General features: G+C 43.6%; 54 protein-coding genes (1 of these 54 cut by a window edge). 28 read left to right on the plus strand and 26 right to left on the minus strand.

The features are described from left to right. From IEX80_RS22120 to IEX80_RS22140, 5 genes are all read left to right on the plus strand, one after another. A protein-coding gene (locus IEX80_RS22120) for an N-acetylmuramoyl-L-alanine amidase (RefSeq protein ID WP_188834169.1) crosses the window boundary here: on the plus strand, positions 1 to 429 show its 3' portion. The gene continues 372 nt to the left of window position 1, outside the view; 429 of the gene's 801 nt are visible here — the last part of the coding sequence; the start codon falls outside the window, past its left edge; the stop codon is at positions 427 to 429. Positions 430 to 492: 63 nt separating this feature from the next. Next, positions 493 to 885 carry a hypothetical protein gene (locus IEX80_RS22125; RefSeq protein WP_090533501.1) on the plus strand — a complete coding sequence of 131 codons (393 nt, stop codon included), beginning with the start codon at positions 493 to 495 and terminating at the stop codon, positions 883 to 885. A 16-nt stretch (positions 886 to 901) separates the two neighbouring features. Further along, the gene (locus IEX80_RS22130; protein ID WP_090533499.1) at positions 902 to 1,375 is read left to right on the plus strand and encodes an HAD domain-containing protein; all 474 of its coding nucleotides are present in this window, start codon (positions 902 to 904) and stop codon (positions 1,373 to 1,375) included. 61 nt (positions 1,376 to 1,436) lie between these two features. Next, a complete protein-coding gene (locus IEX80_RS22135; RefSeq protein ID WP_188834170.1) occupies positions 1,437 to 2,318 on the plus strand; it encodes an AraC family transcriptional regulator in 882 nt (293 codons plus the stop codon). A gap of 71 nt (positions 2,319 to 2,389) precedes the next feature. Further along, positions 2,390 to 3,331 (plus strand): nitrilase family protein, encoded by a 942-nt coding sequence (locus IEX80_RS22140; RefSeq protein ID WP_090533821.1) that lies wholly within the window; start codon positions 2,390 to 2,392, stop codon positions 3,329 to 3,331. Between the two features lie 176 nt (positions 3,332 to 3,507). On the opposite strand, the gene serS is transcribed toward IEX80_RS22140, so the two are convergent. Next, a complete protein-coding gene (gene serS, locus IEX80_RS22145) occupies positions 3,508 to 4,779 on the minus strand; it encodes a serine--tRNA ligase (protein ID WP_188834171.1) in 1,272 nt (423 codons plus the stop codon). A gap of 137 nt (positions 4,780 to 4,916) precedes the next feature. On the opposite strand from serS, the gene rsmI reads away from it, so the two are divergent. Together rsmI and lnt are read left to right on the plus strand one after the other, a co-directional pair. Then, the gene (rsmI, locus tag IEX80_RS22150) at positions 4,917 to 5,645 is read left to right on the plus strand and encodes a 16S rRNA (cytidine(1402)-2'-O)-methyltransferase (protein WP_175490094.1); all 729 of its coding nucleotides are present in this window, start codon (positions 4,917 to 4,919) and stop codon (positions 5,643 to 5,645) included. 152 nt (positions 5,646 to 5,797) lie between these two features. Then, positions 5,798 to 7,432, plus strand: coding sequence for an apolipoprotein N-acyltransferase (gene lnt / locus IEX80_RS22155; RefSeq protein WP_188834172.1), 1,635 nt, complete (start codon positions 5,798 to 5,800; stop codon positions 7,430 to 7,432). A 19-nt stretch (positions 7,433 to 7,451) separates the two neighbouring features. Here the strand turns inward: lnt and IEX80_RS22160 are convergent, their stop codons facing one another. From IEX80_RS22160 to IEX80_RS22195, 8 genes are all read right to left on the minus strand, one after another. Further along, complete coding sequence (locus tag IEX80_RS22160; protein ID WP_090533491.1) at positions 7,452 to 8,033, minus strand: TetR/AcrR family transcriptional regulator; 582 nt, start codon at positions 8,031 to 8,033, stop codon at positions 7,452 to 7,454. Between the two features lie 101 nt (positions 8,034 to 8,134). Then, positions 8,135 to 8,884 carry an SDR family NAD(P)-dependent oxidoreductase gene (locus IEX80_RS22165; RefSeq protein WP_188834173.1) on the minus strand — a complete coding sequence of 250 codons (750 nt, stop codon included), beginning with the start codon at positions 8,882 to 8,884 and terminating at the stop codon, positions 8,135 to 8,137. 342 nt (positions 8,885 to 9,226) lie between these two features. Further along, the gene (locus IEX80_RS22170; protein WP_188834174.1) at positions 9,227 to 10,093 is read right to left on the minus strand and encodes an N-acetylglucosamine kinase; all 867 of its coding nucleotides are present in this window, start codon (positions 10,091 to 10,093) and stop codon (positions 9,227 to 9,229) included. Further along, entirely contained in the window at positions 10,090 to 10,470 is a 381-nt protein-coding gene (locus IEX80_RS22175) for a response regulator (protein WP_188834175.1), read from the minus strand. The genes IEX80_RS22170 and IEX80_RS22175 overlap by 4 nt, the downstream gene beginning before the upstream one ends. Positions 10,471 to 10,511: 41 nt before the next feature. Further along, on the minus strand, positions 10,512 to 11,834 hold the full coding sequence (locus IEX80_RS22180) for a TolC family protein (protein ID WP_229701719.1): 1,323 nt from the start codon (positions 11,832 to 11,834) through the stop codon (positions 10,512 to 10,514). Positions 11,835 to 11,840: 6 nt separating this feature from the next. Further along, positions 11,841 to 14,999 carry an efflux RND transporter permease subunit gene (locus IEX80_RS22185; protein WP_090533481.1) on the minus strand — a complete coding sequence of 1,053 codons (3,159 nt, stop codon included), beginning with the start codon at positions 14,997 to 14,999 and terminating at the stop codon, positions 11,841 to 11,843. Positions 15,000 to 15,005: 6 nt separating this feature from the next. Further along, a complete protein-coding gene (locus IEX80_RS22190) occupies positions 15,006 to 16,088 on the minus strand; it encodes an efflux RND transporter periplasmic adaptor subunit (RefSeq protein ID WP_129569507.1) in 1,083 nt (360 codons plus the stop codon). 7 nt (positions 16,089 to 16,095) lie between these two features. Next, a complete protein-coding gene (locus tag IEX80_RS22195) occupies positions 16,096 to 16,563 on the minus strand; it encodes a MarR family winged helix-turn-helix transcriptional regulator (protein ID WP_090533476.1) in 468 nt (155 codons plus the stop codon). Positions 16,564 to 16,746: 183 nt separating this feature from the next. On the opposite strand from IEX80_RS22195, the gene IEX80_RS22200 reads away from it, so the two are divergent. The 5 genes from IEX80_RS22200 to IEX80_RS22220 all read left to right on the plus strand — a co-directional run bounded on the left by IEX80_RS22200 (position 16,747) and on the right by IEX80_RS22220 (position 22,550). Further along, a complete protein-coding gene (locus IEX80_RS22200; protein WP_176626396.1) occupies positions 16,747 to 18,501 on the plus strand; it encodes a M61 family metallopeptidase in 1,755 nt (584 codons plus the stop codon). A 92-nt stretch (positions 18,502 to 18,593) separates the two neighbouring features. Then, on the plus strand, positions 18,594 to 18,797 hold the full coding sequence (locus IEX80_RS22205; RefSeq protein ID WP_188834176.1) for a DUF2683 family protein: 204 nt from the start codon (positions 18,594 to 18,596) through the stop codon (positions 18,795 to 18,797). Continuing rightward, positions 18,788 to 19,048, plus strand: a complete 261-nt coding sequence (locus IEX80_RS22210) for a Txe/YoeB family addiction module toxin (RefSeq protein WP_188834177.1) — start codon at positions 18,788 to 18,790, stop codon at positions 19,046 to 19,048. The genes IEX80_RS22205 and IEX80_RS22210 overlap by 10 nt, the downstream gene beginning before the upstream one ends. Positions 19,049 to 19,169: 121 nt before the next feature. Continuing rightward, positions 19,170 to 20,492 (plus strand): APC family permease, encoded by a 1,323-nt coding sequence (locus IEX80_RS22215; protein ID WP_188834178.1) that lies wholly within the window; start codon positions 19,170 to 19,172, stop codon positions 20,490 to 20,492. Positions 20,493 to 20,903: 411 nt separating this feature from the next. Further along, positions 20,904 to 22,550, plus strand: a complete 1,647-nt coding sequence (locus IEX80_RS22220; protein WP_188834179.1) for a M28 family metallopeptidase — start codon at positions 20,904 to 20,906, stop codon at positions 22,548 to 22,550. Between the two features lie 143 nt (positions 22,551 to 22,693). On the opposite strand, the gene IEX80_RS22225 is transcribed toward IEX80_RS22220, so the two are convergent. The 3 genes from IEX80_RS22225 to IEX80_RS22235 all read right to left on the minus strand — a co-directional run bounded on the left by IEX80_RS22225 (position 22,694) and on the right by IEX80_RS22235 (position 24,279). Beyond that, the gene (locus IEX80_RS22225) at positions 22,694 to 23,056 is read right to left on the minus strand and encodes a TM2 domain-containing protein (RefSeq protein ID WP_090533469.1); all 363 of its coding nucleotides are present in this window, start codon (positions 23,054 to 23,056) and stop codon (positions 22,694 to 22,696) included. 511 nt (positions 23,057 to 23,567) lie between these two features. Further along, the gene (locus tag IEX80_RS22230) at positions 23,568 to 23,876 is read right to left on the minus strand and encodes a DUF2752 domain-containing protein (protein ID WP_229701720.1); all 309 of its coding nucleotides are present in this window, start codon (positions 23,874 to 23,876) and stop codon (positions 23,568 to 23,570) included. Further along, a complete protein-coding gene (locus IEX80_RS22235) occupies positions 23,869 to 24,279 on the minus strand; it encodes a DUF4199 domain-containing protein (protein WP_090533467.1) in 411 nt (136 codons plus the stop codon). Before IEX80_RS22235 ends, IEX80_RS22230 begins: the two co-directional genes overlap by 8 nt. 156 nt (positions 24,280 to 24,435) lie before the next feature. On the opposite strand from IEX80_RS22235, the gene mfd reads away from it, so the two are divergent. Beyond that, positions 24,436 to 27,783, plus strand: a complete 3,348-nt coding sequence (mfd, locus tag IEX80_RS22240; protein WP_188834180.1) for a transcription-repair coupling factor — start codon at positions 24,436 to 24,438, stop codon at positions 27,781 to 27,783. A gap of 24 nt (positions 27,784 to 27,807) precedes the next feature. Here mfd and IEX80_RS22245 read toward each other — a convergent pair whose 3' ends face one another. From IEX80_RS22245 to hpt, 3 genes are all read right to left on the minus strand, one after another. After that, complete coding sequence (locus IEX80_RS22245; RefSeq protein ID WP_188834181.1) at positions 27,808 to 28,878, minus strand: toxin-antitoxin system YwqK family antitoxin; 1,071 nt, start codon at positions 28,876 to 28,878, stop codon at positions 27,808 to 27,810. A gap of 215 nt (positions 28,879 to 29,093) precedes the next feature. Continuing rightward, entirely contained in the window at positions 29,094 to 29,594 is a 501-nt protein-coding gene (locus IEX80_RS22250) for a hypothetical protein (protein WP_090533461.1), read from the minus strand. Positions 29,595 to 29,709: 115 nt separating this feature from the next. Then, positions 29,710 to 30,249, minus strand: a complete 540-nt coding sequence (gene hpt, locus IEX80_RS22255) for a hypoxanthine phosphoribosyltransferase (RefSeq protein ID WP_188834182.1) — start codon at positions 30,247 to 30,249, stop codon at positions 29,710 to 29,712. A gap of 152 nt (positions 30,250 to 30,401) precedes the next feature. Here hpt and IEX80_RS22260 point away from each other — a divergent pair, with 152 nt between their 5' ends. From IEX80_RS22260 to IEX80_RS27940, 4 genes are all read left to right on the plus strand, one after another. Further along, positions 30,402 to 31,631, plus strand: coding sequence for a M16 family metallopeptidase (locus IEX80_RS22260; RefSeq protein ID WP_188834204.1), 1,230 nt, complete (start codon positions 30,402 to 30,404; stop codon positions 31,629 to 31,631). Between the two features lie 17 nt (positions 31,632 to 31,648). Further along, complete coding sequence (def, locus tag IEX80_RS22265; RefSeq protein WP_176626382.1) at positions 31,649 to 32,221, plus strand: peptide deformylase; 573 nt, start codon at positions 31,649 to 31,651, stop codon at positions 32,219 to 32,221. Between the two features lie 195 nt (positions 32,222 to 32,416). Continuing rightward, positions 32,417 to 33,301, plus strand: a complete 885-nt coding sequence (locus tag IEX80_RS22270) for a sugar phosphate isomerase/epimerase family protein (RefSeq protein WP_090533817.1) — start codon at positions 32,417 to 32,419, stop codon at positions 33,299 to 33,301. 108 nt (positions 33,302 to 33,409) lie between these two features. After that, a complete protein-coding gene (locus IEX80_RS27940; protein ID WP_256382338.1) occupies positions 33,410 to 33,538 on the plus strand; it encodes a hypothetical protein in 129 nt (42 codons plus the stop codon). Between the two features lie 20 nt (positions 33,539 to 33,558). Here IEX80_RS27940 and IEX80_RS22275 read toward each other — a convergent pair whose 3' ends face one another. The 4 genes from IEX80_RS22275 to IEX80_RS22290 all read right to left on the minus strand — a co-directional run bounded on the left by IEX80_RS22275 (position 33,559) and on the right by IEX80_RS22290 (position 37,520). Beyond that, entirely contained in the window at positions 33,559 to 34,926 is a 1,368-nt protein-coding gene (locus IEX80_RS22275) for an MFS transporter (protein ID WP_188834183.1), read from the minus strand. 239 nt (positions 34,927 to 35,165) lie between these two features. Then, positions 35,166 to 35,975, minus strand: coding sequence for a molybdopterin-dependent oxidoreductase (locus tag IEX80_RS22280; protein WP_188834184.1), 810 nt, complete (start codon positions 35,973 to 35,975; stop codon positions 35,166 to 35,168). Further along, positions 35,950 to 36,657, minus strand: a complete 708-nt coding sequence (locus tag IEX80_RS22285; protein ID WP_188834185.1) for a cytochrome b/b6 domain-containing protein — start codon at positions 36,655 to 36,657, stop codon at positions 35,950 to 35,952. Before IEX80_RS22285 ends, IEX80_RS22280 begins: the two co-directional genes overlap by 26 nt. Positions 36,658 to 36,686: 29 nt before the next feature. Then, positions 36,687 to 37,520, minus strand: a complete 834-nt coding sequence (locus IEX80_RS22290) for a DUF1223 domain-containing protein (protein WP_176626380.1) — start codon at positions 37,518 to 37,520, stop codon at positions 36,687 to 36,689. A 249-nt stretch (positions 37,521 to 37,769) separates the two neighbouring features. Between IEX80_RS22290 and IEX80_RS22295 the strand changes: the two genes are divergently transcribed. Both IEX80_RS22295 and IEX80_RS22300 read left to right on the plus strand, forming a co-directional pair. Further along, entirely contained in the window at positions 37,770 to 38,345 is a 576-nt protein-coding gene (locus IEX80_RS22295; RefSeq protein WP_090533446.1) for a sigma-70 family RNA polymerase sigma factor, read from the plus strand. Between the two features lie 6 nt (positions 38,346 to 38,351). Beyond that, the gene (locus IEX80_RS22300; RefSeq protein ID WP_090533444.1) at positions 38,352 to 38,621 is read left to right on the plus strand and encodes a hypothetical protein; all 270 of its coding nucleotides are present in this window, start codon (positions 38,352 to 38,354) and stop codon (positions 38,619 to 38,621) included. A 147-nt stretch (positions 38,622 to 38,768) separates the two neighbouring features. Here the strand turns inward: IEX80_RS22300 and IEX80_RS22305 are convergent, their stop codons facing one another. Next, on the minus strand, positions 38,769 to 39,143 hold the full coding sequence (locus IEX80_RS22305; protein ID WP_091176114.1) for a GxxExxY protein: 375 nt from the start codon (positions 39,141 to 39,143) through the stop codon (positions 38,769 to 38,771). 190 nt (positions 39,144 to 39,333) lie between these two features. Then, positions 39,334 to 39,789: a D-aminoacyl-tRNA deacylase gene (gene dtd / locus IEX80_RS22310; RefSeq protein WP_188834186.1), complete on the minus strand. Its 456-nt coding sequence runs from the start codon at positions 39,787 to 39,789 to the stop codon at positions 39,334 to 39,336. 252 nt (positions 39,790 to 40,041) lie between these two features. On the opposite strand from dtd, the gene IEX80_RS22315 reads away from it, so the two are divergent. Together IEX80_RS22315 and IEX80_RS22320 are read left to right on the plus strand one after the other, a co-directional pair. Beyond that, positions 40,042 to 41,280, plus strand: coding sequence for a cystathionine gamma-synthase family protein (locus IEX80_RS22315; RefSeq protein ID WP_188834187.1), 1,239 nt, complete (start codon positions 40,042 to 40,044; stop codon positions 41,278 to 41,280). 133 nt (positions 41,281 to 41,413) lie between these two features. After that, positions 41,414 to 42,607: a serine hydrolase domain-containing protein gene (locus IEX80_RS22320; RefSeq protein WP_188834188.1), complete on the plus strand. Its 1,194-nt coding sequence runs from the start codon at positions 41,414 to 41,416 to the stop codon at positions 42,605 to 42,607. 228 nt (positions 42,608 to 42,835) lie between these two features. Here the strand turns inward: IEX80_RS22320 and rsgA are convergent, their stop codons facing one another. Continuing rightward, complete coding sequence (rsgA, locus tag IEX80_RS22325; protein WP_188834205.1) at positions 42,836 to 43,756, minus strand: ribosome small subunit-dependent GTPase A; 921 nt, start codon at positions 43,754 to 43,756, stop codon at positions 42,836 to 42,838. Between the two features lie 676 nt (positions 43,757 to 44,432). Between rsgA and thrA the strand changes: the two genes are divergently transcribed. The 5 genes from thrA to IEX80_RS22350 all read left to right on the plus strand — a co-directional run bounded on the left by thrA (position 44,433) and on the right by IEX80_RS22350 (position 50,685). Next, positions 44,433 to 46,883, plus strand: a complete 2,451-nt coding sequence (gene thrA / locus IEX80_RS22330) for a bifunctional aspartate kinase/homoserine dehydrogenase I (protein ID WP_188834189.1) — start codon at positions 44,433 to 44,435, stop codon at positions 46,881 to 46,883. A gap of 167 nt (positions 46,884 to 47,050) precedes the next feature. Further along, complete coding sequence (locus IEX80_RS22335) at positions 47,051 to 48,034, plus strand: homoserine kinase (RefSeq protein WP_373290418.1); 984 nt, start codon at positions 47,051 to 47,053, stop codon at positions 48,032 to 48,034. A gap of 170 nt (positions 48,035 to 48,204) precedes the next feature. Further along, on the plus strand, positions 48,205 to 49,515 hold the full coding sequence (gene thrC, locus IEX80_RS22340; RefSeq protein ID WP_188834190.1) for a threonine synthase: 1,311 nt from the start codon (positions 48,205 to 48,207) through the stop codon (positions 49,513 to 49,515). A gap of 211 nt (positions 49,516 to 49,726) precedes the next feature. Next, positions 49,727 to 50,083 carry a hypothetical protein gene (locus IEX80_RS22345; protein ID WP_091176136.1) on the plus strand — a complete coding sequence of 119 codons (357 nt, stop codon included), beginning with the start codon at positions 49,727 to 49,729 and terminating at the stop codon, positions 50,081 to 50,083. After that, positions 50,080 to 50,685, plus strand: coding sequence for an HAD family hydrolase (locus IEX80_RS22350; RefSeq protein ID WP_188834191.1), 606 nt, complete (start codon positions 50,080 to 50,082; stop codon positions 50,683 to 50,685). The genes IEX80_RS22345 and IEX80_RS22350 overlap by 4 nt, the downstream gene beginning before the upstream one ends. 198 nt (positions 50,686 to 50,883) lie before the next feature. On the opposite strand, the gene IEX80_RS22355 is transcribed toward IEX80_RS22350, so the two are convergent. The 3 genes from IEX80_RS22355 to epsC are packed head-to-tail and all read right to left on the minus strand — an operon-like array spanning position 50,884 to position 52,816. After that, positions 50,884 to 51,081 carry a DUF5808 domain-containing protein gene (locus IEX80_RS22355; protein ID WP_188834192.1) on the minus strand — a complete coding sequence of 66 codons (198 nt, stop codon included), beginning with the start codon at positions 51,079 to 51,081 and terminating at the stop codon, positions 50,884 to 50,886. 7 nt (positions 51,082 to 51,088) lie between these two features. Beyond that, the gene (cysM, locus tag IEX80_RS22360; protein ID WP_188834193.1) at positions 51,089 to 51,961 is read right to left on the minus strand and encodes a cysteine synthase CysM; all 873 of its coding nucleotides are present in this window, start codon (positions 51,959 to 51,961) and stop codon (positions 51,089 to 51,091) included. A 24-nt stretch (positions 51,962 to 51,985) separates the two neighbouring features. Then, positions 51,986 to 52,816, minus strand: a complete 831-nt coding sequence (gene epsC, locus IEX80_RS22365) for a serine O-acetyltransferase EpsC (RefSeq protein ID WP_090533421.1) — start codon at positions 52,814 to 52,816, stop codon at positions 51,986 to 51,988. Positions 52,817 to 52,941: 125 nt separating this feature from the next. On the opposite strand from epsC, the gene IEX80_RS22370 reads away from it, so the two are divergent. Beyond that, entirely contained in the window at positions 52,942 to 53,382 is a 441-nt protein-coding gene (locus tag IEX80_RS22370; RefSeq protein WP_188834194.1) for a nuclear transport factor 2 family protein, read from the plus strand. Positions 53,383 to 53,444: 62 nt separating this feature from the next. On the opposite strand, the gene IEX80_RS22375 is transcribed toward IEX80_RS22370, so the two are convergent. Then, positions 53,445 to 54,326 (minus strand): DMT family transporter, encoded by an 882-nt coding sequence (locus tag IEX80_RS22375; RefSeq protein WP_188834195.1) that lies wholly within the window; start codon positions 54,324 to 54,326, stop codon positions 53,445 to 53,447. A gap of 644 nt (positions 54,327 to 54,970) precedes the next feature. Between IEX80_RS22375 and IEX80_RS22380 the strand changes: the two genes are divergently transcribed. Next, positions 54,971 to 56,851 (plus strand): ligand-binding sensor domain-containing protein (locus IEX80_RS22380; protein WP_188834196.1); only part of this gene is annotated, 1,881 nt, incomplete at its 3' end.

Raw genomic sequence — 56,851 nt, forward strand, 5'->3', positions numbered from 1 at the left:
AGTATTACCGATATGAACAGCTGTTCCATCGGCATTGAGATTGACAATAATGGGCACGAGCCTTTTAATGATGTACAGGTAAAAAGCCTGCTTGCTTTATTGGCTCAGCTCAAAAAAGCCTACAACATTCCGCAGGCAAATTTTATAGGGCACCAGGATATAGCGCCATTGCGCAAACCCGATCCGGGGCCATTATTTCCCTGGAAACTATTAGCTCAAAAAGGTTTTGGGTTTTGGAGAGAAGAACTGCTTGAACTTCCGCCCGATAATTTTGATTATGCTACAGCACTTAAGGTGATTGGCTATGATATCAGCAATCTCCCGGTAGCCATTGTTGCCTTTAAGCGGCACTTTGTACAAACGGATGAAACACCGGTAATGACACAGCTGGATTTGAATATTCTTTATAACATTTATAGGAAATATTAGCCCGCAGGCTCTAAGGAGGAAGTGGAAATTGCTTTAGAAGCAACCTAACTTTTATCACATAAAATGAAAAAAATCACACCGCAGTTTATTGTGGAATTTATTGCAACTAATAATATTCCTTTTATTCCAACGCAATCCAGATTATCTATACCCATAATCTCAAGAATGTGTAGCAAGATGGAACATCATGTAAAATTTGGCGAGATAAAAATATGCGGCAAATTGATTATAGATGGGCATCACAGATACTTAAGTTCTTTGATCATGAATTTTGAGCTGGGACAAGTGGCGACTAACTTAACGTCGGCAACCAAAGAAACCCCATGGAACCAAATTGAGTTTGATGAAAATGATTGGGATTCTGCTGCAGGAATTGAACACCTAAATAGATTAGACGCGGAGTACAATAAATTAGAATTGGAATTTTTAAGACGAATAACATCTAATGACGAATAAGTAGTAATTTTGTATTATGTTGATTTTATTAGATATAGATGGAGTATTAGTCCCAGCAAACTCGTGGAAGAAACCTGAGTTTATGCCCGACGGCTTTCCCGTATTTAATTCAAGGGCGGTAAAGGCGCTTCAACATATTATAGCGGAAACTAATGCCTCTGTAATATTAACTACTTCACATAAATCGAAGTATAAAGTCGCCGAATGGAAAGATCTATTAAAGACGAGAGGGATTAGCCCTAAAAAGGTTCACCGACTGACGACAAATAGTTTAAAAAAGACACGTACTGAAGAAATATTGGAATGGTATAAAAAGAAACATCAACCGAGTCAAGAGTTTGTGATTATCGACGATGATAAAATGCTAAATGGATTACCTGAAAATATAAAACATAACCTTGTTTTAACCAGCCCATCGGTAGGGCTCACGGAAGATCTTGCAGAAGATGCCATTTCTATTTTAAGGAAAAAGAATTTTACTTTTTCTTAATTAAACAATAATATAAAGCCTCGGCGCAATGCACCAGGGCTTTATTATGATCTTTTTTAACATGTCATGGGTGAAAGCTATCGCCTACAGTTCCACATTTTTATTTATTTTTAGGATCTGGCTCAACATCACCATGCAAATAGCCCCACATCCCTTGCTTTCGGGTATTGTTAAGCACTATTTAATTATAGCGCATAATCAGCGGGTTGTCATGAATTACCGCCTGTTTTCGGACGGTAATCCGGGGATGGTGTTTCATTTGAAAGATCCTTTACTCCAATATAACCAACAACATACCCTTGCCAGCAAGCAACCGGGCAGTTTTGTTTACGGACAAATAACTCATTATAATGATATTACTTCGGTTGGCGAACTGGCTATGCTGATTGTGGTTTTACAACCTAATGCTTTACTATCTTTACTTGATGTGGCGACCTATGAGTTAACTAACAATACCGTACCGTTAAAAGACCTTTTCGGGCAGGAAGCCCTTGAACTTGAAGACCGGATCGCAAATACAGCTAACCTCCAGGCAGCTGCGGCAATTGCCGAACAGTTTTTATTGAACAAAACGGCTTCGAAAGGAAAACACGCCGGCATTACAGATCAGGCTATAAGCATCATTCATACAAGCAAGGGTATCATCAATGTTAAAAACTTACTGGACGTGATGCCCATAACCGAACGGCAGCTTGAGCGTAAGTTCGACGAAGAGGTAGGTATTTCGCCTAAAAAGTATATTGATGCCGTTAAGTTTCAAACCTATCTTAAACAACTTCAAAAACTATCTTCAATAAAAGAGCTAAGCTCATTGAGTTATGCCTGCGGATATTACGATCAGGCGCATCTTAATCACTTTTTCCGGAAACATACAGGCCTTACTCCCCTGCAATACAAAGCCAATCATCATCTGTTGGCTATAAACTTTATGCCGCTCGTTTAAATTGCGTTTGTCGGTTTTTTACAATGCTTTTCGGTATAGCTCTGGTAGTTTTGAAAAAAGATGATCAGCGTATGGAAAACCTAACAATCGCCACTGCTCAATTTGAAAACAGAAGCGGTGATAAAGCCTATAATTTATCAGTTATTGAAAAAATGACAGCGGATGCCGCGGCACAAGGTGCCCAAGCAATAGCTTTTCATGAATGCTCGATAACAGGCTATACCTTTGCCCGGAAACTTAATAAAGCACAAATGCTTGAGTTAGCCGAAGAAATCCCCGGCGGGCCAAGCATCGCCACATTAACCGAATACGCCCGGCGATACGACATTGCCATACTGGCCGGGTTGTTTGAAAAGGACAAAGATGACAACCTTTACAAGGCTTATATATGCGTTGATAAAACCGGGATCGTTGCCAAACATCGTAAGCTGCACCCTTTTATCAACCCGCATCTTTTACCCGGCACAGCATATACCGTATTTGATTTGTATGGATGGAAATGCGGCATATTGATTTGTTATGATAATAATATAATTGAAAATGTACGTGCAACTACCCTCCTCGGTGCACAGGTTATTTTTATGCCGCACGTCACCATGTGCACACCATCAACCCGACCGGGCGCCGGTTTTGTTGACCCAGAATTATGGAAAGACAAAGAAGCAAATACAGTGTTACTTCGCCAGGAGTTTGACGGCCTTAAAGGCAGGCAATGGTTAATGAAATGGTTACCTGCCCGGGCATATGATAACGCAATTTATGCAGTATTCGCCAATCCGATAGGCATGGATGATGACCAGCTGAAAAATGGCTGCTCCATGATCCTCGATCCTTACGGCGATATTATAGCCGAATGCCGATCATTAGACAATGAGCTTGTTTTGGCTGAGCTAACCGCCGATAAACTAACCAAAGCGGGAGGCTATCGTTACATCCAGGCCAGGAAGCCCGAACTATACCGGAATATTATCGGCCGTGAACATGAAAGCTTTCAAAAAGTGGTTTGGCTTTAGGCCTTAACAACTTGCGCTCATTTGTAATGAGCGGTTAATCTGGTTTGGCTATTGCATCGCCAGTCGCGTTATAAACGCTAACCCATGTTTAAACCATCGCAAGAAAAAAAATGCCCCGGCACAACAAATGTACCGGGGCGCTATGCTTTTGACCTCCCCCTTTAGGAGGCCGGGGGCTAATCAATCCACTCAAACTTAGTATAAGGCACAAGCACTTCAGGCACTTTAATACCTTTTTCAGTCTGGTTGTTCTCTAACAAAGTAGCAACAATCCGCGGCAGGGCCAGCGCGCTGCCGTTTAGCGTATGTGCTAACTGCGTTTTACCATCGGCATTCCGGAAACGCAGCTTAAGCCTGTTACTCTGGAAAGTTTCAAAGTTTGATACTGATGAAACTTCCAGCCAGCGTTGTTGTGCCGCGCTCCAGGTTTCCATATCGTAAGTTAAGGCAGAACCAAAACCCATATCGCCGCCACAAAGGCGTAATACACGGTATGGTAAGCCTAATTTTTGTAACAGGCCCTGTACATGGCTGCTCATCAGCTCCAATATTTCGTATGATTTATCGGGATGGGCAATGGTTACTATCTCTACCTTATCAAACTGATGCAAGCGGTTCAGTCCGCGAACGTGTGCGCCATATGAACCGGCCTCACGACGGAAACATGGCGTATGCCCGCAGTTACGCACCGGTAACTGATCTTCTTTCAATATCACTTCACGGTACAGGTTAGTAATCGGCACCTCGGCGGTAGGGATCAGGTACAGGTTATCTACACCTACATGGTACATCTGTCCCTCTTTATCCGGCAATTGTGATGTGCCAAAGCCGGATGCTTCATTCACCATTAATGGTACACTTACCTCACTATAGCCTGCTTTTTCGGCCTCGTCGATAAAATAATTGATCAATGCGCGTTGCAATTTAGCACCCTTGTTTTTATATACTGGAAAACCGGCTCCGGTTATTTTAACGCCCAGTTCAAAATCAATCAGGTTGTATTTAGCGGCCAGTTCCCAATGCGGTAGCGCATCGGCAGGTAACTCAGGCTTGGTACCGTCCTCCAATACTACCTCATTGTCTTCAGGAGTTAAGCCTTTGGGTACTGAACTATGTGGCAGGTTGGGCAGCAATACCAGTTTCTGGTAAAGTTCCTCTTCGGTAATGGTAAGCAGGTCGCCGAGCTTTTTGATCTCTTCTTTCCAGGCTCCGGTTTTACCCTTAAGACCTTCCGCTTCTTCTTTTTTACCGGCACGCATCAGCTCGCCTATTTGTTTTGCAGCTGCATTGGCCTCGGCCGAAACATTATCCATACTGGTTTGAGTGGAGCGGCGTTTGTCGTCCAGCTCAATTATTTCATCAACCAGTTGGGGCTGTTTAAAATTTTTTACAGCCAAACGTTCCAAAACCTGTTCCCGGTTATCACGGATATAACTAACTTGCAGCATTATTTTATTTTTTAGGCAAAGATATAAATAAGTCTATAGTCCATAGTCGATAGTCCATAGTAATTTACGTTAGCGGTGTAAGCCCGGAACGATGAAGAGCCATGGACCATCGACTATCGACTATCGACTCAAACAACATGAACAATCCAATAGGCAAACTATATTTAGTCCCCACCCCGATAGGTAATTTGGAGGATATGACCTTCAGGGCTATCCGCGTGTTGAAGGAGGTGGATCTGATATTGGCTGAGGATACCCGCACCTCCGCCCCGATGTTGAAACACTTCGAGATCCATCAAAAAGTATTTGCGCATCATCAGCATAATGAGCATCAATCAAGCAACGAGATCATTAAGTTTTTGCTGCAGGGGAAAAATATCGCGCTCATTTCGGATGCAGGCACACCCGCTATTTCCGATCCGGGTTTTTTCCTGGTACGCGAGGCTTTGAAGTTTAATATCGCTGTGGAATGTCTGCCAGGCGCTACCGCATTTGTGCCGGCCCTGGTAAATTCGGGCTTTCCTACCGACAAGTTTTGTTTCGAGGGATTTTTGCCATTAAAAAAAGGCCGTCAAACCCGGTACAAGTTTTTGGCCGAAGAAGAGCGGACCATCATACTATATGAGTCGCCCCACCGTTTGTTAAAAACACTGGATGAGATGGCCACCTATTTTGGGGCCGACAGGCAGATCTCGGTATCCCGCGAGCTTACCAAAATGTTTGAAGAAACCGTGCGCGGCACTGTAGTTGAGGTAAAACAATACTTTGAAACGCACCCCATGAAAGGCGAGTTTGTGATGTGCGTGGCCGGCGCAGCGGCTAAACCGGCAAAAGGGAAATATGAAAGGGATGAGGAAGAAGAGTAAAACTTCAACTCTCCCGCATGTCATTGCGAGGCACGAGGCAATCGCATGCTATACAGAATTGCTTTGCTTCCGTGCGATTGCCACGCTACGCTCGCAATGACATTTTACAATTTTAAATATAAGCGACAACAGCATAATTCTTGTCACTCTACATGAAAAAAAATCTACCATTAGCCATGCTATCTGGCTTGCTTTTATGGATAGCCTGGCCACCTACCCCTTATACTACGTTTTTACTTTTCATTGGCTTTGTGCCTATGCTGCTGGCCATTGAAAACATTATTAACGATGATAAACCTAAAAAAGGCAGGCGGGTATTTAATGTAACTTTCATCGGCTTTTTTATCTGGAACTCATTATCTGTTTATTGGGTTTATAATGCGTTAAAAATAGTGGGCAAGGTTGTGGCCATACCCATTACCCTTATCCCCTATTCGCTTGGGCCGTTGTTGATGGCGACGGCTTTCTGGCTGTATTACCGGTTTAGACTGGTTGCCCCTCGCTGGGTTGCACTAATTGGCTTAGTTTGCTTCTGGATCGGGTATGAATACCTGCATCAAAGCTGGGATCTCTACTTTCCGTGGATGACGCTTGGCAACGGTTTTGCCGTATCGCATCAATGGGTTCAATGGTATGAATATACCGGCGTATACGGCGGCACTTTATGGATCTGGGTTGTAAATATCCTGGCTTTTTTAATTTATACAAGTCTTCACGAAGCTCAAACCAAACGCCACAGAATGGCATTGATCATGGCGATTGCAATTGTTGTAACAGTGCCTCTTGGCTATTCATTATCGGTTTATCATAACTATGTTGAAGAAGTAAACCCATCAAACATCGTTATTGCCCAGCCCAATATAGATCCGTACGAGAAAGATGGTACCATTCCCCCTGCTTCACAACTTGATATCCTGATCCAGCTTTCAAGACAGGTGGCCCAACCCAATACCGAGTTTTTTATATGGCCCGAAACAGCTATCCCCGCACCTGTTTATATTAACGAGGAACAGATAGGCCAAAATGATTTTATTAAGCAGGCCCAGCTTTTTTTACGGAAATATCCTAATGGCAACCTGGTTACCGGCGCCGAAACATACAGGCTATATAACAACAGGGCAACCCCAACGGCGGTTCCCTCACCATGGGGAGGCGACCAGTTCGCAGACTTTTATAGTACAGCCCTCAATATTGAAAATGGCGACAGGATTCAAACTTACCATAAATCACGGTTAGTACCCGGGGCCGAATCATTGCCTTTTGGCGATGCGCTTTCATTCCTGAAACCCGTATTTGAACATTTAGGCGGCGCTACCGGCAACTATGCTCCCGAAAAAGACGCAAAAGTGCTTTATTCGCAAAGCGGCATAGGGGTTGATCCGGTTATTTGCTATGAATCGATATGGGGAGGTTACATTGCCCGCTCTGTTAAAAAGGGTGCCCAGTTCATCGCTATTATTACTAACGATGGCTGGTGGGAAAACACATCGGGTAAAGATCAGCATTTAGATTATGCCAAACTTCGGGCTATCGAAACACGCCGCTGGGTTTGTCAATCGGCCAATACCGGTATTTCCGGGTTTATCAACCAGCGCGGCGATGTGGTTAAACATACTGAATGGTGGGTTAAAACCGCCATCAAACAGGATATCAACCTCAACAGCGAACTTACTTTCTACGTTAAACATGGCGATTATATCCCACAAACCGGCAGCGTATTGGCAGGGCTTGGCATTGTGTTTTTACTGGGGATGAGATTGAGGAAAAAACAAACGTTAACAGCTTAGGAGGCCAACTTAAAGGCTTTCAATCAAGTACAGAAAGGGTGGTTTTTATAATATCATCAAAAAAAGCCTTATCGGCCGTGGCTTTAGCTGATACCTGCATGCCTCTTACCGCATTCATGATGAACCGGGCCAATGCCAGGGAATCCTGAGGGCTACGGATCTCACCACTGTCCTGCCCTTTTTTTATAGCCTGAAGAATGGCATCTTCGAACTGCTGCTCATTTCGGCATACCACATTCTTAACTTCAGCATCCAGCGATGCCAGTTCAATTTCGGCATTTACCATGAAACAGCCTTTACGTTGTTCATCGTTTAGCAAATCGCGCATGGTAAGCTCCAAAAGCTTTTGTATAGCCTCTTTGGCCGATGCTGAATTATTGATAATATCACACATCTGGTTTCCACCCGCCTTTTGATAGCTATCCAAAGCTTTAATATATAAAGCGTGTTTATCACCAAAAGTATCATACAGGCTTGAGCGGCTGATGCCTAAGCCGTCAACCAAATCCTGCATAGACGTACCATTATAACCCTTATGCCAAAAAATGCAAACGGCCTTGCTCAGTACCTCGGCTTCATCAAAATCTTTACTTCGTGCCATAACAGAAAAGCTTTACCCGTTTTGGGCAAAGCTATTCATTTTTAATTAATTGTTTAGTTATACCCTTCCCTGTTTACGCTAACCGGGCTTTACAGGCATTATTATCTTACACCACCACTGGCCAGGATAATTTCGCCGGTTAACCAGCGTGAATCATCAGATGCCAGGAATACTGCAACAGGCGCAATATCATCCGGCTGTCCAATACGGCCAAGCGGCGTGGTGCTTTCAATTTGTGTTTGAAAATCACTGCCGATAAACCCTGCAGTATGTGTACCCTCTGTTTCAACCATGCCCGGGTTAATAGCGTTTACGCGGATCTTTTTAGGACCAAGCTCTTTTGACAAAACCTGTGTAATAGAATCAACCGCACCTTTAGTGCCTGTATAAATAGCACTTTGCGGTGGAGTAATACGGGTTACAGTTGAGCTTATGTTGATTATGCTGCCGCCTTTATCTCCAAAGCTATTTACCGCTCCCTGGGTAGCAAGTAATAAGCCGAGTACATTGATATCAAACTGGCGGTGGAATTCTTCTTCGGTTACAGCTTCTATCGGTGTAAACTGGTATACGCCTGCGTTGTTCACCAAAACATCAACACCACCAAAAGCTTCTTTGGTTTCGGCAAAAAGATGGTCAACGTCGGCCTTCTTTGCCACGCTGCCTTGTACGGCGATAGCTTTCCCGCCTTCGGCGGTAATTTCGGCAACCACTTTATCAGCACCGTTTTTATCTGATGCATAATTTACTACTACTGCAGCACCTGCCGAAGCCAGGCTTTTAGCTATACCTGCGCCAATACCTTTCGAAGCTCCTGTTACTACTGCCACCTTGTTTTCTAATTTTTTCATTTTCTGGAAGATTAATTTAATTTTGGATCAATCGTTCCACAAATATAAACTCATTTTGGAACATTCATTCCCGAATTAATTTTTATTAGGCTGGGATGACAAATGAAGTTGGCTAATATGGTGGCGGCGCTAAAGACAGATAACCTACAAAACTGCGTTCCACAAAGAGTTAGGAATGGTGAAATATTGAATTATTTAAATCCTGGGCTGTAGAAGACGAAATGACAAAAGAGGGCCGGGTCAGTCTGAGCCTGTCGAAGACTCGCGCGCAGAGGCCTGCCCACTATGCTTCGACAAGCTCAGCATGACCCGGTTCTAATTTTGTCGCGGGTATAATTCTGCCTACTCTTCTGTTGCCATTTCATTCCTTTTCAGGATAAAGGCCATTAGGTCATTGATGGGGTGCTTGATGATCTTCCCTGTTTTTACGCCGTGCAGGTGGCACAGAGACACAAGCTCCTCAGAAAATGAATAAGCTATGGAGCCAACAAAGTGGCATTTATATTTATGATACTCGGGGTATGATTTGATATTGGTTTCAATAAATTCAACCAACCCGTCAACCAACATGGAATGTCCGTATTCGGTGGCCTTTATTTCGCTTACAAACTTACTGAACGATGCCAGGTAGGTATTGGCATTAGGCTTTTGATACACATTTTTGATCACGATCTCCTTGTTCAGGTGGTAGGCCTTATCAAATTGCTGGCTGATATCATACGGCATATTGCCATATAAAAAATCGGTAACCAGCTTTTTGCCAAACCATGTGCCGGCACCTTCATCGCCCAAAACAAAACCAAGGCCATGCTGCCCGTCATAGATATCTTCGCCATCAAAAAAGGAGATATTACTGCCGGTGCCCAGCACACAACAAATCCCTTTTTCCTGGCCACAGGTTGCATAAGCGCATCCCAGCAAATCGCTGTCAACACTGATATAGGCTTTGCTAAAATGCGTGCTCAGGGCATTTGATACTATTTCGTGCCTGTCGGGACTGCTGCATCCGGCACCAAAAAAATAAATTTCAGAAATTTCGCCGGCAAACGCCACCATTTCAGGGGCCTGCTCCAGCACAATGCGGGCTATCTCTTTTTCGGTTAAAAAATAGGGGTTTAATCCCGCAGTAAGGAATGAGCGGCTTTCCTGGTCTGAAACGGTCAGCAACCAATCAGTTTTTGATGATCCGCTATCTGCTACTAAGATCATTGACAAATTTCTTCGAGCGCTTTAACAGTAAGTGGCTTATGAATAAACTGTGTAATATGCTTATTATCTTCCGAGTTCCTGATATCGGTAGGATCAAGCGATGACGATAACATATATATTTTTATTCCTTTTTTAGCGATATCCAAACCGGCAAATTCGTGCAGAAACTCAAAACCCGTCATTATTGGCATCCTGATATCTAAAAAAATAACGTCGGGGTTCACCGATCCATCTTTTAATGATTCAATAGCTTCCATTGGCGAGTGACGCACAATGATATCTTCGGCAAAGTTGCTGCTTTCCAAAACCCGGCGTGTTATAAAGCTATCAATGTAGTTATCATCAATAAGCATACAGGTTTTGAAAGGCGCGGTCATGATTCAAAAATAAGTTTTTAAACTTACTATTAAAATATTTTTTATTTGATGTTAATACTGTTTGTTATCTGTTTTAACATGATCTCGGCCTGTTTACTTTGGTATTGCGCAGCAAAGAATTTTGATTGTGCGTCAAGATAGTTACGCTGTGCTTCCCTTACCTCAAGCGGGGTAATATTACCTAACTTATACTTATCAAGCGTAATATCCAGGTTTTTTTTGTTAAGGTTTACATTGGCTTCTTCCAGCTTTACCAGGTCAAGCCCCGAAAGGTATGCCACAAACAAGCTGTTGATCTGGCTTTCAATATCCAGTTTGGTTTGTTTAGCGGCAATGCCGGCATTGTCAATCTGGATCTTGGCATTCTTTTCGCGCCTGTTTTGGTTAAAGCCATTAAAAATGTTAATGCTTGCGGTGAGGCCGTAATTAAAGCCATGTACATTTTGCGACAAGGTAAACCCTGCCGGTGTTTTGCTGTTGGTAAAAGTATATCCCGATGTTACCCCCACCTGCGGATACCGTGTAGCGCGCACCTGTTTAAGATTGATCTCGGCCAGGCGCTGGTTTATTTGTGCCGATAATATCGCCGGATTTTGCAGTTGCGCGTTGTTAAGCACATCGGCCAGCGCAAGCTTTTCATCAATTACAATGGTATCGGCAACAGAAAAATCGGTTTGCAGGTCGCGGATCAGTAACTGGTTAAGCTGTATTTTGGTTGTCTTGAATTGCTGGTACTGGATCACCAGGTTGCCGGTATCTGTATTCAGGTTTACCTGGGCATTCAATACTTCCAATCGCGAAGCCCTGCCTACAGCAAACTTATCATTGGCAATGCGCAACTGCGTGCGGGAAATATCAATAGCTCCTTTTAATGCCTTGATCTGTTCGTTCTGGCTGATCAAGTTATAATAGGTATCGATAACGCTGGCCACTGTTCTTTGTACGGTATCCTGTAATCTCAGCACACCCAGTTTATCCATCTGCTTTAGCTGATCATAGTTTGCAAACATGGCGAAGCCATCAAAAATTGTCCAGTTAAGGTTTACCCCATAATTATTATTGGAGTTTTTGGCATTGCGGATATTGTTAACCGTACCATCATTACGGGTTTGCTTGGTTGTTTGGCGACTGTTATTGTCATTAAAGTCGCCGGTAACCACCGGCAAGATCCCGGCATTACCAAGTGTAACATTATTTGATGCTATGGTTGAGTTGTTTTGCGACAACTTGATATTATAGTTGTTTTTCAGTGCTATTTCAACCGCGTCTTTTAAAGTAAGTAAGGGCGCATCCTGCTGGGCTAAAGCCATGGTTGATATCATAGCGAAACAACAAACCAGGCAGGCTATTTTCTTGATCATCATATTATGTTACAAGTTTTCGATCAGTTTAGGTTCTTGATGGTGCGGGTGACGGGCAGCTTCGGCTATTTCAGCCTCTGCAGCCAGGTCCTCCGGATCGTGGTCATGGTCTTTACGGGTTTTAGCAGCCAGCAGCAGGTACATCATCGGGATGATGTAAAGGGTTAACACCAATGAAAACAGCATCCCCCCCATAATCACAATCCCTAATGAAACACGGCTTTTTGCACCGGCGCCCAATGCAAACGCAATTGGCACAGCACCAAGCACCACGGCTAAGCTGGTCATTAATATGGGGCGTAAACGCGCCGTTGCCGCTTCAATAACTGCCTCGTATTTGGCTACGCCCTGCTCCATCCGTTGGTTTGCAAACTCCACGATAAGAATACCGTTTTTAGTTACCAGCCCTACAAGGGTGATGATCCCAATCTCGCTGAAAATATTGAGGGTTTGATTAAACAACCACAGTGATAAAAACGCACCCGAAATGGCCAGCGGAACGGTAAGCATCACGATAAGCGGATCCATAAAGCTTTCAAACTGGGCCGCCAGTACCAGGTAGATCAGCAGCAAGGCAAAGCCAAAAGCAAAAAGAATGTTTGACGAACCTTCGGCATAGTCACGTGAGGGGCCGCTTAACGCGGTACTAAATGTATCGTCAAGTAAGCTTTTGGAGATCCTGTCCATCTCCTTGATACCATCGCCTACAGTATAACCCGGAGCAAGACCGGCCGAAAGTGTTGCCGATTTATAACGGTTAAAATGGTAAATGGCCGGAGGCGTGGCGCCTTCGGATGTTTTAACTACGTTATCCAGCTGAACCAACGTCCCTTTTGAGCTGCGCACATAAATTGATTTCAGATCAAGCGGCTGATCGCGGTTAGCGCGGTCAACCTGTGCTATTACCTGGTATTGCTTACCGTTTATCAGGAAGTAGTCGAGCCGGCCTGCGCTATAATATAATTGCAGCGTTTGGGCAATATCATCAACCGAAACACCTAAGTCACGGGCACGCTCACGGTCGGTAACCACGCGCAACTCGGGTTTAGTAAATTTGAGATTAACATCCGTTCCCTGGAAAACCGGGCTTTTTGACACCTCGGCAAAAAAGGTCGGCAGCACTTTACGGATCTTTTCAAAATCCTGGTTTTGGATAACATACTGCACCGGCAACGATGTTTTTGATCCGGAACCACCGCCACTGATAGTTTGCTCCTGCACCACAATGGCACGCGCATCGGGCATTTTGCGTAGCTTACCATTCAGCCAGTCGGCAAGTTCCTGCTGGGTTCGTTTTCGTTCATCCGGACCAACCAGCCCTACCCTTCCAAAGCCGGTATTTGAAGCACCGCCGCCGCCAAATGATGGCGAAACAATTTCAAGGTTAACATTAGCCTCCGGAATTGAATCTGCAACCAGGTTAGACACCTTATCCATATACCGGGTCATGTACTCATAGGTTGCGCCTTCCGAACCGGTAACGCTGTAACGGAGCAAACTACGATCATCAAGCGGGGCAAGCTCGGATGGGATAACTTTTACCAGGACGCCGATGATAACCAAAGATGCAGCAAGAATGGCAAATGATACCCATTTACGCTTCATGAACTTAATGAGCGATTCGGTATATGAAGTGGTCATATTAATGAAGAACGGCTCCGTTCTTTCGTAAAACTTCGATTTCTTTTGGTTTTTGCGAATCAGCTTTACGTTAAGCATCGGGGTTAATGACAGGGACACGAATGCCGATATCAACACCGCTCCGGCCACTACTACCGCAAACTCGCGGAACAAACGCCCGGTAAAGCCCTGTAAAAACACAATAGGTAAAAACACAGCTGCCAGTGTAACCGATGTGGATACTACCGCGAAAAAAATCTCGGCCGAACCTTCAAAAGCCGCTTTACGGATCGCCATGCCCGCCTCTACCTTCTTATAGATGTTTTCTGTTACTACAATACCGTCATCCACCACCAGGCCCGTCGCCAGAACTATCCCCAAAAGGGTTAAGATATTAATAGAAAAACCGAAGATGTACATAATAAAGAAAGCACCGATCAATGATACCGGGATATCAATCAGCGGGCGGAAAGCTATCAGCCAATCGCGAAAGAAAAGGTAGATGATAATTACCACCAGTACAAAGGCCACGATCAATGTTTCCTGCACCTCAGATATCGACTGATTAATGAACCTCGTATTATCCAAAGCCACTTTTACCGAAATATCAGGCGGAAGATCTTTTTTAATCTGTTCTAAACGGGTATAAAAATCCTTGGCTATCTGTACATAATTAGCACCCGGCTGTGGTACCAGTGCCAGACCAACCATCGGCACCCCCGACTCTTTAAATATGGTTTCCTCGTTTGCCGAGCCCAACACAGCATAACCAATATCGCTCAGCCTGATCACCCTGTTGCTATCGGCACGGATAATGAGGTTGTTAAAATCTTTTTCCGTTGCCAGTTTGCCCAAAGCCCTGATGGTAACTTCGGTATTATTACCCTCAATTTTACCTGCAGGCAACTCTACGTTTTCTTTAGCTAAAGCCGCACCAATGTCGGTAGCTGTAACGCCAAGTGCCGAAAGCTTGGTAGGGTCTATCCACAGGCGCATAGCATACTGGCGCTGCCCCTGTACGTTAATGGTACTTACACCGGGGATGGTTTGTAAGCCTTCCAGCAGCACATTTTCTGCATAATCATCCAACTGGTTGATGTTACGGGTGTCACTGCTCACGGTAAGGGTAATGATTTGGTCGGCGCTGGCATCGGCTTTGGTTACTACCGGCGGGGCGTTAATATCCTGCGGTAGCTGGCGCTGGGCCTGGCCCACTTTATCGCGCACGTCGTTTGCTGCTGTTTCCAGGTCGGCATCAAGGTCAAACTCAACAGTGATATTGCTTTGCCCAACCGAACTGGTTGACGATATGTTACGGATGCCCGGCACACCGTTGATAGATTTTTCAAGCGGCTCTGTGATCTGCGATTCAATTACATCGGCATTGGCCCCGGAGTAACTGGTTGATACCGAAATTATGGGCGGGTCGACCGAGGGAAAATCCCGCACGCCCAAAAACTTATAGCCGATAATACCAAATACAACAATAACCACAGACATTACTGTTGCCAATACCGGCCGCTTAATACTTACTGAGGATAAACTCATATCGGTTTATTTAATAACTTTTAAAATTTTCAAAGGCACTTTTGGCCGCATTTGGATCAGGCCCGATACTACCACACTGTCGCCAGGCTTTAAGCCTTCAATTACCTGGATCTTTGTATCGGTACGCAGATCTGTTTTTACAGGTTTTGACATGGCTTTACCATTGTGGTAGATCCAAACCAGGCTGCTTTTCAAATCGGGAATAACCGCCTCTGTTGGCAGCAAAATGGTTTTAGGAATTTGATCAAGCGTTAAATTGATCTTGGCAAAGCTGCCCGCGGTAAGGATCCCTTTAGGATTGGGTGCCTTAGCGCGCACAGTAATAGTGCGCGAGCTTGCATCAATTGAAGGGTCAATGGCATACACTGTACCCACAAAACTCTCCATCGAGCTTTCTGTTTTGAACCTGATCTTACTGCCCGGGCCAAGTATAGAAAGGTACCTTTCAGGCACAGCAAAGGTTACTTTTGCCGGATCGATATTAACCAGATCGGCAATAGGCGATGATGGAGAGAGGTAACTGCCCGGGCTCACATTCCTTAAACCGATAGTCCCCGAAAAGGGCGCCCGGATCTCGGTACGGGCAATCTGCGCCTTAATTACATTTGCAGCAGCTTTTAACGAATTTAATGATGTTAATGAAGTATCATATTCCTCTTGGCTTATGGCTTCTTTTTGAAGCAACTGACGGTTGCGGCTTTCCTGTTGTTTTGCCAATGCCACCTGGTACTGGTTTTGCTGCAACGATGCTTCCAGGTCCTGGTTGTACACTTTAACCAGCAACTGGCCCTTTGTTACTTTAGTGCCTTCATTAAAATAGATCCCGGTAATATTCCCTGCTGTTTGGCTTATCAGGCTTACCTTTTCATTGGCATCAATGGTGCCGGTAATATCAATAATGTTGTTTACGGCGGTATCTTTAACTATCATTACTTTAACCCCTACCGCGCCGCCGCCTTTTTTCTTATCACCTTTACCCGAAGCCATAGCCGCGGCCGATTTCTTTGCCCCTTCGCTAAAAAATTTATTGTAAATTAAATAGGCAACCAGCAGGGCCAGCGCCGTGTAAATAATATATTTCGTTTTCATACTTTGTTTAATCCGTGTGTGATTTAGCTTGTAGGGTTGTTTCGGGTGATACCAATGGTTTTAAATTTTTATGCATGCGGGTAAGTACGCTTTCAAATACCTGCATATCGGCTTCGGATATGCCTTCGGTAATATCCGCGTTGATGGCTTCAAATGTTTCAATGATCTGAGGAACGGCCAGTTTTGCCTTATCGGTAACGCGAAGCAATTGCTGCCGCCTGTCGTTCGGGTTGTTTTCGCGGTAAACAAAACCTTTTGCTGTAAGCAGATTAATGATGCTTACCATAGCCGATTTATCCTTGCCCAGCAGATGTGCCAACGCGTTTTGGGTAAGTTGCCCGTCATGAAAGTAAATGAGCGAAAGTATATAGTGATACCGGGTAACATCCAGGTGAACGGTATGCTTTACCAGTACATTAAGGTACAGTTTACCTAAGCGTATCAGCTTGCGCGAAATAGGTTCAATCAGTTCCATTTACTTAAAAATCGATGTAAAACTAATAGCATAATATCAACAATAGTTGCATGTATCAACCATTTTACAACGGTGTTTAGGGCGCTGTAACGCCACATACATAACTGATTATATAATATTTTATAAATTGCGGCCATGAAACTGACCAACCTACGCACGTTATTTTTTCTAACGATTTTTATTATGAGTACTACTATCAGCAAAGCCGCCGCCAGCGCTCAGATTACCTACAATGTTTCGTTTCCTGAAGCCCAGGCCCATTATGCTGATATTGAAATGCATATTACCGGCCTTCAGCAAAACACCCTTGAGCTCAAAATGCCGGTATGGACACCGGGCTCATACCTGGTGCGCGAGTTCGCAAAAAACATCGAATCATTAACTGCTGAAGCTAACGGCAAACCCGTTGCAGCACCCAAAATCAATAAGAATACCTGGCAAATTGTTACAAAAGGAATTTCATCGGTAACGGTAAAATACAGGGTTTATGCCTTTGAGCTCTCCGTACGTACCAGCTTTATAGATGCCTCGCATGGCTTCCTTTCCACTACGGGCATCTTTATTTACCCGGCCAGCATGCTGCATTCGCCCGCTATCATCCACATCAAACCATATAAAAACTGGGATAAAGTTTCAACAAGCCTCGATATGGTGAATAATGATCCGTTTACCCGTTTATCACCAAGCTTCGATATCCTGTTCGATTCGCCAATTGAAGTAGGCAACCAGGATGTTTTTGGATTTGATGCATCTGGTGTTCATTATGAAATTTGCATGTACGGCGGCGGCAATTATGATAAGGAAAAATTAAAAGCCGATATCCACAAAATTGTTGACCAGGAAGCAGCTGTTTTTGGCGAAAACCCCAATAAACACTATGTATTTATTGTACATAACCGCCAACGTAATGGTGGTGGTTTGGAGCACCTGAGCTCAACAGTTTTAGGAGCATCTCGCGATAACTACACCAACGATAAAGGATATCAAAGCTTTTTAGGCCTTGTTGCCCACGAGCATTTTCACTTATGGAACGTGAAACGCCTGCGCCCGATTGTGTTAGGCCCTTTTGATTATGACAATGAAAACTATACTACCAATTTGTGGATAGCCGAAGGTTTTACCGAGTACTACCAGGGTATCATTGTACGCCGTACGCAACTGTTCCCGGTTCAGAATTATTTTGATGTTTTGGAGGGCGAGTTCAATGTTCTGGAAAACCTACCCGGAAAAAATGTACAAACCGTTGCCGAATCAAGCTTTGATGCCTGGATCAAAGCTTACCGCCCTAACGAAAACTCTAACAATACTACTATTTCATACTACAACAAAGGGGCAATCATTGGTATGATGCTTGATCTGGAGATCATCAACGACAGCAAAGGCAAATACTCGTTAGATGATGCCATGAAGTACATGTACACCCAGTATTATAAAATCAAAAAGCGCGGTTATACCGATGCTGAGTTTAAAGCAGCCTTTGAAAAATTTGCAGGTAAAAAACTGGATGATTTTTATGCCAGATACATCAATGGTCTAACCCCTATCGATTATAATAAATATTTAGGTTATGCCGGTTATAAGGTAGAGGATGAACTGGCCGATAAAAACGATGCGGCTTTAGGTATCACTACTACAACAACCGCAGCTAAAAAAATTATTGTTACGAGCGTGCAGCGTGGTACTGCCGCTTATATTGATGGCATTAACGTAAACGACGAGATCACTGCTATTGACGGAACGCCGGTTACTGATGCTGCAACCCTGATCAATGGTAAAAATCCCGGCGATAAAATTGAGGTTACCGTGACTCGCGACGGGCAAGCTATAACCCTACCGGTTACCCTACTGAAAAGCAACCGCGTTAAATACAATATTGTTACCCTTGATAGCCCAACCGAGCAGCAATTGGCTGTTAGGAAGAAGTGGTTAAGCATATAAAAACTACTATTTACAGGGAAAGGCTGGCTGAGAAGCTTGCCTTTCTTTATCTAAGGTTAATGCCAATTGGTATTTATTAATTAAATTTGTTTATGGAAACATTCATTGTACATCCTGAAAACAAAGAACAATCAGCTGCTGTCAAAGCTTTTTTAAAAGCTCTTAAGATCAATTTTGAGAAGCATGACCAAGGCTCATACAATGCTGAATTTGTTGAACAGGTATTAGCGGGTGAAACAGCACGAAAAGCAGGTAAAAAAGGCGTTAGGGTAAACACCGACGACCTATGGAAATAGACTTATACGAAAAAGCTATCCGGGATTTTGAGTATTGGAAAAAATCTGGAAATAAGTCTGTTCAAAAAAAGATCTCACAAATATTTAATGATATGAAAGCTCATCCCTTTGAGGGAATAGGGAAACCGGAGCCTCTTAAATATAAATTAACAGGAAAATGGTCAAGGCGCATAAACTCCGAGCACAGAATTATATATGACGTTGTTGACGAAACCATTAATATTTACTCTTTACGAGGGCATTATGAATGATCCCATCAATAAGGTCGGCTGAAAAGCTGGCCTTTCTTTTGGCCCCCTATCCTCATTCCGAACTTGTTTCAGCTCAATAAAAAAATAAAATATTAACGCATAAGTTATATTTTTATAGCTTATGCCCGCTGCAACCTCGTTAAAAAAAATACGCCCGATACAGCTTGTTGCTGTTATTTTTTTTACTGTATCCGGTGGCCCTTACGGCCTTGAGCCGCTATTAAGTTATGCAGGCGATCATGGCGCGTTAATCATCCTGCTCATAACCCCGTTAATGTGGGATGTGCCGGCCATATTTACCGTGCTTGAGCTTAACAGCATGATGCCTGTTACCGGCGGCTATTACAAATGGGTAAAATATGCCCTCGGTACCCACTGGGGTTTTATTGAGGGCTGGTGGACCTGGCTCTATACTTTTGTCGACCTTGCCATTTACCCTGTGTTGTTTGTACAATACGCCGGTTTCTTTTTCCCCGAATTGCTAAATTTTCAGATTCCGGTTTGTTTGGTGATCATCTGGGCATCAGCCGGGTTAAATATTTTAGGCATTATGCCGGTGGGTAGGGTATCTGTATTTTTGAGTGCGGCCGTTCTCGCCCCGATCATATTAATGATAGCGTTAGGTATTTATCACCATAGCGGGCCAATGCACATCCCCTCAACATCATTAAAAGGGCTCAGCTTTCCGTCGTTTGGTATGGCTTTGTACACGGTAATGTGGAATTGCCTCGGCTGGGATAATGTAACCACCTATGCCGAAGAAGTTGAAAAGCCGGTACGCTCCTACCTTATTTCTATTTTTACAGCTTTCGCGTTGGTAATGGTGGTGTACTTTTTTGCCATCTGGGTTGCCCAGCAATCGGGCATTAACCATGATACCTTAACCGAAAATGGGTTTCCTGCATTAGGCGAATTGATTGGAGGGCATTGGCTGGGTATAGTAGTTGCAGCAGGCGGTATGGCCAGTACCCTCGGAATCTATACCGCTGTATTGTTATCGGTATCACGTGTGCCGCAGGTAATGTCTGAAGACAATTTACTTCCAAAAGGAGTTAACAAACTACACTCTCGTTTTAAAACACCTTTTGTTTCCATCATCATCTGCTCCATAGTAGTGAGCTTTATGGTACTGTGGACCTTTGCCGATTTGCTTATCATTGATGTAACTGTTTACGGCGCGGGGCTTTCTTTAGAATACATCGCCCTCGTAAAACTCCGCGTCAAGGAGCCGATGAAAGAGCGGCCTTTCCGCATCCCGCTTAGCGTTACCGGCCTATGCCTAATAATGCTGTTGCCATTTATTGTTTACAGCGTAGCACTTGGCGGGGCATTAAGCTCAACACCGAAGGCCCTTTCGGCTGCTGTTTTTGCACTGGTTGCATTATCAAGTGCGGAAGTGGCCTGGCAAATTATTAAACTAAGCAAGCCTGAGCTGAAGCAATAATAATACATGAATCAATTGGCCATCTAATACAATTAATTCCAACTTCGCAAATCGTGGTGCAGAAACAGGGCAATCGTTTTTAAACAATTCGATCTGTTTTACAAATCTCACACTGAAAAATTTTCACACAAATGCTTTGCATGCTGTCCACAATTAATCGAATTACACGAATCTCAAATTAATTCAATTCGTGTAACTCGATTAATACGTAAAAATTAGTGTGAAAATTTTCATTTATTGCTTTTCAATATACAACTGGTTAAAGGCTATTTCCCTGAGTGAGGAAAGAAAAATTCGTGCAATTCGATTAATTCGGAAAAATTTGTGGCGATAATTTCTTCAACGTTTCAATGATTGGATAATTGACCGGGATTTGCGTAAATTCGATCCTTTCCCGAAAACTCATATCATATGAAAATCAAATACCGATACCTGATGCTTATTGGTGGCCTTGCTATTTTTGCAGGCTGCCAAAATAATAAAAGCGTGCCCGCCGAAAAGGCCATAACTGCGGCCGAAATAAAAAAATACATCTCGGCTTTAGCCAATGATTCCATGATGGGCCGCAAACCTTTCACCGCCGGCGAAGACAAGGCGATCAAATACATTTCGGAGCAGTTTAAACTGGCCGGGCTCGAACCGGGTAACAATGGCAGCTATTTCCAGGATGTGCCCATGGTGCAGATCACCAGTACGCCATCTCCTGTCATGGAAATAACCGGCGGTAAAACGCCGCTCAGTCTGCATGCTACTACAGATTTCGTAACCTTCAGCCGCCGCGAGGTTGATTCGGTAACGCTTAAAAACTCCCCGCTGGTTTTTGCCGGGTATGGTGTTGTTGCTCCCGAATATCACAGGAATGATTATGCCGGACTTGATGTTAAAGGTAAAACTGTTGTGGTGCTGGTGAACGACCCGGGCTTTAAAAACGGCGATCCTACATTTTTCAAAGGCGATACCATGACCTACTACGGCCGGTGGACTTACAAGTATGAGGAAGCCGCGCGTCAGGGCGCTGCAGGGGTGCTTATCATCCACCAAAAAGAGCCTGCAAGCTATGGCTGGGAAGTGGTATCCAACAGTAACACAGGTGCCAAACTTTACCTGCAGCAAAAGGACAAGCACATGAACCGCTGCAAGGTTGAAGGCTGGATCACCGAAGATATGGGTAAAAAGCTTTTAGCTGAAGTGGGCATAACCGGCGATTTCCGCGCCCTGGCCCGTAAAAAAGATTTTAAAGCCATTCCGCTTAAGCAATCAGTTACTTTAACCATCAACAACCAGTTAAAGTATTCCACATCGCACAATGTGATCGGCACACTTAAAGGCAGTTCACAGCCGGGCGAATATGTATTATACACCGCCCATTGGGACCACCTGGGCATAGGCAAGCCTAACGCCAAAGGTGATAGCATTTACAATGGCGCTGTTGATAATGCCGATGGTGTGGCTGCTATTATCAGTGTGGCTAAAGCATTTAACAAGGCCAAAGAAAAGCCCAAACGCTCTATTGTATTTTTAGCTGTTACAGCCGAAGAGCAGGGTTTACTGGGTTCGGAATATTATGCCACCCATCCCATTTACCCGGTTAACAAAACAGTTGCCGATCTCAACATGGATGCCCTGGGCGATTACGGCGAAACCAAAGACATTGCTGTAACCGGGAAAGGTCAAAACGATTTGGAAGATTATGTTGACGAAATAGTAAAAGCACAAGGGCTTAGCACTGTTGGCGACAGGCACCCCGGCTCTGGCAGCTACTACCGGTCGGACCATTTTAACTTTGCCAAGGTTGGTGTACCGGCCCTTGACATTAACAATGGCAGCATCAGCGCAGTACACGACGGCAGCTACGGCGAAGCTAAACAAAAAGATTATGGCGACAACCGCTATCACCAACAGGCCGATAATTACACCGATACTATGGATGCCACAGGCATGGCACAGATAGCTAATATCCTTTATGAAGTTGGCACTAAGCTGGGTAACGAAACAACCTTCCCCGGCTGGAAAAATGGCTCGGAGTTTAAGGCGATAAGGGAAAAATCGATGAAGTAAAGTCTCTTAGGGGAGACTTGAAAATGGCCTTCTTAAGCCCCCTCCCTTGGAGAGGGTTTGGGTGAGGTTAACAAAAAAATCCACCCCGTAACAGAAGGTGGATTTTTTTTTGATATATAGTGAAACTATACCCTTAAAGGGATTTAGTTGCTCATTTTAGCTATGTTGAAGCTTTCGTAAGCCATTTGCCTGTTGTAATCGTTGGCGATGGTTTTGTAGTTGATCAGGTCGACAATGGTACCGATGAAACAAAAACCGGCTGTGAAAAAGTACAGGATCCCCATCCCAATCTGATCAGTCATGAAACGCTGTACACCTGATACACCAAGGAAACCTGCAAGCGTTGCGAACATAATATCCTGTGGGTTGCGTCTTTTGCTGGCATAAAATGACATAAAAGTGCGAGCCTGGTTTTCTGTTAATGAGGCAGTAGCCTGTTGCAGAAATGTATATTCTTCGGGAGTGATACCGTCGAAAGACATATATGGATTTTGATAAGCGTTCATTTCAGTAAGTTTTAAAGTTTGCGATTGTTTTATGATATAAAGGTACAGTGGTGCTCATAAAACGCCTAAGGGAGATAGGTTAGCGGAGATAAGTAATCGGTGAAATGACAGGTTTTAACGGTGAAAAGTAGCGTGGAAATTTTACCGAGGATAAGAGTAGCAATAAAATGTCATTGCTGTAAGAAACGACCTGAGAAATCCCGGAAAAAAACCGTGATGGCGTATAAAGTATATTTTGGTGATAGTGCGCTGGGGCCGCGTTAGTGATAGGAGCGGATACCGGCCGGTGGCTAATGCCTGCGCAGTATGAGCGGATAGCACGGGCCGCAGGCAACGCCCCAATTTATAATATCGATCAAAAACACACCTGATAATCAAAAACTTACAATCACATCATTATACAGAACGAAGCAATCGCACGGAAGCATAACCAACCTGTATAACATGCAATTGCCACGCCGCGCCCTGCTCATACCCCTCCTGCTCCTCGCAATGACATGATTTATAAAATTTAGGTAAGGCTCTTAAACTGATTCCTCTCCGGCAGCCTTGCTTTGGTAAGCACATAAATCCGGTTAAAGATCACGGCCACCGCAGGAATGCCAAGCCAGTGGGCACGGAAAGAATTGCTGATATCGCCATGAAAAAGATAAATAATACTATGCCCTAAGCCGCAGCCCGGGCACCACCCTATGCCCATCAGCTTAAGAGGGCACAAGGTAAAGTGTGACGCTTCCGTTGGCGAGGCCATCGCCAATGAAAGCATCGCGGCTGTCCAGAACAAGAGTTCAAAATATTTTGAAAAATAACGCTTAATCAAGTTTGTTTGCTTTGTTGGTGAATAATAATGATACCGCGAAGGCGAGCAGTACCCCAACTATTAACGCACCAAAAATCCGTTCAGAAAAATCCTTTATGTTAGCACCGGATGACGATACGTAGCTGATATAAAGTATTGAGCCGAAAACGGCGATGATGCCGCCTACAATTAATATTTTAAAACTTTGAAAAAGAGCTTCCAAAAAGCCCATCTGGCCATTACACTCGTTTTTTCGATAACTCATAATCCCGAAAAAAAGCCCGATAGCCGGTATAATAAATGAAAAGTATTCGACTGGGGCCACAACGTCTTTTTGCGGCATAACGCCAAGCCGTGGCATAGCAAAGATCCAGATGATACTTAATACGCCGATGATACCCCCTGATAACACTGCATTCTTCATAATTATATAATTAAGATTGATTTATAAATCGGTATGCGCGTTTACATACATAAATTTATCATTAAAAAGTAAATAAGCCCTCATATTGTTTGCATTAATTTTTAGCCCAACGCTTTTTTATTTTGGCTTTCCTTTTTTGTTTATCTTTGCCGCGGTTTGAACATCCGTGATATATTAGACAGATATAAGGCTGATGACCGGATAAAAACGTTGGCTACTGCGCTTAACGCATCAAAAAATCCAAGGGTACAGCTACGTGGTTTGGTGGGATCAAGTGATTCGGCCATGGCGGTAGCATTGTATTTTTTGCAGCACAAACACATGGTATTTGTACTGCCCGACCGCGAAGAAGCAGGTTATTTCCAGGCCGACCTGGAAAACCTTACCGGTAAAGAAGCCCTGCTGTTCCCTTCATCATACCGCAAGCCTTTTGAATTTACCCAGCCCGATAGCAGTAATGTACTGGCCCGTGCCGAGGTATTGAATGAGCTTAACCATAGTACAGAATACGGCCAGCTCATTGTTACCTACCCGGAGGCCCTGGCCGAAAAAGTAATTGATCGCTCTTCGCTTGAAAAAAACACCCTTGAAATAGCCGTTAGCAACAAGCTCAGTATTGATTTCATCAACGAGTTTTTGATAGAGTATGATTTTGAACGGGTTGATTTTGTATATGAGCCGGGGCAATTTTCTATCCGTGGCGGTATTGTTGATATCTTCTCTTTTTCGCATATGCTCCCCTACCGGGTTGAGTTTTTTGGTGATTTCATTGAGTCGATCCGTACGTTTGAAATCGAGAGCCAGCTGTCGGTTGAGCATGTTAAAAGCATTACCATTGTTCCCAACGTACAATCTAAATTTCTAACGGAGAATAATATCTCCCTGCTTGAATATGTTGAAGCAGGTACACAGGTGTGGATCAAAGACGTTCAGTTTACGCTGGACATTATCCAAACCGGTTATAAAAAGGCTGTAAATCTTTGGAAAGCCCTCTCTGCAGATGAAAAAGCACAAAACCCTGATTGGATAGATCCCAAATTTGGTTTTACCGACGAAAAACTGATTGGTGATCAATTGCATGATTTCCCTGTGGTAGAGTTTGGAAAGCAGTTCTTTTACCATGATGCTACCGCTATCAATTTTGATATGCGCCCGCAGCCATCATTTAATAAGGACTTTACGCTGCTCATTCACAATTTCAAAAACAACGAGACTGATAAGATAGAGAACTTCATCTTTACCGATTCGGCCAAACAGGTTGAGCGTTTATACGCCATTTTGGACGACCTGGACAAAACGGTAAAATTTACGCCGGTAAGCATCTCCATACGCGAAGGCTTCATTGATCACGAGCAAAAGATAGCCTGCTATACCGATCACCAGATCTTTGACCGTTACTATAAATACAAAACCCGCAAGGGCTACCAGCGTTCCCAAGCTATTACACTAAAAGAGCTCCGCGACCTTAAACCTGGCGATTATGTTACCCATATCGATCACGGTATAGGCAAATATGCAGGTTTGGAAAAGGTTGACGTGAACGGCAAACAACAGGAAATGATCCGCCTGATTTATGCTGATAACGACCTGCTGTATGTGAATATCAACTCACTTAACCGCATTTCCAAATTTAGCGGCAAAGAAGGTTTCGTTCCCAAAATGAACAAACTGGGTACCGACACCTGGGAACGTTTGAAGAAAACAACAAAAAAAAAAGTTAAGGACATAGCCCGCGACCTGATCAAGCTTTACGCCCTTCGTAAAGCCCAGCATGGCAATGCCTTTTCGCCCGATAGCTACCTGCAAACCGAGCTGGAGGCATCATTCCTGTACGAGGACACTCCCGACCAGGAAAAAGCCACTGCCGATTTTAAAAAAGATATGGAATCGCCCCACCCTATGGACCGCCTTATTTGCGGCGACGTGGGTTTTGGCAAAACCGAAGTTGCGGTCCGTGCTGCTTTCAAAGCCGTTGCCGATAGCAAGCAGGTGGCCATTCTGGTACCAACAACCATCCTGGCAGCGCAGCACTACAAAACTTTTACCGACAGGCTCAAAGGTTTTCCTGCCAATATTGATTATGTTAACCGCTTTAAATCAACCCGGCAGATCAAGGATACCCTGGAGAAACTAAAAGAAGGTAAAGTAGATATCATCATAGGCACACATCGTTTGGTAAGCAAGGATGTGAAATTTAAAGACCTTGGCCTGATGATCATTGACGAAGAGCAGAAGTTTGGCGTATCGACCAAAGAGAAGCTGAAACAGATGCGCGCTAATGTGGATACGCTTACCTTAACGGCAACGCCCATTCCGCGAACGCTTCATTTTTCGTTAATGGGTGCACGCGACCTTTCTATCATATCAACTCCGCCGCCAAACCGCCAGCCGGTTGTTACCGAGCTGCATGTGTTTAATGATAAACTCATTAAAGAAGCGGTTGAATTTGAGATTGACCGCGGCGGGCAGGTGTTCTTTATCCACAACCGCGTGGCCGATCTGCCGCAATTGGGCGGCATGATCCGTAAGCTCGTTCCTAAAGCACGTATCGGCATAGCTCACGGCCAATTGGAAGGTGACGACCTGGAAGATGTAATGCTCAAATTTGTGAACCACGAGTATGATGTATTAGTGGCCACAACCATTATCGAAGCCGGGTTGGATATTCCCAATGCCAATACCATCATCATCAACTACGCCCACATGTTTGGCTTGAGCGACCTGCACCAGATGCGTGGCCGTGTGGGCAGGAGTAATAAAAAGGCGTATTGTTATTTGCTAAGTCCGCCTTTGTCAACGTTAACCAGCGAGGCCCGCAAACGCCTGAGTGCCATTGAAGAGTTCAGCGACCTGGGCAGCGGCTTCAACGTGGCTATGAGGGATTTGGACATCCGCGGCAGCGGTAACCTGCTTGGTGCCGAACAAAGCGGCTTCATTGCCGAAATTGGCTTTGAAATGTATCATAAGATCCTCGACGAAGCCATACAGGAACTTAAGGAAGATGAGTTTAAAGGCGTATTCCCAGAGGATAAGCCCCGCCCCTACATTTCTTTTACCCAAATTGATACCGACCTGGAGATCCTCATCCCCGATGAGTATGTAACCAATCTCTCCGAGCGATATAACCTGTATACCGAGCTTTCCAAACTGGAAAACGAGGTAGAATTACAGGCCTTTCAACAAAAACTGAACGACCGTTTTGGCCCGGTGCCGGCCCAGGTTGACGGTTTACTCAATACCCTACGCCTGCAATGGCTGGGCAAGGCCATTGGTTTTGAAAAAATCTCGCTCAAGAAAAACGTTTTGCGTGGTTATTTTATCACTAACCAGCAATCAAGTTACTTTGAAACCGAGGTCTTCCGTAATGTGCTCGACTTTGTGAAGAATAACCCAAGGCGCACCAATTTGAAAGAAGTTAAAAACACGCTCCGATTGGGCATTGAGGGAATTGATAGTGTTGACGAGGCGGTGAGCATGCTGAGCGAAGTGGCGGGGATTGGGTAAAATTTTAGCCTGAACCCCGACCAGCTACTCGGCTATATTTTGATTAAAGTTGATGTATTTTGCTATGCCATACCGCGTATCATGCCCTTTAACTATTAAAGACATAACTATTTTTGTTCTAAATGGAATCCCAAAACGGGTTTGAGGACTCCATCCTTTTTCTTGTAGTAGCGGAGAATTCTTTATTTTTTCTTTCAAACCAGAATCTAAATCCCCCGATATTTCAATATTTGATAAAGTTCCATTTTTCTCTATGATAAACGAGATTTCGGCATCATCCTTCAGTGATATCTTTGCACCGTTTTGATCTCTCAACTTTCTACCAATATAGTCATCTAACGATTCTACAAATGTAATCGGACTGTTTTTGTATCCGGCTGGTGTGCTTTCGGTAACAAAGGGGTAAGAAACACCGTCTTTGTCAGTGCCGTTGCCCTCTATAAATCGGCCCTTAATATAAGTCATTGTGTACTTAATCGAATCGCTGTTTCCCGTTGCACCATGCCATACTCCATCCATCAAGCCCTTATCAACAGGTCCTTCAAAAACATTTTTTGTAAAATCATCATTATATATAATCCAATGCCCCTTGCCATTTTCGCAGATCATATTTCCCGACTTATCATAACAATCGATAAACGCAGTTTTTACATTAAAGTAAAGTTTCCCGGGTGAGTTTTTAACCCTTGAAAAAAGTTTTCCAGATGGATAATATGAATATTCTTCTCCGCTTTTGTACCCTTTCTCGTAATGAGATATCTGCTTCCGCTTGCCATCAGGAAAAAAGCACATCCCCTCGCCAGCCAAAAGCATTTCGGAAGCTCGAAGGTCGGTTGGTTTGTTAGAATAGGCTTTCCCAACAAACTTTATCTTTCCATTAATATAATACTCTTGTACGTTTGGCTTATCGTCGCCGGAATCTGCAGGGAGGATTGTTCTGAAATAATCTGCACTATCAATTGTTGGCCAAAGAAGGTCTTTGGCTCCTTTTATCACATTGTACCTGAAGTAATATACAACTGTGTCTTTTTGCTGCCCGTTGACATTGATAGAACAACCTAATAGGAAAATAAGGTATAGGCTATTTTTTAACATAGCCGAAATTACAAAATAAATAATAATACGCGGCGACAAATCTTTTCCGCTATCGGTGTAAAGGCGTAGGGAAGAGCATTCTAACTGGGGTCGACAGAGAAACTTTATTTTTTACTTTCTCATAGCCGTTTAAAACAAAAGAGCTACAGTGGCAACCGATAGCTCTTTTGTTTAATGTGATTATTTGCTGTATAGTTGCAGCAACCTTGTAAAAATTAATAAACCGCTAAGCTGTAATTAAGCGTTTGTCCTTCTTGCAAAAACAAATTCGGTGCTTTTGCTTTGTCTGAGTCGTTGATAACGCCATCGTTATTGGTATCTTTAAATTTCACTGAGCCAATTATCGCTGCAGGTGTTTGTTTAGGGCTGCTGTCAATATCGGCCTGGGTTTTAAAAATACCTATCGGAATCAGTCCATTGTAATAGCTTTTTTGGGTTCCTTTTTCAGCAACAATGTAATACTCTCCTATATAGGCAACTACTGCGGTCGCTTTTCCTGACGCATCCGTAGTAAGTGTGTATGAGGGCGCTTCCCCGGTATTGGGTTTATTTACATCATCATACAGTTTTACTGTTGCACCTGCCGATGCAGCGCCGGTCTGGCCATCAGTTATGGTAATAGCAACAGTTGAAGTAGCCGGCCCTTTTTTATCACATGAAGAAAACAAAAACGATGCTGCTATGCAGCCTGATAAAAGTAAAGATGTATATTTCATAAACCCTAAAACGAAACAAGGGAGCTATTGTTTTAATCAGTTGTTAAAAAAATTACCTGTAATGTGCTATCCCTCAATAGCAACCGCTACATTTTCTGTTAAGATCTGTTTATTCTTATCCTACCTTTTTATAAATATCTTTTAAATTACGCCCCATTTCCTTGTAATCAAGGCCATAACCTACTACAAATTCGTTTCCTATTTCAAAGCCTACATACTTAAGCTCCTCTATTTTTTTTTGAAGAGCGGCCGGCTTTAATAATAATGAGCATAACCTTAATGAGGCGGGCTCTCTTTCCTTCAGTTTCTGGATTAGATAGTGAGCTGTATTGCCCGTATCAACAATATCTTCAATAATAACTACATCGCGTCCCTTAATATCAACCGTTAAATCAATATCTTCCCGTATTTTTAGCTTACTGGAGGTGCCGCCATAGTATGATGCTAATTTGGTGAAGTTAATTTCGCATGGAATGCTCACTTGTTTGATCAGGTCGGCTGTAAAAAGAAAGCTGCCGCTGAGTACCCCTATAAAAACGGGTATGCTATTATTATAATCTTCATTTAATTGTATGCCAATGGCTTTAACACGTTCTTCAATCTTATCGGCAGTTAGTAGTATCTCAAATTCCAGATCGGCTATTTGTTTTGTCATTGGGTTTAGTTTGTGTTTTTTAAAGGCAGTATAATTCCGCCGTTTACATTAATCCCGGCGAAATTGGATTTTAAGCGCCTAAAATACTATTAATCACTTACAATAGCGTGAAAAATAATTGTGACATATAAGCTTATCTTTGCAGCCGAATGATTGACTATCAACTTTATACTTTACCTAATGGTATCCGCATACTGTATAAGCACTGGCCATCGGCAATTACACATTGTTGCTTTATTGTAAACGCGGGATCGCGCGATGAAGCTCCGGGACAGGAAGGCCTTGCCCATTTTATTGAGCACCTGCTGTTTAAAGAAACCGAACGCCGTAACACCAGCCAGATCCTCAACAGGCTCGAGCTTGTTGGCGCCGATCTTAACGCTTATACCACTAAAGAATATACCTGCATCCACGCGTCGTTGCTTAACCAGCACCTTGACCGCACTATGGATCTTTTTGAGGATATATTATTTCATTCCACGTTCCCGGATGATGAACAGGAGAAAGAGCGCGGTGTCATTTTAGATGAAATAGCTTCCTATCTTGACCAACCGGAAGAAGCCATACAGGATGATTTTGAAGAGCTGCTGTTTAAGGAGCACCCCATGGGCCAAAACATTTTAGGTACGCCCGAAACCGTTGGCAGGCTTAACGGGGACGACATCCGGGGGTTTATAGCGGCAAACTATAATACAACCGAAATGATCTTTGCTGTACACGGCAATTATGAGTTCAGGAAACTGGTGGCCATGTCTGAAAAGTATTTCGGCCATGTGCCTTTAAATGAGCTTCAAAAAACTCGGGTAAAGCCCGTACAAAGTACGGGTAGTATCCATATCGTTAACAAACCTATCTCACAAACGCACTGTATTATAGGCACACAGGCTTATTCATCGTCGCATGAGCATAAATGGGGCTTATTATTGCTTAACAACCTCCTGGGCGGAGTGGGCATGAGCAGCAGGCTCAACCTCGAAATCAGGGAAAAACATGGTATAGCCTATACTGTCGAATCAAATTACACCCCTTTAACTGACACCGGCATCTTCTCTATTTACTTTGGTACCGATACCGAAAAAGCGAACAAAGCTTCAAAACTGATTCATAAGGAACTGAAAAAGCTGCGTGAACAAAAGCTGGGCAGTTTGCAATTGCACCAGGCCCGGCAAAAGTTTATCGGGCAAATAGCATTAGCGGAAGAAAACCGCATGAGCCTCATTATAGCCATGGCCAAAAGCATGATTGATTTTAACCGTGTTGACACTCTCGAAGAGATCTTTGCAAAAATTAACCTGGTAAGTGCCGAGCAATTGCTGACCATCAGCAATGAAATTTTTGATAATAACCGCCTGATCACTTTGCTATTTGAGCCTAAGCAATAATCCTTTATTTTTGCAAGATGAAGTATCCTATCATTGCCTACGGTGATCCTGTTTTAAGAAAGAAAGCAACAGCTATAGAGCCCGACGAGTATCCGCATATAAAAGAACTGGTTGAAAATATGTTTGAAACCATGTACACGGCCCGTGGTGTTGGCCTGGCAGCGCCGCAGGTAGGCATGTCAATGCGTTTATTTGTAGTGGATGCCACCCCTTTTGATGATGACGAACCGGAACTGAAAGATTTCAAAAAAGCGTTCATCAATGCTACCATACTGGAAGAAACCGGTGAGGAATGGAGTTTTAACGAAGGCTGCCTGAGCATTCCGGATATTCGTGAAGATGTATACCGCAAGCCGGTTGTACGCATGTCATACTATGACGAGAACTGGAAACACCATGAAGAAACTTTTAAGGGCATGGCCGCACGTGTTATCCAGCACGAATACGATCACATTGAAGGCAAATTGTTTACCGATAAGCTAAGCCCGTTACGTAAACGGCTTATCGAAAAAAAGCTTAACGATATATCAAAAGGCATGGTTGATGTGGATTATAAAATGAAGTTTCCCAACATTAAAAAAGGAAGATAATACTTTACCCAAAGCATATGAAGAGCCGCCACACAGCGGCTTTTTCTTTTTGTATATTTTTATAAATATTCAGCTAAGCCTGTAAAAATTACAATACTATACCTCTGCATTAAACCAATCGGCGTAATTTCGGTCTTTGTTTTGGCATTTTTAATGCGTTATATTTACACAACCAATCATAAAAATCATAAACCAATGACTACCAGACGATCTTTTCTAAAAACTTCGGCGCTACTTTCAGCAGGCCTGTTGGCAGCTCCTAATTTGTTTGCATATGATAAAAAATATATAGGCTTACAATTATATACTGTGCGTGATGCAATGGCTGCCGACCCTGTTGCTGCATTGGCAAAGGTTGCCAAAACAGGTTTCACATCTGTTGAAGGTGCAACTTATACCGGTACCGAATTGTTTTATGGCATGCGCCCCGGCGATTTTGCAAATGTTTTAAAACAGAACGGCCTCATCATGCCCAGCGCGCATTACCGTTTAGGCGAGGAGCTGGTTAACGGCGAACAACAAAAAGGAACCATCATGAACGACTGGAAAAAAGCCGTTGATGACGCCGCCGAAGCCGGTGTGCAATACATGGTTTGCGCATATCTTTCACAATCTGAACGCGGCAATCTTGACCATTATAAAAACGTGGCCAACATGCTTGATATAGCCGGCGAAACCTGTAAAGGCGCGGGTATCCAGCTTTGCTATCACAACCACGACTTTGAATTTATACAGGAAAACGGTAAATACCCATATGAGATCCTTTTGGAGAACACCGATAAAGACCTGGTAAAAATGGAAATGGACCTGTATTGGGTTAATAAAGCAAACCAGGACCCAATCGCCCTTATTGATAAACACCCGGGCCGTTTCCCGCTTTGGCATGTTAAGGATATGGACAAAACCCCTGAAAAGAAATTTACTGAAGTTGGCAACGGGGTTATCGACTTTAAAAAGATCTTTACCCAGGCTAAAAAATCAGGCCTCAAATATTTCTTTGTTGAGCAGGATGTTTGCCCGGGCGATCCGTTTGTAAGCATTGCACAAAGTATCAGTTATATTAAAAAGAACCTGGTGTAATATTGCTTTTACACCGATATCCTGAAGGCCTGCATTTAAAACAAATGGCAGGCCTTTTTTATTCTACAAGGGCAAATTGTTTTATAACACATTTAACGGCAAAGGAAAATGAGCGCAACTATAATCAAATACCTCATAGTCATTTTGATGGCTTCGCTTCTTTTTGCCTGTGTTGCTGAAGCGCAAACCGATAAACAGCCGATTCAGGCCGCACAGCAACATGTTACCTGCCTTTAAGGTCTGGCGGGATTTGAAGCTCAATGATGAGCGGTTCTTTTTTTGCCCCTGTTCCTACGCTCCCTGAACCGGTTAAAGAAAACAAAAGCCAGCAAACAGAGTACACAACCGCAAATGCCATTCAGGCGCAGGCCATAATCGTTGCCCGGGTCTTTTCCGTAAATGGTTAAAAACGCAAACAATGCAATACCCAGTGTTTGGCCCAGTTTTACAAACAGGTATTTAACCGCAAAAAACATCCCCTCGCGATTCTCGCCGGTACGTTTAGCCTCGTTCTGTGCTATTTCGGCAAGTATCGCATTGGGCAAAATACCCAGCGAGGCCAGCGGAAACGATGCGCTGATAACCAGCGTATAGATTTGCACCTGCGGTGTAAATGGAAGTTTGCCCAGGAAAAATATCGCTACAAAAATCAAACTCAGTAGCCCGAACGAAAAAAGCACGATAGGTTTTTTGCCAATCTTTTGCGACAGGTAATTAACCAGCGGATAAAACAGCAGTGATACCAATACCATCGTAGCCATAAGTTCTCCGCCCATAGATTCGGGCAGATTTAACAACGATTTTAAAAAAAACAGTAAGCCGCTTGATATGATGCTTAATGCCATATAGTACGAAAAATCGGATATCAGGTAATATTTGAAATTCCGGTTTTCAAAGGTTTTTTGAATAGCAGGCAATAGCGGCAAGTGCGATGGGTGACCGTTTGAATACCGTTTTTCGTCTATGGTGAATACAGGTACGAGCATTACCAGCCCGGCAAATATGGCCAGCCCCCAAATGGTGTACTGCACGGCGGTATCCCGATTGGGGGTACCGGCAAAGCGTTGTACCCAGTCGGCAAAATTATTAACCATCGCCGATAGGATAATCCCTATTACAAAACCCACCTGCTGTAATGATGAAAGCTTAACCCGTTCGCTGCCTGTGCGGGTGAGCTCCGGCAGCAGGGCGTTGTACGGGATAATATAGGCCGTAGCGCCCATAAAAAAGCAAATAAGCGTAAAGGTAAGCCAGTAAGCGTTATGAATACTTTCGCCCTTTACCACGGGGTAAAAGGTTAATCCGCAAAATAAAGCGGCAGGTAAAACAGCCCATTGCATAAAAGGAATTCGCCGCCCACGACGGTTTTCGCTTTTATCACTTAGCGAGGCAATAAAAGGATCAAAAAAAGCATCCACCAACCGCCCGGAAGCTGTAATCACAGACATGATATTGAACAGGCCAAAAAGCAACAATTGAGGTACCAGCGTAGTAAGCCCGGCATTGTTTGGCGGCAGGTAAAAGTAAGGCAGCATCACAATGATAATATTGGTCATGATGCTCCACCCTATCATTCCGCAGGCATAAGCAAGCTGTTTGGAAAGTGGTAGTTTATTGGCCGGCATTTAATGCAATATGCAAATATTACATCAATATATAATGGCGGTTTACCATGCGGATTGAAAAACAATAAATAAAAAATTTTCACACTAATTTTTACGTATTAATCGAATTACACGAATTGAATCAATTTAAGATTCGATTAATTGTGGAGAGCTTGCAAAGCATTTGTGTAGAAATTTTCCAGTATGAGATTAGTAAAACAGATGGAATTATTTTAAACGCGACTTCCCTGACCCGTTCTTTACAACCCTGCATAATAATCATACCCCTGTTCGGCCCAGTAATCGCGGGGGCGGTTATTACTGAAAGTAATGCTACCTATCCGTTTCAGGTTTTTGATGCCATATTTTACAGGGATAATGAGCCTTAGCGGTGCGCCATGCTTTGGAGGCAAGGGTTTTTCGTTAACCTCATAGGCCAGCAGGGTTTGCGGGTGCATAGCACTTGGCATGTCAACGCCCACGTAATACTCCTTGTCAGGCGTTTCCATGCCTACATACTCAAACCGGGTTTCGGCATCAAGCTTAAAGTGAGCTATAAAATCGCTAAATTTTACACCGCCCCAGTGCGAAATCTGGTCCCAGCCCTCTACGCACTTAAAATCATAAATGATCTCGGTTTTAGGAAGTTTCTTTATTTCATCGATACCGATATTCAAGAGCTCACCGTTCTGCTTTTTGACCGACAGTTTCCAGTTGTCTACATCAATCAAACCATCCGAGCCTATATCGCTATTATGACGTACTACTTTGGCGGCCATTTCCTTAGGATAAGTTTTAACCAGGTTTTTATTGCTGTATAGCTGGCGAACCACCTTTTCGTTAGCATTAAGCACCGCACGCAATGGCTTATGGGCCTCTCCGGTGATACCCGGCGCCTCATTGGGCGAAGTATACAACCAGCGCCAGCCGCCATATGCGGCACCTCCCAATACCAGGAGGCTGCCGAAGGAGATAAAATTGCGACGGCTGATCTTTTGCTCAACGGTAAGCTCCTTTTTGGGGCCTTTATTTTTGCTGAAAACCTTATTCAGTTTTTTTGTTAGTTTCATCGTTTTGAATTTGAATAGCGGGCTGCGGTTTTTCATCTATCACCTCAAACCCCGAAATAACCGACCTGAAATTATTCCAGCCGGCAAGTATTACCTGTACAACATGCACCAGGAAAAACAGCACATAGCCAATAGTAAGCACAAAATGCCAGATACGGGCCAGGTGGTACCCGCCGCAGAGCCAGGCCAAATAATTAAACTGTACCGGTTTGTAAATAGCCAGCCCTGTTATCAGCGAGCCAAAGCCCATAACAATAATAGCCGTATAGGCAATACGCTGGGCCGCATTGTATTTGTTTTGAGGTGGGGCCGTTTTGCGGATATGCAGGTCGTGCAAAACCACCAGCCAGGCTTCTTTAAACGAGTGCCGGCTTGGCAACAGCTCCCGCCACCGGCCCGATATAATGGTATATGTAACATACAGAAAGCCGTTCAGCGCAAAAAACCACATAAACAAAAAGTGGAAAGCCATGCCCTCGGCCAGCCGCCGGGGAATGTGCAGCGCATCATAAAAACCCTGCGGAAAAAAGCGAATAAAAGTAACACCGAAGAGCGTGAACGTGTAAGTATCGTTGGCCCAGTAAATGAGTAAGCCACTCCAGATCATGATGGTGAGGATGGGGAAGTTTACCCAATGCGTCCAACGCATTAACAGGGTGTGTTTCTCTTTAATTACTTTCATCTAAATGCTCTTAATGCTATTCAACACAACTATTGTATGTTTTTATCTTGTCGCTCCACATCCGCCGAAACTTTGAACAGGCTTTTCGATGCTGCCAAAACAGCACCGTTGCTTGTATTTTGCACAAAACCTATTACTTCCCATCCCCGGGCCTCAACCCCGGCAGGCAAAGCAATAGTTGCGCTGCCATTGTTTTTGTTTAAAGGCATAGTTTGAAGGTTTCGTACAATTTGAGCGTGGGCCAAAGTGCGGCCGCCGTTTTCACCACGCTCAACTTTTACAACAGCTTGTTTTTGTACCAATGCCACTGATATCACATTAGGTGCGCTCCCGGTATTGCCTTCAACTTTGTATTGTACCGAAGCTGTATTATTCGCATTAAGAGTAACACCTAAGTTTAATTGAACACTGCCGCTCCCCTGCAAGCCGCTTTTAATAGTGCTGCGTAAACGCTCCTCCTGCGAACCTACAAACTCCGTTTTACCATTAACCACAATTTGCGGCGTGTAAACCTGCGACAGGTTTAACCAACGCGCATATTCATTTTGCCGTTTTGAATAATCGGCACTACTGAAAACGTCTTTCCAGCCAAGACGGTTCCAGTAATCAACATGGTAGGCTAAAATATAAACGGGCTTATCGCCAATCTCTTTTTGAACTTTGGCTACCAATTCGTCGGCAGGCGGGCAGCTTGAACAGCCTTCGGAAGTAAATAGTTCAACGAGGGCAAAACCTTTACCATCAAACTTTAAATTATCGTTTTGGCTGGTTTTAGCCCCGCTTTTGCAATTTATAAATGCAACAGAAACGATTACTGCACCTATAACAAACGGCACAAACGCAAGTATTCTGATCTTTCTCATTTCACTTAGATTAAATGATATACGTTTTTTACTGCTTTGTCGGGTTCATGGGGATAACCTTACAATAATTTTTAACTTTTTTTGACTGATATAAATATCGGCATAATAAGCTCAAATCAAGGCATGTAGCGTAACTTAGCAATCATCAGGAATGTCTTGGATTAAAATAAAATAAATTTGAACTTATTTTGTAAGGATTAAGCCCAGCGCCCGACTAAGCCTGTAATTTTATTAGCATTACCGCATTTCATGTTAACCGAAACTAATGTATTAAACCCACATAAATGGGTTGCCGCCTATGCCGATTACCTGTATATGTACGCCATTGTGCGCATCAACGATGAGGACACGGCCAAAGACCTGGTACAGGAAACTTTTTTGGCAGCCCTTGAAAAAGTGGACCGGTTTGAGGGCAAAAGCACCGAACGAACGTGGCTTACCGCTATCCTTAAAAATAAGATTATTGATGTATACCGCAAAAAATCATCAGGTTTGGCTATAGCTTCGGCTAATAAAGCAGCTCAGGAGCAAGATGATTTTTTTGAGGAAGACAATGGGCACTGGAAAGCTGAATATGCTCCTCAGCCCATCGCGGCAATGGATGATCAGGACCCTTTGTTAAAAAAAGAATTGAACGGCATCCTGCAAAAATGCCTTCAAAAATTACCTGCCCTGTGGAACGCGGTATTTACCATGAAACACATAGACGATGCGGCTACCGAAAACATTTGTACCGAACTGCATGTTAGCCAGGCCAACTTCTGGGTTATCATTCACCGGGCAAAAGTTAACCTGAGGGCATGCCTTCAAAAAAACTGGAATTAAACTGAAATGAGCTATTTAAAAAAAATTATATATAACTGTAAACAAGCCACTTTTCTCATTGAAAAAAAGCAGCTTAAACGACTTACCTTCCGCGAGGAAATGGAACTGCGCATTCACCTGGCCGGTTGCGGCGTGTGTGTATTATACAATAAACAAAGCCGCGCTATCAATGATATGGTGCAGCAGCTATTTCATGATTCGCTAAAAAATGAGCTGAAACTTGATGATGCTTTTAAAGCAGATTTGCAGGCAAGGATTGAAGAGGGCTTGGCGTAATAAGATTTTATCACGAATGGATTTGCATTATGACTAAAATTTGAGCGAATTACACGAATCCATGTTTGACACGAATCTTTGCTTGGCGTAGATAATAGGATCGAATTATACGAATTGGCGTGGGTGATTAGATAGCCGGATCCTTTTTTAGAAAACAACTCGTTGATATTCAATTGAAGGTTTTCCGAAATTTATTACAAGGCCTAATTTGAGGCCAGAGGCTTTTAAGTAGTTAAGCGTTTGTTTGATATATGGGTCGCCGATGTAATTGCCTATTTTTACTTCGAGAATGATACCGTCATAAACTACAAAGTCAGCAACAAAGAAATGCTTGAGCTTTTGTTCTTTATATGTAATGGTAAATGGTCTTTCTCGTACAAATGGGATATTTAACCTGGCAAACTCAAACTCGAGGGCATCCTTATAAACTGCTTCTTTAAATCCGTGCCCCAATATGTTATGAACCTCAAAACATGCCCCGATAATTTTGTAAGATTCTTCCTTAAATAAGATTTCAACCACGGTTAACAGAATTGGTGACCAAAATATAGAATGATTTTAATTTCATCAATAATTTAATTAACTCTCGCGAGGAGTCGATAAAAAACAATTCGTGTAATTCAAAATAATTCTCTTCAGAGAGCAAGGATTCGTGTCAAACATGGATTCGTGTAATTCGATCTAATTGTAATCGACACGCAAAATATTCGTGTTAAAACTCCCTATCCTTCGTATCCATTATAATAGTTACCGGGCCATCATTTAACAGGCTGATCTTCATATCAGCACCAAAAATACCGGTTGCTATCTTTTTGCCTGTCAAGGTTTCAAGCGTTTGTACCATTTGCTCATACATCGGGATAGCCTTGTCAGGTTTAGCAGCCCTTAAAAACGACGGACGGTTTCCCTTTTTAGTTTGAGCAAATAAAGTAAACTGGGAAATCAGTAATATATTCCCGTCAATATCTGCAAGGGCTTTGTTCATGAGGCCGTTCTCATCTCCAAAAACACGCATGCCTGTAATTTTATTAGCAAGCCACTGCATATCCTCTGGGGTATCGGCATCTTCAATCCCTAATAATACCAAAAATCCGGCACCTATTTCGCCGGTTATCTTTCCATCCACCATGCAGCTTGCCTGGGTAACTCGTTGCAGTACAGCCCTCATAATTTTTACACTAATTTCTTTTTTTATTGCTGCCCACAATTTAGGCTAATTTCACTGATCCTACTTGCTATAGATAAGATAATCGTGTAATTAGATCAGATTATAAACGTTATAAACTTACTCGCGCGCTATTAATATTAGTGTCAATTAGATATCATTCGTACAATTAGTGCTAATTCCATTCGTGTAATTAGTGCGTAATTAATTAAGTTCGCAACCGCTATTATGTATATCTAATTAATAGGATTTAAAATGAGTGCAAAAAAAGGCTTCACTACCACCATATTACATGCCGACCGGCTTGGTAAACCCGAGCATGGTTCGTTACATAAACCCATCCACACCTCTGTAACCTACGGGCACGAGGATGTGCAGGACCTGGTTGATATTTTCCAGAATAAAAAAAGTGGTTACGCTTATTCGCGCCAGGGTAACCCTACTATTACCGCCCTGGAGCAAAAGGTAACCCAAATGGAACACGGGGTATCAAGTATCGCTTTCTCAACCGGTATGGCGGCAATTTCGGCGACGGTGATGGCCCTTATTAAAGGCACTGACCATATCGTAGCCAGCTCGTTCCTGTTTGGGAACAGCCGCAGTATTTTTCAAACCTTTATTGATATGGGTATCAGCATTGATTTTGTTGATGCTACCTCGGTTGATAATGTACGCGCGGCAATAAAAGCAAATACCCGCATGGTATTTGTTGAAACCATTGCCAACCCGGCTACTCAAATTGCCGACCTAAAAAACATTGGCGACCTGTGCGAGGAAAAAGGCATTATGTACGTGGTTGATAACACCATGACCTCGCCATATCTGTTTAACCCAATTAATGTTAAAGCAAGTTTAGTGATTAATTCACTTACCAAATACATTGGCGGTCACGGTAATGCTCTGGGCGGTGCTGTAACCAACACCGGTTTGTTTGACTGGGCAAACTATCCAAACATTTTCCCGGGCTTCAAGGCAGTGGTAAAACCCGAGAACCTGGGCATGACCCAGATCCGTAAGAAAGGGTTACGTGACGCCGGCGGCACTTTATCGCCCGAGGCCGCGCACACCATTTCTGTTGGTGCCGAAACCCTGGCCCTGCGCCTTGACCGTGCCTGCAGCAACGCTTTGGCACTGGCTAAATATTTCGATAATCACCCAAAAGTTAAAAAGGTATTTTACCCGGGCGTTGAATCGCACCCGCAGCATGAATTGGCCGGTGAGTTATTTACACGCTATGGCGGCTTGATGAGCATTGAGCTTGATGAAAGTATCAACTGCCTGGCATTTTTAAATAAACTGAAACTGGTTGTAAAATCAAGCAACCTTGGTGATACCCGTACCCTAGCCATACCGGTTGCACAAACCATTTTCTTTGAGCTTGGTGCCGAGCGCCGCGCAGAAATGGGCATTCCTGAAAGCATGATCCGCCTCTCGGTAGGTATTGAAGACCTCGACGATTTGCTCGAAGATTTCAAAACCGCTTTAGGCGAATAAATATTGGGCCTTGTGAATAACACAAGGCCTTTTTTGTTGAATACCATACCTGTTCGCGACTATCATAGCAGAACATAAAATAATTTTCATTGATCGATAGGGGTTTATATGCTGTTTGTTGTAATATAGACGTATGAAAACCTATAAAACCTTGAAAACACTTCTTCGTGTGCTAACCCTTGCACTTATAACCAGCGGCATCCAGGCGCAAACCCAACCAGACTCTTTAACCATCAAATTACAACAGGCTTTTACGCATGAAAGTCTGCCCGGCATGTATGTGATCATGACCGATGGTAATAAAGTTAGCTACTCCCATAGTTTTGGCTATGCAGATGAAGCCAACCAAGTACCCTATTTAGCTAATACAATTCAAAACATTGGCTCGGTGAGTAAAACTGTTATTGCCGTAGCGTTGATGAAAGCTATCGAATTAAAGTATTTTACGCTGGAAACAGATATCAACGATGTGCTACCTTTTAAGGTAACCAATCCTAATGACCCAAACGGAAAAATAACCATCAGGCAGTTAACCAACCATACATCAGGGATTGTTGATAACCCTGAAATATATCATTACTGCTATCATTTTTATCCTAAACTAAGGGCTTATGACAGTATTTCGATAAAAACCCTGAACCAAATGGGTTTTGGTGATAAATTAAAGGATACAACTTTAGCCCAGTTCTTTTACAATTATTTATCGCCGCAAGGCCAATACTATAGTAAGGCCAATTTTGGTGAAGGCCCGGCAGGAAGCGTTTCTTCGTATTCTAACATCGGCTCGGCACTAGCGGCATATCTCATTGAACTTAAATCGGGCCTTTCTTATGCAGAGTTTACCCAAAAGTATATCCTGAAGCCGTTAAAGATGGATCACTCAGGCTGGCATATCCAGGATGTGGATTTGAAGAAACATGCCTATTTATATCTCGATCTAAAGAACCGGTTCCCGTTATATGACCTGGTTACGTATCCGGATGGAGGGCTAAAAACTTCGCCCGAAGATTTGAGCAAATATTTAATGGCAATTGCCAGGCACGATAAAAAGCTGCTGACTAAGGCATCATACCAGGCTATGTTCACTCCGCAGTTCAGTAAAGAGCATCCGCCTAAAAACATCAATTTAACCTATCGTAACAAAGGCATATTCTGGAATTTATATACCACCGGCACCATCGGTCATGACGGAGATGATCCCGGTGTTGGTACTTATTTGTTCTTTAATTCCTCGACAGGTAAAGGTGGTTTGTTTTTGACTAATAAATATTTGCCCAATAAACAGGCTATTGTTGATGTGCTGGTGAAGGAAGCGGCGGGGAAATAGGCCTGGACGAGGTGCAGTCTTAACATTGATAAACCATGTCATTGCACGAAGCAATCGCACGGAAACATAGCCGCCCTGTATAGCATGCGATTGCCGCGTCGCGCCCCGGCTTATTCCCGTTGGGCTCCTCGCAATGACATATTTTATGCTTGTTTTTCTTGTTTCCTGATTCTAACAGTCCTGGCTCTTTCCTCCTGACTCTTTATTCTTGCTGTCTTGATTCTTTCCCTAAGCTCTTGTATCGTTACCATGATAAATACTCAGGTAACTCTCGTAGCGCGATAGGGTTATCTCTCCTTCTTCCAAAGCTTCGAGTACGGCGCAGCCGGGTTCATTGATGTGGCGGCAATTGTTAAAACGGCATTGGTTCATCCGTTCGCGCATTTCGGGGAAGAAATGACCAAGCTCTTGTTTTTCTATGTCGATAACGCCCAGTTCGCGGATGCCGGGGGTATCAATAATAAAACCACCCTGCGGCAGTTCAAACATTTCGGCAAAGGTAGTGGTGTGCATCCCCTTATCGCTCCAGTCGGATACCATGTGTGTGCGCAGGTCCAACTCGGGTAGCAACGCGTTGATCAGGCTTGATTTACCCACGCCCGAGTGGCCGGAAAACAAGGTGACCTTATCCTTCAACAAATCCTGCACCTGGCTGATATTAGTACCCTCAATGGCCGAAACTTCAAAACAGGGATAGCCAATGTCTTCATAAATGGCTTTATAATCGGCCAAAACTTCCAGGCCTTCATCGCTAAACAGATCGAGCTTATTGAACACCAATCTTGCAGGGATATCGTAAGCCTCGGCACTTACCAAAAAGCGATCGATGAAACCCAGGGAAGTACGCGGAGAAGCCAGCGTAACTACCAAAATAGCCTGGTCAAGATTGGCAGCAATGATCTGCGCCTGTTTGCTCAGGTTAATAGCTTTGCGGATGATGTAGTTTTTTCGTTGATGCAGGTTGGTGATCACGCCATCTTCCCTGTCGGGCTCCATTTCAAAATCAACCACATCGCCAACGGCAATAGGGTTGGTTGTGGTAATACCTTTTATACGGAACTTACCTTTGATGCGGCAATCTATCTTTTGCCCATCGGGGGTGTGTACCTGGTACCAGCTTCCGGTTGATTTTGTTATTAATCCCTGCATATAATCAAGCTTCAAAAGTAGCAAATTAATTTTGACACTAATTTTTTCGAATTTGAGCGAATTACACGAAGTGCCATTCTACGTCATAATTTGTGTAATTCGGTTAATTGTGAATGGCATGCTGAGCATTCGTGGTAAAAATCTCTCCACGAATTTATTCGAATTAGCGAATTACACAAACTGCCTTTCCGAGCCGTAATTAGGGTCATTCGATCGAATCATACCCCTTGCTCAGCATTAGGTTGAAATAATTCGCGTAATTCGCATAAATTATTGACGCCCTGCAAGCATTCGTGCTAAATAATCAAAATATTTAACTGCATATAGGATCCGCAGTCGTTTCCCTGTACGCTTACAATAATCCGCAATGACAGATAAAACCTTTTACCTATCCCCCTCATTATCAAATCCATCAATCACCCCCTCAATCGCCTTACAATTATTACGAAAATCATAATTTGTTAAATAATCCTTGCAAATCAGAAAATAATCTACTTACTTTACAGACATTATATATGACAATTAACAACACCATTTCTACAATTATTATTACCACCGGTATAAACCTCGGAGGAAGATAATCGTATGGTGTAAAACATAAAATGAAAGCCAAAAGAAAAACCTTCCTCCGCAAAGAGGAAGGTTTTTTTGTTACAGAACGATTACTAACCCATAAATGAAAGTTTTAAAATTCGGAGGTACTTCCGTTGGATCTGTAAACAGCATCCAAACCCTGTTAAGCATCCTGAAGGATGAAGTAAAAAATGAAGAAAAGCCGGTGGTGGTATTGTCAGCCATGGGCGGTGTAACCAACCTGCTTTCGGCCATGGCCGAAGATGCAGCCAACGGTATTGATTTTACCGCCGGGCTTGCCGAACTGGAAAAGCGCCACTTTGATGCGGTAAAGGCTTTGCTCGACGTGCAGAACCAGAATCCCGCCCTCACCCGTTTAAAAATTCACTTCAACCAACTGGAAGAATTGCTGCAGGGTGTACTTACCCTCCGTGAGCTTACGCCTAAAACCCGCGACCAGGTGCTGGCTTTCGGCGAGCGCTGCTCAACACTGATGGTGAGCAAAATTGCAGCCCAGCATTTTGGCGATGTACTTTTTGTTGATGCTGCTGATGTAATTAAAACCGACAGCGCTTTCGGCAATGCTAAGGTAAACACCGAGCTTACCGAAAGGCTGGTACAAGGCCTGTATACCGAAAACAAAGGCAAAACATTGATCGTTACCGGTTTCATCGCCTCAAACGATGCAGGGCAAACTACAACATTAGGTCGCGGTGGGTCTGATTATACTGCAGCCATATTCGGCGCAGCGTTAAATGCTCAGGAGGTTCAAATCTGGACAGATGTTAACGGTATGATGACCGCTGATCCGCGCATGGTTAAAAAAGCGTTCTCTTTAACCGAGCTTACTTATACCGAAGCCATGGAGCTTTCCTACTTCGGCGCCAAAGTGATCTATCCGCCAACCATGATCCCGGCATTTCTAAAAAAGATCCCTATCGTGATCAAAAATACCTTTGAGCCTGAGTTTGAAGGGACGGTGATCCGTCATGATTGCAAGGCCTCTACCCTGCCCATCAAAGGGATCTCATCTATCAATAATATCAGCATCCTCAATTTGGAGGGTAGCGGCATGGTAGGCAAATCGGGCTTTAGCGGCCGCTTGTTCTCCTTGCTTGCCCGCGAGCAAATCAACGTAATCCTGATCACCCAATCGTCATCTGAGCACAGCATTACTTTTGCAGTTCAGCCGCAAGATACAGACAGGGCAAAACAGGTTATCGAACAGGAGTTTGAACTGGAGCTTGCCGCCAAAAAATTGGAACATCTGGTTATCGAAAAGAATCTGGCCATCCTGGCCATTGTTGGCGAAAACATGAAACAAACTCCGGGCATGTCGGGCAAGTTGTTCCATGCGCTGGGCCGTAACGGTGTTAACGTAAGGGCTATAGCACAAGGCTCATCAGAATATAACATCTCGGTGATCATCTCGGCGAACGATCTGTCAAAAGCCTTGAACGCCGTGCACGACGCCTTCTTTGTACAGTTGACCAAAACCCTGCATGCGTTTTGCCTGGGTACCGGCAACATCGGCAAAACATTGTTTAATCAATTGAACGCCCATAGCGAATACCTGAAAGATAACAACGGCATCCAGGTTAAAATAGCCGGTATCAGCAATACCCGCAAAATGACGTTCAATAGTGATGGCATCTCTTTAGATACCTGGCAAAATGACCTGCAATCGTCGCCTTATGAAGCCGATCTGCAATCGTTCATCAACCGGATGAAAGAAATGAACCTGCCAAACTGTGTATTTATTGACAACACTGCAAGTCCCGTTCCTATCGGTTTTTACGAGGAGATCTTTAAAGCCAATATCTCGGTGATCACCTGTAATAAAATAGGCAACTCGGGCAGTTATAAGCAGTACCGCACGTTTAAAGATACCGCACGCGCTCATGGCGTTGATTTCTTCTACGAAACCAACGTTGGTGCCGGTTTGCCAATCATCAATACCCTTAAAAACCTGATGAACAGCGGCGACAGAGTGCAGCGTATCGAAGCAATACTTTCGGGCACTATATCGTTCATCTTTAATAACTTTAAAGGCGATGCCAATTTCCACGATGTGGTAAAAGAAGCCCAGGACAAAGGCTATACCGAACCAGACCCGCGTGATGACCTTAGCGGTAAGGATTTTATGCGCAAAATGCTCATCCTTGCCCGCGATGCCGGATATGCTATGGAAGAGGCCGACGTTGAAATAGAAAGCGTGCTGCCAAAAGCGAGCCTTGAAGCTAAAACTGTTGAGGATTTTTATGCAACATTAAAAACCGAAGACGCGCATTTTGCCAAACTTAAAGATGCAGCCGAAAAAGACGGCAAAGTATTGCGTTACATTGGCAAGTTAGAGGAAGGTAAAGTAACTATAACCCTGCAAATGGTTGATGAAAACCATCCGTTCTACATGCTGTCGGGCAGTGATAATATCATATCCTTTACTACCGACAGGTACCGCGAACGCCCGCTGGTTGTAAAAGGCCCCGGCGCAGGCGCCGAAGTAACCGCCGCAGGCGTATTTGCTGATTTAATAAATGTGGGCGCTAATTAGTTTAAAAATCCCCTCTTGAGAGGGGGCCCGGCGGGAATCGCGTTAGCAGGGGTGTGTTGAGGATCGATAAGTCGCATGCAGAATAACACACCCCTACACCCCTCTCAAGAGGGGAATCGCACAGCCCTCGCCTAAAAGCGACATATGATAGTTTGATATTTTGAATAATGGAAGATAATAAGTTACAAGAATTAGCTCCCCCTTTAAGGAGCGGGATGCGCGACAGTATCCACGTTTTTGCTCCGGCAACTGTAGCCAATGTGGTTTGCGGTTTTGATGTGTTGGGCTTTGCGGTTGATGAACCTGGCGATGAGGTAATCATGCGTGTGACGGGCAAACCTGGCATCACCCTCAGCAAGATTACCGGCGATGACGGCAGGCTGCCGCTTGATCCGGCAAAGAATACCGTAAGCGTGAGCGTTCAGCATTATTTACAAAGTATTGGCCGTACCGATATTGGTTTAGATATCGAGCTGCATAAAAAAATGCCTATTGGCAGTGGTTTAGGTTCAAGCTCGGCCAGTACAGTTGCCGGTTTGTTTGCTATTAAAACATTATTAGGCGATGATTCCGACCCGATAAAACTACTTCCGTTTGCCATGAAAGGCGAGGAAATGGCCTGCGGTCATGGCCATGCGGACAACGTTGCTCCTGCCCTGTTTGGTGGTTTTGTGCTCATCCGCAGTTATGAGCCCCTTGATGTGGTAAGGTTGCCGCATCCTAAAAACCTGTGGTGTGCCATCGTGTTCCCTGATGTTGATGTACCTACAAGAGAGGCCCGCCAAATAATCCGTAAAAACATCCAGATGAAGGATGCCGTTACCCAGTGGGGCAATATTGCCGGCTTAGTAAGCGGTTTATTTATGCAGGATATCGACCTGATTGGCCGCAGTATGAAAGATGTGCTCGTTGAGCCAGTACGCTCTATGCTGATCCCAGACTTTTATAAAATGCGTGAAATGGCTATGGAACTTGGTGCGGTAAGCTTTGGCATCTCAGGATCAGGCCCGTCTGTTTTTGCTTTTACCAAAGACGAAGCCACCGCACGAGCCATCACCCAAAAGCTGCAACAGCACTTAACCGGCCTAAAGATCGGTTCAAACAGTTATGTATCAACTATAAATGACGCGGGGCCGAAGGTTTTGGGATAGCCTTAAATCCATCGCAATACAAATCACTATGTCATTGCGAGGTACGAAGCAATCGCACGGAAGCAGGTCCTCCCTGTATAGCATGCGATTGCTTCGTACCTCGCAATGACATGGTAGGATGAGCTCTAATAAACCTAATTAAATCCGAAATCGAACATCCGAAATCAAAAATGAAACTCTACAGTACTAATAATACCCTATCTGAAGTATCGTTCAAAGACGCGGTTTTTAACAGCATGCCGCAGGATAAAGGCTTATATATGCCTTACAGCATCCCCCGTTTGGATGACGACTTTATCAACAACCTTGATAAATACTCCCTTCCCGAAATTGCTTTTAAAGTAGCCCAAAACCTGCTTGGCGACTCTATTCCGGAAGCAGATTTGAAAGCCCTGATCGATGACGCTATTAACTTTCCGGCTCCTATCGTAAAGCTGGAAGACAATGTGTATGTCCTCGAGCTTTTCCACGGACCATCACTGGCATTTAAAGATTTTGGCGCCCGCTTTATGAGCCGCGTAATGAGCTATTTCCTTGAGCCCGGCGAAAAACAACTGGACGTACTGGTTGCCACCAGTGGCGATACCGGCGGTGCGGTGGCTCTTGGCTTTTTAGGTGTCCCCAATACCCGGGTTACCATCCTTTATCCTAAAGGCAAGGTAAGCGGCGTGCAGGAGCAGCAGCTCACCACAAACGGCCAAAACATCCGCGCTTTGGAAGTCGATGGTACCTTCGATGATTGCCAAGCCCTGGTGAAACAGGCTTTTGTTGATGAGGAACTGAACGAGAAATTCCGCCTTACATCGGCCAATTCTATTAACATAGCACGCCTGGTTCCGCAGACTTTTTACTACTTCAATGCCTATGCACAATTGTTAAGGCAGGGTATTAAAAAAGTGGTATTCTCGGTACCGAGCGGCAACTTCGGTAATATCGGCGCGGGTTTGTTGGCCTGGAAAATGGGGTTACCTGTCGAAAAATTTATCGCGGCTACCAATGTTAATGATACCGTACCTGAGTTTTTAAAAACCGGTGTTTATCAGCCTAAACCATCTGTAGCAACTTTATCTAACGCAATGGACGTAGGTAACCCAAGTAACTGGGTACGCATTGCCGACCTGTTTAAAAACGACACCGAAGCGCTTAAAGAATTGGTTGTTGGCTTTAAGTACGATGACGAGGAAACTGTAAAAGCCATCAACTGGGTATTTGATAACTATAATTATGTGGTTTGCCCACACACTGCTATCGCATGGCAGGCTTTAACCGATTATAAGCAGGACCATGCCGCTGTTGACACCGCCGGTGTATTCCTTTCAACCGCACATCCTTGTAAATTCCCTGACGTATTTAGCGATGAGGTTGCTGCTAAAATTGAAGTCCCGGAACAGGTAAAAGAACTGGAAGCAAAAACCAAGCTCGCAGTAGCCATTAGCAAAGATTTTGCTGATTTTAAAGGCTATCTTTTAGGGGTTAATTAATTTCAGTATTTTTAGCTGCTGGAAAACCAACAACTACCCGTTATTGCAGAAAGCTGGGTAGGCCTGTCAGTCTGAGCCTGTCGAAGACTCGCGCGGAGAGGCCTGCCCACCATACTTCGACAGGCTCAGCATGACACCCTTTTTTGGTCGTGGGAAAGCTACGCAATAACAGGCAGTTGAAATATGGCCGGCTTCAATACCGAAACATACAATGCTTAGCAAAACCCTGATATTTATCTGCCTCCTGGCAGTTTGCCTAACCGCCTGCAGCCGTAAACAAAAGTTCGACCGTGATAAATGGGATGATGGAGATGGCCTTACGTTCGCTTATCGCCCGGGTATGGTTAATGACCTGATTGAAAGTAAACAGCTTAATAATCTTAAATATCAACAGGTGATCCATTTGCTCCACCGCCCTCAATTAAGCAGTAAAGACAGCATGGTATACGACCTTGACCGGGAATACAGCAAAGGCAAATTGATTTATACTCAAACGCTTGTTGTTTTTTTGAAAGATTCGGTTGTTACAAAGGCCGAGGTTCATGAAACCCACGCAAAGAAAAAATGATCAACACCATAATATTCGATCTGGGGGCCGTTTTAATTGATTGGAACCCGCATTATATGTACCGTACCCTGTTTACTGATGAACAGGAAATGAAAGATTTTTTAGCCAACATCTGTACTTCCGACTGGAATGAAGAACAGGATGCCGGCCGGCCCTTACAGGAAGGTACAGATCTGCTTGTCGCTCAATTTCCCGAGCATGAAGCCAATATCCGCGCGTTTTATTCCCGTTGGATAGAAATGCTTGGTGAGCCGTTTCATGGCACTGTAGAGATCTTTAAGCAACTAAAAGAGAAAGACAAATACAAGATCTATGCATTAACCAACTGGTCGGCTGAGACTTTTCCGATGGCTCAGGAGCGCTTTGATTTTTTAAACTGGTTTGATGGCATTGTAGTATCCGGCGCCGAAAAAATGCGTAAACCCACCCCTGCCTTTTACCAGATCCTGCTCGACCGCTACAATGTGAAAACCGACGAGGCTTTATTTATCGACGATAACTACCGCAATATTTTAGCAGCCGAAAAAATGGGGATCAAATGTATTCATTTTACATCATCTGATGCCCTGGAGGCGGAACTAAGGGGGTTGGAGATTTTGTAAATCTTTGCAGCCGTGCTGCGAAGACACAGCTGCCGGGTATAAAATAAATATATGTCATTTCCGTCTTGCGCACATCTGTGATGTTGGGCTTAAAATGGGCTTACGTTTGTAACGTAAGCGTGGTCAATGGCGTTACAAACGCCAAGCCATGTTAAGCACTCGTTACAAACGAGCGCAAGTTTATGACCGGCAGTTAGGTTATTTCGCCGGCACAAATATCATCGCCCCGATCACTATTGCCAGTATCCCGCCTATAATCAAATAACTTAACGGGTGGGCAAAATTCACTGTCCAGCCCATGTACTTAATTCTTTTGGGCACAATGATCCGGCTATCATCTTTGTTGTAATAAAATACGCCGTATTTATAATTATTACTATCCTCTGTAGGTTCCATTCGGTATTTATCCAAATAACTCGCTACTCAAATACCTGTCGCCCCGGTCACAGCAAATAAAAACGATTAGCCCCTCTTCCAGTTCCTGCGCAAGTCTTACAGCAGCAGATAGTGCGCCGCCGCTGCTCATGCCTGCAAATACGCCTTCTACTTTGGCCATCTGACGCGCCATCTGGGTAGCTTCTTCCTGTGAGATATCCATCACCCTGTCAACGCGTTTAGCATCAAAGATCTTGGGCAGGTATTCCTCCGGCCACCTGCGGATGCCCGGGATAGATGAGCCTTCAACCGGTTGGCAACCTACTATCTGTACGGTGGCGTTTTGCTCTTTCAAATATCTTGAACAGCCCATGATGGTGCCGGTAGTACCCATCGCACTTACAAAATGGGTGATCTTGCCTTCGGTATCCCGCCAGATTTCGGGACCGGTAGTTTTTACGTGTGCCATGTAGTTATCCGGGTTGGCAAACTGGTTCAACAGAAAGTACTCACCGGTAGTGGCCTTTTCTTCAGCATAATCGCGACAAAGCTCTATCCCTTCAAGCAACGTAACTTTAGCACCAAAGGCCTCCATGGTAAGCGTACGTTCGCGGGTGGAGTTGGATGGCATTACCAGTTCTATCTCCAGATCAAATAACCTTGCAATCATAGCCAATGCTATCCCTGTATTGCCGCTGGTAGCTTCAATCAACTTTGTGCCGGGCTTAATATCGCCGCGCTCGATAGCACTCCTGATCATGTTGAGCGACGCACGGTCTTTTACGCTGCCGCCCGGATTATTGCCTTCCAGCTTGGCGAAGATCCGCACTTTTGGATTTGGGTTCAGCTTTTTAATTTCTACCATAGGCGTGTTGCCTATCAGGTCTATCAATGAAGCCATTATATATTTTTTATGGTAAATGTTCTATTTCTTGTGGCCGAACAATTTAATGCTCAATCTTTTCAGTACCCTGTGGTTAGGTGTGTGGTATACCCTTGAATTTGGCGGCAAACTCTTGGTGAGCCAAACGTTTCCTCCTACCACACTGTTATGCCCGATGATGGTTTCGCCGCCTAAAATGGTGGCCCCCGAGTAAATCACCACATTATCCTCCACCGTTGGGTGCCGCTTGGTATTGGCCATACTTTTATCCACACTTAAAGCACCTAAAGTAACGCCCTGGTACAGCTTTACATGCTTACCTATTTTACAGCTTTCGCCAATAACAATACCGGTACCATGATCTATATAGAAATACTCGTCTATTTGGGCAGCAGGATGAATATCTATCCCTGTTTTAGAATGCGCATATTCTGTAAGGATCCTTGGCAACAGAGGAATATCATCGATATAAAGGCTGTGCGCCACCCTGTAAAGCGAAATGGCATAAAAGCCCGGATAAGTACGGATCACTTCAAATTCGCTGCGAGCGGCCGGATCGCCGTTAAAAATAGCCTGGATATCGGTATTCAGAATGCGGAATAGCTCGGGAAGGCCCTCAAAAAACTTTTTGGCCAGCTTTGAGGTATCACAGTTACTGCAGGCTTTGGTGGCATGCATAATGTCACAAAGTTCATTCTCAAGCCTTAAAAACTCATCCTTCAGCTCCTCAACTGAAGCATACTGTTGCCCGGTTTGTTCGGGGTACAGCAAATGGATCACTTTTAGTGCCCAGGCAGTAATCTCCCTGTTTGAAGGCACAGCCTCCAGCTTTTGCTGTTTAGCAAAAATATGTTGATAAAAATCCTGACTCATGTTTTATGGTGGGGCTGTTTTGGGAAAACAACCAATAACAGTACAAGTTTATATAAAAGATTGTTGTTAATATGTAAAATGAGCTGGATAATTGATATTTGAGTGAATTTAACCTACGCAAAACCATGAAAGAGCAGATAATTGAAACGGTAATAAGGCTGTTTGCCGGAGCTGACGAGCGCGACTGGGGCAAAGTTAAAAATACATTTGCCGAAAATGTCGAGCTTGACTATAGTTCGATGACCGGCAATCCGGCAAGTGTTGTACCATCCGAAGGTATTATTACGGCGTGGCGCGGCTTTTTGCCCGGCTTCGACAAAACCCATCACCAACTGGCCGATTTTTATGTCATGCAAAACGGATCGGCAGCGCTTGTTCATTATTATGGCAAAGCCGATCATTTTATTGGTGACGACCTATGGATTGTTGAAGGCACTTATGATACCGAGCTTATTGAAACTCATGGCAAATGGGTCATCACCAAACATAAGCTTAACCTCATTAAGCAGGATGGTAATATGGACTTACCGGTACAGGCAGCCGCCCGGGTATCTGAACGGGGTTAATAAAAGACCTTGAAGATTTACGAAGTCTTGAAAACTTCGTAAATCTGGGATTATGTAACTCATTACAAATCTGCCCCTGCCCTTTTTCTCCGGCTTAGTCCCGCCTGTAAGATTACGGATATGATGATGATCAACAGGCCTCCATAAAAGGATAAATTGAGCTGCCGGGATTCATTGAATAAAATCATTGCCAGTAAAATACTGTAAACAGGCTCCAGGTTAAAGGTTAGGTTAACCGTAAAGGCAGACATTTTCCTCAAAACCTCGGCCACCATAACATAAAGGCCAACCGTGCAAAAAAGCGATAAAAGCAGCAAATAAATGATATCCAATGTGCCTGGTATTATCGTTTTTGAAGGGAAGAAATAAAGATATAGCGGCGAGGCCAGTATTAGCGCGGCAGATCCAACCAGCATCTGATACAAGTTCATAACGGTTGAATCATACTTTTTAACCAGACGCTCGTTCAATATGGTATAAAGTGATGCCAGGAAAGATGATATTACACCGAGTATGATCCCCGTTCTGAATGAGGTATCAAAATGAAATATCAAACCGATACCGGCAAGGGTAAGCATGCTTAGCAGCAGTTCAGTAATATTGAAAGGTTTTTTGTTGATAAGCGGAGACAGAAATGCAGTAAAAAAACTGGTGAGGCAATAGCAAACTACGCCTACAGAAACGTTGGAATATTTGATGCTGGCATAAAAGAACACCCAGTGAAAGGCAATTAGTAATCCAGCCTTACCCATTTCCGTTATGTTATTCCATGAGTACTTAAATTGTGGCTTTTTGATCCATACCATAATCATCAGGAATAAAAAAGAGAACAGGGTACGGTAACAGGTAAGCAGGTATTCATTTAAAGAAATAAGTTTACCAAACACCCCGGTAAAGCCGGCAAGTATTACGGCTATGTGCAATAGAACAAATGTCTTTTTCATTTTTTGCTAAATTAAGAATAGGTTGGGCAAAGCATAACAATACCTGCAATTGCCCGCATTGAATAAATTGTTTTGAAAATAGTGTTGAAAAAATTCAGACCCGATAGAATAATCGATGATCTGTTAGCAAAAAAGAGCTGGTGGTGAATCATTGAAAAATGGCTCCGACGCAAGGATATTGCGAGTAAGGGATTTTGATGTCCCAACTGTGCCATATTTAATGTTTGCTGTTATCATTTGTTGACGAGCCAAAAATATGGAAAAGTTTTGTTTTAACTAAAGATTTGTGATTGTCTTGTCACTTTGGCTATTACCATTAAATTGAAGGCCATTTTGTTCACAGAGATAACTTCTACCGAAGATAACTTGAGCAGAGACCGGTGCGTCCCCACAAGCCGAACGGCCGGGGCACACAACCTATGTGTATGAGCCGGGACACTTATATAATAAATATTTACAGGCGAGCTGCCTATATTTAGATGGATATAACTATGTATCATTTCTTTTTAAATTTATCGGTGATATAGCAACACAAAAGCCTTACGCTCCGTATCATTGCGTATTGATAAAAGCAGCAATGTTAAATTGATACAAATTATAGAATGCCGCTAAAAAGCCCTTTTTTTAAACTTTTAATATTAACATTGTTTCTATTCCCGGGCCGGGTATATGCCGACATTCCATATCAGTTAGTTTACCTGAAAAATTATAGCGCCCCTGATGGCCTGCCCAGTTCAAGGGTTAACTATTTAATGCAGGACAGCAGGGGTTTTATCTGGCTGGCCACCGATAAAGGCGTGAGCAGGTTTGACGGCCAGCATTTTAAAAACTTCACATCGGCCGATGGGCTGGAAAACAATGAGTGTTTCCGGATTGCCGAGGATAATTATCACCGGATTTTCTTTTACTGTAATAACTACCGGGTATGTTACTATGAAAACGGACTTATACATAAGCTTAATTCATCTCAAAAAGTAATCGTTTCACCCTTCGCCAATTTCTTTTTTAACCGTTATAATGAGCTCTGTGTAAATTACAGGCTTAGTACCAAAGTATATCATTTTGAAGAGTTAAAATCGGAAAGACATGCCATAAGGCATTTGAACGGGTACATTTATGGTTCTGACGGAGAAGAGATCGTCCTATCTGAAAATGATCTTGATATCCTCGAAGAAGAGCTTAAGGCCGGCCAGTTAAGTTTTCAAACCGCCAATACCAATACCAAACCTTACCGGTTGGCTTTACAGCAAAATTATTTGTTATTGATAACTAAAGACTGGGTACATGTTTATCGGTATCAAAAAACCGGGATCATCCCCCTCAATAAAATCTATTTTACCGGCAATGTGACTTCGGTTTACCTTACCGGCAAAAATACGTTTGCCGTTACAACGGTAAAACAGGGCACCTACATTATTAACTATCTTACCGGCGAACGGAAAAATTACCTTAATAATAACATCACTACCGCCACGGTTATTGACCGGGAAAATAATTTATGGTTTGGCAGTTATGACAAAGGCTTCTTTTTAAGTACTAACCCCGAAGTAAAAATCATTAACAAAGAAAGCGGGCTGGCCAATGAAGATGTTTTAAAACTGGCCATTGCAGGAGGCTACCTTTTTACCGGGCATGTTTTAAGCACACTGAGTTATATGAAACTTGGCGCAAATCAAACGCCGCCGATTGGTACTATAACTATAAATCAAGACAGGTCTGACTTTAACCGGATAACCAATCTGCTTACAATTCCGGGCAACAGGCTCATGATTGGTACCGATAATGGCATATTCAGATTAGATATTTCGAACAAGAACCCGGCGTTATGGCATCCCGAAAGTTATTTTGAAGGCCCTGTAAAATTTGATGGCCCTATAAAAGGAATCACCCATCAACATGATACAGTGTATTTTATTTCACAAAATGCCGTTGTTGTAATATCAAATCAGTTCAAACGTCTAAAAGGTTATAGATTCAAGCCTATACGCATGACATCTCTTACCTGGTATAAAAACAAGCTGCTGATAGGTTCACTTTATGGGTTATACCAGTTAATGCCCACTACTAATGATATCACCTATGTGCGGATATTAGCCAATAAAGGAATAAATGTTGTTAAGAGCCTGGCATCAAATAATGAAGTATGTGCGATAGGCACAGAAGCTCAGGGGGTGTTTTTGCTGGCCGGCAAAAAAATTGTTCAATTTAGATCTCCTGCTATTTTTTCAGGCGATATCCGTAAACTGGTATGGACAGATGACAATACACTATGGGTCTGCACCGCAAACGGTGTAAGCATTATCAGCTTCTATAATCATTATCAAAATTACCGGATAAGTTTACTCAATACCAGTAACGGGCTCCCCTCGGATAACGTTGCCGATGTGGTACAGAACGGTCATGATTATTATATAGCTACAGATCAGGGCATAGCCGTTACTCAAAATTTAGGGAACACCGCCCTGCCTAAACCGGTGTTGATTAATGATGGGATACCCGGAACTCAAAACAGCTTTACTTACGGC

Origin of the sequence: Mucilaginibacter rubeus, assembly GCF_014643835.1 — a bacterium.
Lineage (GTDB): Bacteria > Bacteroidota > Bacteroidia > Sphingobacteriales > Sphingobacteriaceae > Mucilaginibacter > Mucilaginibacter rubeus.

Coding starts and splice junctions, on each gene's coding strand:
- IEX80_RS22345 (WP_091176136.1), top strand. CDS start 49,727: ATGCTTAGCAAAACCCTGATATTTATCTGCCTCCTGGCAGTTTGCCTA.
- def (WP_176626382.1), top strand. CDS start 31,649: ATGAAGTATCCTATCATTGCCTACGGTGATCCTGTTTTAAGAAAGAAA.
- rsmI (WP_175490094.1), top strand. CDS start 4,917: ATGAACAATCCAATAGGCAAACTATATTTAGTCCCCACCCCGATAGGT.
- IEX80_RS22215 (WP_188834178.1), top strand. CDS start 19,170: ATGCCCGCTGCAACCTCGTTAAAAAAAATACGCCCGATACAGCTTGTT.
- IEX80_RS22375 (WP_188834195.1), bottom strand. CDS start 54,326: ATGAAAAAGACATTTGTTCTATTGCACATAGCCGTAATACTTGCCGGC.
- IEX80_RS22165 (WP_188834173.1), bottom strand. CDS start 8,884: ATGAAAAAATTAGAAAACAAGGTGGCAGTAGTAACAGGAGCTTCGAAA.
- IEX80_RS27940 (WP_256382338.1), top strand. CDS start 33,410: ATGAGCGCAACTATAATCAAATACCTCATAGTCATTTTGATGGCTTCG.
- IEX80_RS22285 (WP_188834185.1), bottom strand. CDS start 36,657: ATGAAAGTAATTAAAGAGAAACACACCCTGTTAATGCGTTGGACGCAT.
- IEX80_RS22250 (WP_090533461.1), bottom strand. CDS start 29,594: ATGAAATATACATCTTTACTTTTATCAGGCTGCATAGCAGCATCGTTT.
- IEX80_RS22235 (WP_090533467.1), bottom strand. CDS start 24,279: ATGAAGAATGCAGTGTTATCAGGGGGTATCATCGGCGTATTAAGTATC.
- rsgA (WP_188834205.1), bottom strand. CDS start 43,756: ATGCAGGGATTAATAACAAAATCAACCGGAAGCTGGTACCAGGTACAC.
- IEX80_RS22355 (WP_188834192.1), bottom strand. CDS start 51,081: ATGGAACCTACAGAGGATAGTAATAATTATAAATACGGCGTATTTTAT.
- IEX80_RS22220 (WP_188834179.1), top strand. CDS start 20,904: ATGAAAATCAAATACCGATACCTGATGCTTATTGGTGGCCTTGCTATT.
- IEX80_RS22190 (WP_129569507.1), bottom strand. CDS start 16,088: ATGAAAACGAAATATATTATTTACACGGCGCTGGCCCTGCTGGTTGCC.
- thrA (WP_188834189.1), top strand. CDS start 44,433: ATGAAAGTTTTAAAATTCGGAGGTACTTCCGTTGGATCTGTAAACAGC.
- IEX80_RS22170 (WP_188834174.1), bottom strand. CDS start 10,093: ATGATCTTAGTAGCAGATAGCGGATCATCAAAAACTGATTGGTTGCTG.
- IEX80_RS22195 (WP_090533476.1), bottom strand. CDS start 16,563: ATGGAACTGATTGAACCTATTTCGCGCAAGCTGATACGCTTAGGTAAA.
- IEX80_RS22290 (WP_176626380.1), bottom strand. CDS start 37,520: ATGAGAAAGATCAGAATACTTGCGTTTGTGCCGTTTGTTATAGGTGCA.
- IEX80_RS22320 (WP_188834188.1), top strand. CDS start 41,414: ATGAAAACCTATAAAACCTTGAAAACACTTCTTCGTGTGCTAACCCTT.
- thrC (WP_188834190.1), top strand. CDS start 48,205: ATGAAACTCTACAGTACTAATAATACCCTATCTGAAGTATCGTTCAAA.
- IEX80_RS22160 (WP_090533491.1), bottom strand. CDS start 8,033: ATGGCACGAAGTAAAGATTTTGATGAAGCCGAGGTACTGAGCAAGGCC.
- IEX80_RS22335 (WP_373290418.1), top strand. CDS start 47,051: ATGGAAGATAATAAGTTACAAGAATTAGCTCCCCCTTTAAGGAGCGGG.
- IEX80_RS22130 (WP_090533499.1), top strand. CDS start 902: ATGTTGATTTTATTAGATATAGATGGAGTATTAGTCCCAGCAAACTCG.
- cysM (WP_188834193.1), bottom strand. CDS start 51,961: ATGGCTTCATTGATAGACCTGATAGGCAACACGCCTATGGTAGAAATT.
- IEX80_RS22315 (WP_188834187.1), top strand. CDS start 40,042: ATGAGTGCAAAAAAAGGCTTCACTACCACCATATTACATGCCGACCGG.
- lnt (WP_188834172.1), top strand. CDS start 5,798: ATGAAAAAAAATCTACCATTAGCCATGCTATCTGGCTTGCTTTTATGG.
- IEX80_RS22180 (WP_229701719.1), bottom strand. CDS start 11,834: ATGATGATCAAGAAAATAGCCTGCCTGGTTTGTTGTTTCGCTATGATA.
- hpt (WP_188834182.1), bottom strand. CDS start 30,249: ATGACAAAACAAATAGCCGATCTGGAATTTGAGATACTACTAACTGCC.
- IEX80_RS22210 (WP_188834177.1), top strand. CDS start 18,788: ATGGAAATAGACTTATACGAAAAAGCTATCCGGGATTTTGAGTATTGG.
- IEX80_RS22300 (WP_090533444.1), top strand. CDS start 38,352: ATGAGCTATTTAAAAAAAATTATATATAACTGTAAACAAGCCACTTTT.
- serS (WP_188834171.1), bottom strand. CDS start 4,779: ATGCTGCAAGTTAGTTATATCCGTGATAACCGGGAACAGGTTTTGGAA.
- IEX80_RS22205 (WP_188834176.1), top strand. CDS start 18,594: ATGGAAACATTCATTGTACATCCTGAAAACAAAGAACAATCAGCTGCT.
- IEX80_RS22350 (WP_188834191.1), top strand. CDS start 50,080: ATGATCAACACCATAATATTCGATCTGGGGGCCGTTTTAATTGATTGG.
- IEX80_RS22295 (WP_090533446.1), top strand. CDS start 37,770: ATGTTAACCGAAACTAATGTATTAAACCCACATAAATGGGTTGCCGCC.
- IEX80_RS22185 (WP_090533481.1), bottom strand. CDS start 14,999: ATGAGTTTATCCTCAGTAAGTATTAAGCGGCCGGTATTGGCAACAGTA.
- IEX80_RS22275 (WP_188834183.1), bottom strand. CDS start 34,926: ATGCCGGCCAATAAACTACCACTTTCCAAACAGCTTGCTTATGCCTGC.
- IEX80_RS22135 (WP_188834170.1), top strand. CDS start 1,437: ATGTCATGGGTGAAAGCTATCGCCTACAGTTCCACATTTTTATTTATT.
- IEX80_RS22225 (WP_090533469.1), bottom strand. CDS start 23,056: ATGAACGCTTATCAAAATCCATATATGTCTTTCGACGGTATCACTCCC.
- IEX80_RS22140 (WP_090533821.1), top strand. CDS start 2,390: ATGGAAAACCTAACAATCGCCACTGCTCAATTTGAAAACAGAAGCGGT.
- IEX80_RS22175 (WP_188834175.1), bottom strand. CDS start 10,470: ATGACCGCGCCTTTCAAAACCTGTATGCTTATTGATGATAACTACATT.
- IEX80_RS22370 (WP_188834194.1), top strand. CDS start 52,942: ATGAAAGAGCAGATAATTGAAACGGTAATAAGGCTGTTTGCCGGAGCT.
- epsC (WP_090533421.1), bottom strand. CDS start 52,816: ATGAGTCAGGATTTTTATCAACATATTTTTGCTAAACAGCAAAAGCTG.
- IEX80_RS22280 (WP_188834184.1), bottom strand. CDS start 35,975: ATGAAACTAACAAAAAAACTGAATAAGGTTTTCAGCAAAAATAAAGGC.
- IEX80_RS22270 (WP_090533817.1), top strand. CDS start 32,417: ATGACTACCAGACGATCTTTTCTAAAAACTTCGGCGCTACTTTCAGCA.
- dtd (WP_188834186.1), bottom strand. CDS start 39,789: ATGAGGGCTGTACTGCAACGAGTTACCCAGGCAAGCTGCATGGTGGAT.
- IEX80_RS22125 (WP_090533501.1), top strand. CDS start 493: ATGAAAAAAATCACACCGCAGTTTATTGTGGAATTTATTGCAACTAAT.
- IEX80_RS22245 (WP_188834181.1), bottom strand. CDS start 28,878: ATGTTAAAAAATAGCCTATACCTTATTTTCCTATTAGGTTGTTCTATC.
- IEX80_RS22200 (WP_176626396.1), top strand. CDS start 16,747: ATGAGTACTACTATCAGCAAAGCCGCCGCCAGCGCTCAGATTACCTAC.